Origin of the sequence: Rhizobium cerradonense, assembly GCF_030182455.1 — a bacterium.
Taxonomy (GTDB): Bacteria; Pseudomonadota; Alphaproteobacteria; order Rhizobiales; family Rhizobiaceae; genus Rhizobium.
This window is the reverse complement of the sequence record NZ_JAQJCK010000001.1, coordinates 628,971-684,944: the sequence shown is the minus strand read 5'-3', so window position 1 is coordinate 684,944 and position 55,974 is coordinate 628,971. Positions and strand designations below refer to the sequence as shown.

Genomic DNA, 55,974 nt, shown 5'->3' with positions numbered 1-55,974 from the left:
CCGAGGCCGAGGCCTCGTGCCGTCTTGTCGACATAGAGCAGCCGGAGCTTTGCGAAGCCGTCGCCGCCATCGGCGACCATGACGGAACCGATGTTCAGTCCGCCCCGCTCGACGATCCAGCATTGGTCCTTCTGCGGATTGAAGTTGGAGAGGAATTTTCCGGCGACCTCGGCGATCAGGCCTTCGAAACGCAGATCCCAGCCGAATTCCTCGCAATAGAAGCGGGCCTGGCTCTGGACGATCCAGCCGATATCGCCGGCGCGGTGAGTGCGGATGACGGCGGGAGGCGTGACATTGGCACTTGAGTTGAGGACGGTCTGGATCGTTCGCATCGCGTCCACGACACGTTCGGGCTCACCGATGGCCAGCGCATCGAAATGCCCGGCGATCTCGGCGCGGGAGCGGCGGACAAACTCGTGGAACTGCGCTTGTCCCTTGTCGGTGACTGTAATGATCTGGCTGCGCAGATCGTCCGGATCTGGCTTGGTTTCGATCAAGCCGTCTTCGCGAAAGCGTTTCAGAATGCGGCTGAGATAGGCGGGATCGAGATGCAGATCCCGTGTCAATGTCGAAGCGGCGACGCCGCCACGCGAGCCGACTTCGAACAGCACGCGGACGTCAGTCAGCGCATAGGGGCTGTCGAGATAGGCTTTGTTCAGAACGCCAAGGAAACTGGTATAGAAGCGATTGAAGTCGCGCGCCGCATCGATGGTCGCGAGTTCCGTAGTCACAAGCATGGACATCGTCTCCCTATAGCATAGGAGACGATGTCCATCATTTATTTGACTCAGTCAAGTAAATTTGGCTTGATTTACGCGGCCTGGCTTGCTCTTGCCTTTTCATTGCCGACAGCGAAATCGACAGCTTTCTGTGCGTGAATCGCCGTGGTGTCGAAGCCCGGCAGAGTAAGCGCGTTCGGATCCAGGATCAGGCAGATCTCGGTGCAGCCAAGAATGACGCTATCGGCGCCTTCGGCTTTGGCGCGCTCGATGATGGCCATCAGCTTCCGGCGCGACTCGTCCTTGACGACGCCGGCGCAGAGTTCATTGAAGATGATGTCGTGGGTCGTGGTGCGATCTTCAGCGCCGGGGACCATGACGGAAACGCCATTGCGGGCCATGCGGTCGGCATAGAAGCCGTGTTCCATCGTGTAGCGCGTGGCAAGCAGTAGCGGCTTAACGCGGCCGGCGGCCTTCAGCGTGGCAGCGGTCTCGTCGATGATATGGATCAGGGGGATCGAGATACGCGCGGCAACTTCCGGGGCGATCAGATGCATGGTGTTGGTGCAGATCAACACGCATTCGGCACCGGCGATCTGCAGGCGAAGCGCGGCATCCCCGAGACGGGCAGCGGCATCGTCCCAACGCCCGGCCTTCTGCATGGCGACGATCTCTTCGAAATTGACGGAATACATCAGCACCTCGGCAGAGGCGAGGCCGCCTAGTCTGTCGCGAACCATCTCATTGATAAGACGATAATAAACTGCCGAACTCTCGAAACTCATGCCGCCGATCAGGCCGATAGTGCGCATACTGCCGCTCTCCGTTCTCGAATGTGAATAGCAGAATATTGAGACATTTCACGCGCCTCGTGTTTGCAATCTTTGTCGTCTATGCGATCTTCACTGCAAGATTTTGCGCAAGAATGATATTATGCGCAAAATTACAGCGCCATTAGGGAGATCGTTGCATATGCTCGACGGGCGAGACAGAAAGATTCTCGATCTTTTGCAGACCGATGCCGGCATTTCGGTGACCGATCTTGCCGACCGCGTGGCGCTGTCGGTCTCCGCCTGTTCCCGTCGCATTCAGCGGCTGGAGGAGAGTGGCCACATCGCCAGACGTATTGTCGTGCTCGACCGCGAGAAGATGGGTGTGCCCACCACGCTCTACGCGCTGATCAAGACCGCACATCATGCCGACGAATGGATCGAGACCTTTCGCAAGGCGATCAGCGACATTCCGGAGATTGTCGAGGCGCACCGGCTGACCGGCAATCACGACTACATCCTGAAAATCGTGCTGCCGCGTGTCGAGCACTATGATGTCATCTACAAGATGCTCGTACGCAAGATCGAGCTCTTCGATGTCTCGGCCTCCATTTCCATGGAGGAGTTGAAAAGCGGCACATCCATCCCCGTCGGCTATGCACATTGAGCTCACTACGGTCGCGTGCTGATTCTGCATATCACCTCAGCAAAGCTGTCATGAAAATCACCAGTTTTTAAGTTGTAGAGTCGCTGTCGCAATTATCGCTTTAGGGGCAATATGCCATGCGCAATTCTGACATTCAAAACTACTTCCTGCCTGGTGAAAAATTATTGTGGCTGGGCCAGCCGAAGCAAGGGCTCATGTTTAATAAGAAAGATCTACTGCAAGTGCCTTTTTCGTTGTTGTGGGGCGGCTTTGCGATCTTCTGGGAAAGTTCGGTGATACGCCAGATCAATGCGCCAGTCGTTTTCAGGTTATGGGGCGTGCCTTTCGTATTGATCGGTCTCTATCTTATCGTTGGTCGTTTTGCGGTCGATGCGTTCGTTCGCGCAAGGACACAGTATGCGGTCAGTGACCAGCGCATCATAATTTTACGCGACGGCTGGTTTTCCAAGATTCTTACCGTATCGCTGGAACGGTTGCCGGCTCTGGATCTGGATCAGCGCGGTGATGGAACAGGGACGATCAGCTTCGGAACCGATACCCAAGTCGGCTATGGCCGTTTCGGCGGTATGGGGGCCTGGACTCCAGCGCTTTCCAACGTTCCACAATTTCTCGGTATCAAGGACGTCCGCGACGTATTCAATCTGATCTTGCGTGCGCAATCGGCGAAAGCATCTTAGCCGCTATGGCAAGGTGGCAGATGCAGGGGTGCCATGCGTAAAAGGCGGTTGCTGGCCATCATCCTCAACCCTACGTTTGCGAAGACAAAACAGGGTGCGGGGTGTCGTCATGCAGGATCATCACGTTGTCGTCGTCGGGGGTGGATTTGGCGGCTTGCAGCTCGTCAACGATCTCAAGGGAGCTCCGGTCCGGATCACGCTGATCGACCGGCGCAACCATCATCTGTTCCAGCCGCTGCTCTATCAAGTCGCCACTACGTTGCTCGCCACGTCCGAGATCGCCTGGCCAATCCGAAGCTTTTTCCGCGATCGGCCGGAAGTGACGACATTGCTGGCGGAGGTCGTCGGCGTCGACAGCAAGGCACATGTGGTGACGCTGAAGGGTGGCACCACGATCGCCTATGATACGCTTGTGCTGGCGACGGGTGCGACGCATGCCTATTTCGGACATGACGAATGGGAACCGGTGGCGCCGGGCCTTAAGACGCTGGAGGATGCGACGACGATCCGCCGCCGCGTTCTTTTGGCCTTCGAGCAGGCGGAGCTGGAAACCGATCCTGCCGTCTGCGACGCTTTGCTGACTTTTACCATCGTCGGCGCCGGGCCGACCGGCGTCGAGCTTGCCGGCATTATTGCCGAGCTGGCCAGAACGACACTCCCGAAGGAATTCCGCAACATAGACACCACCAAGGCCAGGATCATTCTTGTCGAAGCCGGGCCGCGCGTTCTCCCAAGTTTTGACGAGGGGCTGTCTTCTTATGCCCACAAGGCGCTGGAAAAGTCGGGCGTCGAAGTTCGCACGGGAAAACCCGTTACATCGTGCACCGCGGAGGGTGTCACGATCGGGGAGACCTTCGTGCCGAGCCGGACGATCGTCTGGGCCGCTGGCGTGCAGGCTTCGCCGGCGGCGAAATGGCTCGCCGTTTCGGCCGACCGCGCCGGCCGCGTCGTGGTTGACAAGGAACTGAGAGCGTCTGGCGAGGCGGATATCTTTGTCATCGGCGACACGGCGGCGGTCATGCGCGGGGATGGCAGTCCCGTGCCGGGCATCGCGCCGGCCGCCAAGCAGCAGGGCTCTTACGTCGCCAAGATGATACGGGCCAAGTTATCGGGCCAGCCGGCACCAGGGCCATTTCACTATCATCATCAGGGAAGTCTCGCGACGATCGGCAAAAGTGCTGCGATCATCGATTTCGGCTGGATCAAGCTCAGGGGATGGATCGCCTGGTGGGTCTGGGGCCTTGCCCACATCTACTTCCTGATCGGCGTGCGCTGGCGCATTGCGGTCGCCTGGAGCTGGCTGTGGATCTATATCAGCCGGCAGCACAGCGCCCGGCTGATCACGCAAAGGGAAACCATGCGCGAAGATTAAAGAAGGCGGCGCCCGTTTCGGACGCCGCCGTTTTTCTTAGGCCAGCGAAGCGATATCGATGACGAAGCGATAGCGAACGTCGCTCTTCAGAACGCGCTCATAGGCTTCGTTGATCTCCTGGATGTTGATCTTCTCGATCTCGGCGACGATGTTGTGCTCGCCGCAGAAGTCGAGCATTTCCTGGGTTTCCTTGATGGAGCCGATCATGGAGCCGGAAAGGCTGCGGCGGCCGGGGATGAGCGAGAAGGCGTGAACCGGAACGGCATGTTCCGGAACGCCGACCAGCACCATGCTGCCGTCATACTTCAGCAGGTTGAGATAGGCATTCCAGTCGATGGCGGTGCCGACCGTGTTGATAATCAGGTCAAACGTGCCTGCGAGCTTGGTGAAGGTCTCGGCATCGCTGGTGGCGTAATAATCCTTGGCGCCCAGCTTGAAGCCGTCTTCCTTCTTCGACAGCGTCTGGCTGAGAACCGTCACGTCGGCGCCCATGGCATGCGCCAGCTTGACGCCCATGTGGCCGAGACCGCCCATGCCGACGATGGCGACTTTCTTACCCGGGCCTGCCTTCCAGTGGCGCAGCGGCGAGTAGAGCGTGATGCCGGCGCACAGCAGCGGCGCGCCCGAATCCAGCGGAATATTGTCGGGGAAGGAGAGGACATAGCCCTCCTTGACGACGATCGAGTCGGAATAGCCGCCGTAGGTCGGCGTCTCGCCGTCTGCTTCCACGTCGTTGTAGGTCTGGACCAGGCCCGGCAGGAAGTGTTCGTAGTCCAAATCGCGCGTCGCGCAGGTCGTGCAGGAATTGACAAAGCAGCCGACGCCGACGCGGTCACCGACCTTGAACTTCGTCACCTTCGAACCGACGGCCGTGACGAGGCCGGCAACTTCGTGGCCAGGCACCATCGGATACTTCGAGCCGCCCCATTCGTTGCGGGCCTGGTGGATGTCGGAATGGCAAACGCCACAATATTTAACGGAGATGACGACGTCGTCTTCGTTCGGCTCGCGACGTTCGAAGGTGAAGGGAGTAAGCGGCTTGGACGCGTCGGTGGCGGCATAACCCTTTGCAATTGCCATGGAAGACTTCCTTTTGTTAGGATTGGCTTTGGGGTGGCCGACTTATGGACCGGAACCGGGTGAGAGCGTTAGAGCGATCCTGCAAGCTTTATGTACGATCCTGCGAATCTAAATTGGCAGCGGCTCTTTTTCAGCGACGAGGGGTCACCTAGATAAGCTGCGACAAGCCCTCGAAAACAGTTGGTTGCGCATGACACTGCCATTCAATCCCAACCAGGAACTCGCCTCCATCGTTGCCCGTTTCGCCACGGGGGATGGAGAACATCGCACACCGATCGACGGTCTCAATCTATACCGGCAGTCGGCGGTGACCGTGTGGCAGCATGGGGCCTATCGACCTTCCTATGCCGTCGTTGTCCAGGGACGCAAAAGCCTGACGGTCGGTGCCGACACGTACCATTACGGTGTCGGCGAGTATATTCTGACCGCTCTCGATCTGCCTGTGTCGACACAGGTAACCAATGTCCACAGTGAAACTCCCTACCTCTGTTTTGCCATGGTGCTCGACAGCGAACGGCTGAATGAGCTGTTATCGCGCGTCAACATTCCGCGCCAAGCGATTATATCGGAACCCATGCGTGGGCTTGCGGTCAATGCGGCATCGCCGGAACTGCTCGACGCCTCGTTGCGGCTACTTAGATTGCTCGACCGGCCGGAGGATATTCCTGCCATGGCGCCATTGATCGAACAGGAAATCCTCTACCGTCTGTTGACGGGCCCGAACGGTCCTCGGCTGCTGCAAGTCGCCATGGCGGAGAGCCAGAGCAACAGAGTGGCGCGCGCGGTTGCCTGGATTCGCGGCAATTTCGTCCAGCCGCTGCGCATCGAGGAACTGGCGGAACGCGTCGGCATGAGCGTCTCCTCGCTGCACCATCATTTCAAGGCGGTGACTGCGATGTCGCCGATGCAATATCAGAAGCAGCTCCGGCTCCACGAAGCGCGGCGGCTGATGATCGTCGAGCAGCTCGATGTCGGATCGGCCGGCCACCGCGTCGGCTATCAAAGCCCTTCGCAGTTCAGCCGCGAATATAGCCGCCTCTATGGGCTTCCGCCGCTGAAGGATGTCGAGGCCATGCGGAGCCCGGTTGCCGCGGAATAATTTCCTTCGTTTTTGACGCATTGCAGCAACGATTTGCGCTTGACGCTGGCTTCTCCCTCAGTCATAACGACGGCGAACCGTACCGTACGGTACGTATTTGGGAGTGGCCATCGTGCTGAGCGAAGCAGGACAGTCGAGCGAGTTTTCGCCGCGCCAGAACGCTGTTCTGGAACAGGCGTTGCGTCTGCTCGTCGACGGCGGCGAAAAGGCGCTGACGACCTCGGGCGTCGCGCGCGCTGCCAATTGCTCCAAGGAAAGTCTCTATAAATGGTTCGGCGATCGCGACGGTCTGCTGTCGGCGATGATCGCCTATCAGGCGAGCAAGGTGCGCACCTTCGAGCGCAACGGCGAACGGCTGACCGTGGCGAGCCTGCATGACCATCTCGTCATTTTCGCCCGCGATCTGCTGGAAGTCCTGGCGGGCGACGTTTCGCTCGCATTGAACCGTCTGGCGATCGGTCAATCGAACCGCGACGGCTCCAAGCTCGGCAAGCTTCTGCTGGAGCGCGGGCGCCGCCAGATCGACCGGCGCGCCAGCGGGCTGATCGATGCCGGCAAGCGGGCAGGGCTGCTGCGCTTCATGGACGCCGACGAGGCTTATCATACGTTTTACGGGCTTATCGTTTCCGATCTGCATGTGCGCATGCTGCTCGGCGAGCCCGGTTTGAGGGACACCAGCCGTCAGGCGGAGAAGGCGGTCAGCGCCTTCCTCCGGCTTTACGGCACGGAAAAAGTATTGGCGGAAGCGGCAGCGACCGTCTGACAATTTAAAATCTGCACCCAGACAAGCAAAGGGAAGGACAAACAATGCGCGTCTATTACGATCGTGATGCCGATCTCAACCTCATCAAGTCGAAGAAGGTCGCCGTCATTGGCTACGGTTCCCAGGGCCGCGCCCATGCGCTGAACCTGAAGGACAGCGGTGCGCAGAACCTTGCGATCGCGCTCAAGGCCGGCTCGGCAACCGCCAAGAAGGCTGAAGCCGACGGCTTCAAGGTCATGACCGTTGCCGAAGCTGCTGCCTGGGCCGACCTGATGATGATGGCGACCCCGGACGAACTGCAGGCCGACATCTACAAGTCCGAAATCGCTCCGAACATCCGTGATGGCGCTGCGATCGCTTTCGCACATGGCCTCAACGTCCACTTCGGCCTCATCGAGCCGAAGGCTTCGGTCGACGTCGTCATGATCGCTCCGAAGGGACCGGGCCACACGGTTCGCGGCGAATACCAGAAGGGCGGCGGCGTTCCCTGCCTCGTTGCCGTTCATCAGAACGCTTCCGGCAATGCGCTTGAACTCGCTCTCTCCTACGCTTGCGGCGTCGGCGGCGGCCGTTCCGGCATCATCGAAACCAACTTCCGCGAAGAGTGCGAAACCGATCTCTTCGGCGAACAGGTCGTTCTTTGCGGCGGTCTCGTCGAGCTCATCCGCGCCGGCTTCGAAACGCTGGTTGAAGCTGGCTACGCTCCGGAGATGGCCTATTTCGAGTGCCTGCATGAAGTGAAGCTGATCGTCGACCTGATCTATGAAGGCGGTATCGCCAACATGAACTACTCGATCTCGAACACGGCCGAGTGGGGCGAATACGTCACCGGTCCGCGCATCATCACCGAAGAGACCAAGGCTGAGATGAAGCGTGTCCTGAAGGACATCCAGACCGGCAAGTTCACCTCCGAGTGGATGCAGGAATACCGTTCCGGCGCTGCCCGCTTCAAGGGCATCCGCCGCAACAACGACAGCCACCAGATCGAAGAAGTCGGCGCCAAGCTGCGCGGCATGATGCCCTGGATCGGCAAGAACAAGCTGGTCGACAAGAGCGTCAACTAAGCTTCTTCAGCTTTACACCGCAATGAAAAGGGCCGGGGAGGGAGACTTCCCCGGCCCTGACCGTTTCAAGACGGGTTTACGGCTTACATAGCCGATCAAATATTTTTCCGGGCTCTCATCCGCAGCCACCTCGTCGGTTTGCCATCGTAGCCGCCGCCATCGGTTTCGTTGAGGGAAATGTCCTTCCAGCCGGTCGAGATGAGCAGATCGTTAAGCCAGTCGGCGGAGATATAATTGTAATATCGGCCGAAGCCGTCATAGCCCTCGGCTTCTCCCGCTTTGAAACTGGCGTGAAATATGCCGCCGTTCTTCAGGGCCTTGTGGATGCGGTTGAAAATCCCTGGAAGATCGGGTCGCCGCACATGCAATAGGGATGCTTCGGCCCAGATGCCGTCATAGAGCTGGTCGTCCTCCAGCTCCTCGAACCTCAGAACGACGACCGGCTTTCCGATCAACTTTTCGGCCTGCTCGGCTATTTCCGGCGAACCGTCTGTGGGCGTGACGTTGAAGCCGCGCGAGATCATGTAGGCTGCGTCTTGGCCGCCGCCGCAGCCTAATTCCAGAATCGATGCACCGGCGGGAAGGGTATTCAGGAAGGCATCGAGTCGCCGCTGCGGCAGGCTGCGATCGCGCCTGACATAGACGGCGGCGTTGTCGTCGTAGAAGGAGGAGGTGGGGTTGTCGTTTGTCATGCGTGTTCCCATTCGGTCATCAACTTGAGTATCGGAGCGGGATCGCTGTTTCGCAAGTTTGATCTTGAATTGCGGGCGAGAAGTAACTAGTCTTTTAACTAGTCAGATGGAGGGTGTCATGCGCCAATGGCCTGTTCAGGACGCCAAAGCGAAATTTAGTGAAATGCTTGATGCCTCGCTGGAGGAAGGGCCGCAGCTTGTTTCAAAAAGAGGCGAACCTAAAGCCGTGCTTGTTTCCGTGTCTGAGTGGGAAGCGCTGAACAAGCGGGCCAAGCCGTCCGCCAAGGACGTGCTTCTCGCGCCGGAGCCAAGATTCGATCTCGATATCCCGTCTCGTAAGGAATGGGTCTGGCGGGACGTCAATCTGAGTGAGGATTGACGCTTGTATTTGCTTGATACGAATGTGGTATCGGAATTGCGCGGGATAAAGCCGCATGGCGCGGTACTGGCCTGGATACATAGTGTCAGGAGTGACGACCTTGCGATTTCGGCCATCACGATCGGCGAGATCCAGCGCGGTATAGAGTTGACTGGAGAAACCGATCCGCAAAAGGCAAAAGAGCTTATGCGTTGGCTGGACAGTTTGCAGCTTGGGATTCGGGTCATTCCCCTGGATGCGGAGTGCATGATCCGATGGGCGCAATTCATGCATCGCAAATCGCCGACGCTGATTGCCGATGCGATGATAGCGGCGACTGCATCCGTTCATAATCTCACGATCGTTACGCGCGATATCGTCGATTTTTCGGCCTTTCCCGCTGCTGTTCTCAACCCCTTTGACTACAAATCTCCTTGAGAATGTCACCGTCACAAACAAAATAGGTCAGTATTATTGACTTATCGTTTGTTGCGTGATCTTGTGGCGCAAAGACAAAAAATTACGAGGAAGCCCCATGCTGAATTGGGAAAATATCTTTGCGACGCGCTCAAGCCGTATGCGCGCCTCCGAAATCCGCGAGTTGCTGAAGCTGCTGGAGCGTCCGGACATCATCTCGTTTGCGGGCGGCATTCCCGATCCGGCGCTGTTTCCGGATCAGGAATTCAAGCAGGCTTATGCGGACATCTTTTCCGGTCCGGCTGTCAACGCGGCGCTGCAATATTCGGTCAGCGAAGGCTACAAGCCGCTGCGCGAATGGCTGGTCGGCCAGATGGTGGCGCTTGGGGTTCCCTGCGAGCTTGAAAACGTCTTTATCGTTTCCGGTTCGCAACAGGGTCTCGATTACCTGGGTAAGCTGTTCCTGTCGCCGAAGGATACGGCATTGGTCACCGCGCCGACCTATCTCGGTGCGTTGCAGGCATTCAATGCCTATGAGCCGACTTACGATCAGCTCACGCCGAACGGCAATCGCACGCCGGCTTCCTACCGCGCGACTGCCGAGCAGGCGGGTGGAAAGGTAAAGTTCGCCTATCTCTCCGCCGATTTTGCCAATCCGACCGGCGAAACGGTCGATCTCGCTTCCCGCGAAAAGCTGATCGATCTCGGCGACGAACTGGATATCGCCATCATCGAAGATGCCGCCTATCAGTCGCTGCGTTATGACGGCGAGGCGATCCCGCCAATCCTGGCGCTGGAGATAGCCCGCAAAGGCAATATCAACGATACGCGGACGATCTATTGCGGCAGCTTTTCCAAGACCTTGGCGCCGGGTCTTCGCGTTGGTTTCGTCGTTGCCAACGCGCCAGTCATTCGCAAATTGGTGCTGATGAAGCAGGCGGCTGATCTGCATTCCTCGACCATCAACCAGATTGCCATCCATCAAGTCGCCGAACGCGGCTTCGATGCGCAGGTCGCCAAGGTCCGCAAGACTTATAGCCACCGACGCGACTGCATGCTGGCGGCGCTTGCGAAATATATGCCTGAGGGTACGAGCTGGACGAAACCCGAGGGCGGGATGTTCGTCTGGGTTACCCTGCCGAAGGGCATGGATGGGGCCAAGCTGCTGGCAAAATCGCTGGAGACTGCGAAAGTGGCCTTCGTGCCCGGCCAGGCCTTCTTCGCCGATGGCTCCGGCCCGAACACCTTCCGCGTCAGCTTCTCCTGCGCCAACGAGCAGATGATCGATGAGGGGATCTCGCGGCTCGGCAAGTTGATCGCCAGCGAAATCGGGGCGATGGCGGCCTAGTTCTTACCTTCTCCCCAGCTGGGAGAAGGATGCGCTTTAGCGCAGGTTGAGGGGGGCGTTGCACCGTAAGGATTGCCTTTCGCTTGCCGCCGAAGGCGCTCGCCGCGATGCGACGAGTTCCCCCCTCAACCGGCCAATCACTGCGTTCAGCAGTTCTTGTCCACCTTCTCTCCGGGGAGAGAAGGTTTTGGGCTTTCCATCAGTTCGCGAGATGCGGTGCAATCAGCGACAGGTCGGCATCGCTGAGCCTGTCGCTTGCCGTATTGCGCTGGTGCCAGTAGGGGTACAACAAAGGTAGCAGGCTGACGTCATCGAGGCGCTTGCGTTCTTCTTCCGTCAGCTTCAGCTCGGCGCTGGCGAGATTGTCTTTGAATTGCGCGTCCGTGCGACCGCCGATGATAACAGACGTTACGCCCTTGCGGCCGATCAGCCAGGCGAGAGCAACCTGTGCGGCCGAGACGCCACGACCATCGGCGATCTCCACCAGCGTATCGACGATGTTCCACAGGCGGTTCTCGTCGCGGATCGGCGGCTCGGTCCAGCCGGCAAACTGGCGGGTGCCTTCCGGCGTCGCTTGGTTGCGGCGATGTTTGCCAGAGAGGAGACCGCCGGCGATCGGGCTCCAGACGAGGACGCCGAGGCCCTGGTCGATGCTGACTGGCAGCAGCTCATATTCGGCATCTCGCGCTTCCAGCGTATAGTGGATCTGCTGGCTGACGAAACGTTCGCGCTTGTCGCGCTCGCTGACGCCGAGTGCTTTCATGATGTGCCAGCCGGAAAAATTCGAGCAGCCGATGTAGCGCACCTTGCCTTGACGGATGAGCGTATCGAGCGCTTCCATCGTTTCTTCGAGCGGCGTCTGGCCGTCCCATTCATGCAACTGATAGAGATCGATGACATCAGTCTTCATGCGCTTCAGGCTGGCTTCGCAAGCCTGGATCAGGTGCTGGCGCGAGGAGCCGGCGTCGTTGACGCCCTGGCCCATCGGGAAACGGGCCTTGGTGGCGATCAATACGCCGTTCTTGCGCGGGCCGCCGATGATCTCGCCGAGAATCTCCTCGGAAGCCCCTTGCGAGTAGACATCGGCCGTGTCGATCAAGTTGACGCCGGCATCGAGGCACATATCGACAAGTCGTTTCGCCTCGCTGACGCCGAGATCACCGACGGTCTTCGCCCAGCCGACTCCACCGAAGGTCATCGTGCCCATGGTGATGGTCGAAACTTTGAGGCCGGAGCGGCCAAGCAGACGGTATTCCATAGATTATCCTCCAAAACCAAAGCTGAAACTCGCGTGCTAGGAGATAGTGCAGGGCGTTTATGGTCAAGGTCGAATGATAGTATGAACGACCGGTCTGCGATTGCAGATTGTCACAATCATGTTAACCGCCGCCGCTAAGGAACCCTTCTCATCACCCAGCCGAGGACGCTTCATGAAGACGTTTGTTTCCGCTCTCGCCGGCCTGCTGGCCATTGCTCTTTTCTCTGGTTCTGCCGCCGCCGCCGATCTCGTCCTCTACACCAGCCAACCGAATGCCGATGCGCAGGCAACCGTCGATGGCTTCATGGCTGCCAATCCCGGCATCAAGGTCGACTGGGTTCGCGACGGCACGCCGCAGATCATCGCCAAGCTGCAGGCGGAAATCCAGGCCGGCGCTCCCGTTGCCGACGTTCTGCTGATCGCCGATACGGTTACGCTGGAGCGCCTGAAGGAAGCCGGCAAACTATTGGCCTATAAGTCGCCGGAAGCCGCAAACTACGATCCGGCGCTCTATGACGCCGACGGCTACTACTATTCCACCAAGCTGATCACCACCGGCATCGTCTACAACACCGCCGCTGCGATGAAGCCGGCGAGCTGGCAGGACCTGACCAAGCCGGAAGCCAAGGGCCTCGTGGCTATGCCGAGCCCGCTTGCTTCGGGTGCTGCACTCATTCACGCGCAGACGCTTGCCGGCGTCAGCAGCCTCGGCTGGGATTTCTACAAGAATCTCGCCGCTAACGGCGCAATCGCTTCCGGCGGCAATGGTGCGGTGCTGAAGGCGGTTGCTTCTGGCGAAAAGGCTTACGGAATGATCGTCGACTATATGCCCATCCGCGAAAAGGCCAAAGGCGCACCGCTGGAATTCGTTTTCCCGACCGAAGGCGTTTCAGCCGTGACCGAACCGGTCGGCATCCTCGCCAGCACCAAGCATGTCGACGCCGCCAAGAAGTTCGTCGACTACGCTCTGTCGGAAAAGGGCCAGCAAGGCTTCCTGAACCTCGGCTATATCCCGGCCCGCAACGGCATGCCGCTGCCCGCCGGTTTCCCGGCGCGTGACAGCATCAAGGTTTTGCCGTTGAATGCGGCCGAAGCTCTGAAGAATACCGACCAGGATCTGAAGACCTTCTCTTCCTACTACGGATCGAAGTGATCCAATCTGGACGGTCGATGTACGGATATGTGCGGAAGGGAAACAGCCAGCCAACCTGGCTGTTTCCATTTGTCGTTACCATCGTGATGCTGCTCAGCGTGCTGCCACTGGCGCGGCTGGCGGAGGCTGGCATCGAGGCGCTGCTGCGTGGCGGAGCCTACGAACTGATCACCGATCCCGCCCTCTGGCGTTCGGCCTGGTATACGATTGAGACCGCCGTGTTTGGCACGGTTATTTCCGTGTTGCTCGGCAGCCTCTTTGCCTTCCTGCTCACCTTGACCGACATTCCGGGCCGGGGACCCCTTAGTTTTCTTTTCGTCCTGCCGATGATGATCCCGCCGCAGGTCACCGCGCTCGCCTGGGTGCAGATGTCCGGCCCATCGAGCCCCCTGTTGAAGGCGCTGCACATCGCGCCGCCGCTCGGCTCGCCGCAGCCGCTTTATTCTGTCGGCGGCATTGCGCTGCTCTATGGCGTGCAGCACGCGCCGTTGGTTTATCTGGCACTCCGGGCCGGTCTGATGGCACTGCCGCGTGACGGCGTCGAGGCGGCAAGGCTTTCGGGTGCTTCGGGATTTCGGGTGTTCCGCGACATCATCCTACCGCTGTCACTGCCCGGTGTCATCGCCGGTGCCGCCATCGCCTTCGTCTCTTCGATCGGCAATTTCGGCATCCCGGCTATACTCGGCATTCCTGCTTCGATCTTCACCTTGTCGACGTTGATCTTCACCAAATTCTCCACCTTTGGCCCACGCACCTTCGGTGACATCGCCGTGCTGTCGGCGATGATCGCGGTGATTTCGGTTGCCGGCCTCGCGGTACAGGGCAAAGCGCTGAAAGGGCGGGATTATCGCGTCATCGGCCTTTCCGGCGCCTCTGCCGCCCTGGCGCTCGGCCGTTGGCGTCTTGGGGCGGTGCCGCTGCTGTGGATGATCCTGTTCATTATGCTCGTCGCACCGTTCTTCGCTCTGGTCGCCGGCGCGCTGGTGCCGGCCTATGGCGTGCCGTTGACCTTTAAGACGGCGTCGTTGCACGCCTTCACCGAAATTCTGTTTCGGCAGACGGTGACGCGCGTCGCTTTTTCCAATTCCCTATTCCTCTCCGGGATGACGGCACTTGGTCTCCTGGTGGTGACTGTCCTGGCCGCTTACTCCCTGACGCGACGCAAGGATATGCTGAGCCGGATCGTCGGCGGATTGATCGAGATTCCCTATTCGCTGCCGGGGATCATCGTCGCCGTCTCTTTCATCCTGGTTTTCGCGGCACCATTGCCCGTCCTCAATATCACGCTTTACGGCACGATCTGGATCATTCTGCTCGCCTATTTCTCGGCCTATTTCGCTGTCAGCCTCAAGCCGGTGATGAGCGCCTTTCTGCAGCTCGATCCGGCGCTGGAGGAGGCGGCTCGTCTCTCAGGCGCCGGTTTCTTCCGTCGTCTTGCCGATATCGTCGTGCCACTGATCGCGCCGGCAGCGGGCGCTTCGGTGATCCTGGTTTTTCTCATCGCCTGCAACGAGCTCACCGTTTCCGCTTTGCTCTGGGCGGCGGGCACGCAGACGCTCGGCGTCGTCATCTACAATCTCGATGATGGCGGCAGCGCCGATCTCGCCTCCGCCATGTCCGTCATCGTCGTCGCCATGGTGGTGACCATGATGTTGCTGCTGGAAATTTTAGCCAAGCACCTGCCGAAGGGAGTGGTGCCGTGGCGAAGCTGATCCTCAATCACGTCAGCAAGGATTTCGGCACGGGCGGTCGCCCGGCGGTCAAGGCGCTGTCGCTGGAGGTCCGCGAAGGTGGTTTCCTGGCGCTGCTTGGTCCCTCCGGCTGCGGTAAGACGACGGTGCTGAGGATGATAGCCGGCTTCGAGCAGCCGACGGATGGTTCGATCCATCTCGGCGAACGTCTGCTTGCCGATGCCGCCCATACCTTGCCGCCGGAGCGGCGCAACATGGCGATGGTGTTCCAGTCCTATGCGCTCTGGCCGCATATGAACGTTGCCGACAATGTCGGCTACCCACTCAAAGTGCGCGGTATTTCCGGCGTGCGCTATCGCCAGAAGGTGCGTGAGGCGCTGTCGACCGTCCGGCTGGAAGACTACGCGGAACGGCGGCCCGCGGACCTTTCCGGCGGCCAGCGTCAGCGTGTGGCGCTGGCGCGCTGCCTTGTGACATCGCCCGATGTCGTGCTGCTGGACGAGCCTCTCGCCAATCTCGATCGTCATCTCAAGAAGGAGATGGAGGAGACCTTCCGCGAATTCCATCAGCGCTCGGGCGCCACCATGGTTTATGTCACCCACGACCAGAGCGAGGCCATGGCGCTCGCGACCGATGTCGCAGTCATGTCCGAGGGACGGCTATTGCAGGTGGCGGCGCCGGCGGAAATCTATGCGCGACCGGAGGGACGGCTGGTCGGCGGATTGGTGGGGCAGGGCGCGATCCTGTCGCTCGCCATTCCGGATGGTAAGCCGCGGCTTATCGATTGGTCGGCGCTGAAGACGATTTGGAGAGAGCAGGGGGACGGGAACCCACGCGCCGATATCCTCGTTCGGCCCGAGGACGTGGTCGCCGATGCCGATGGTATCTCTTGCAGGGTGGACGCAGTCCTTTACGAGGGCGAGCGCTACGCCTTGCGGCTGTCGCTGCCGGATGGTCAGATATTGAGAGCCTATAGCCGCGAAGCGGTGAAAACGGGCGATGTCTACGCGGTCGCCGTTCGCTCGGCGTGGCGGCTGTGATCGATGCGGCGGGCGGGGAGACAAGACGGTTGTTCACGGTCCCCACCTGTGCTTGAGTTGCCCGATGTCACGAATGGGAGTCGCGCCATGTCCGATCAAAACTTCCCGATTTTCGATCTCGGCGCCTTCGAGGCGGCCGACGAAGGGGAGAAGAGGCGGCTTGGTGCTGAGGTCGACGAAATCTGCCGTTCGACCGGCTTTCTGGCGATTGCCAATCATGGTGTCGATGAGGCTATAATCCAGGCCGTATGGGCAAAGACGCACGCTTTTTTTGATCGGCCCGCCGATGTCAAGCAACGGGCAAAAGCGCCGTATCCCGGCTATCCCTATGGCTATCTTGGCCCGGGCACCGAGGCGCTGTCGAAATCGCGCAACATCGACACGCCGCCCGACCTCAAGGAGAGTTTCAACGGTGGCCCGCTTGCCGTGCCGGCCGGCATGACCGATCCGGAAGCGCTCGGCTTCTGCTATGCCGCCACAATCTGGCCGGATGGCCCGGAAGGCTTTGCGGATGCCTGGAAGGCCTATTACCGTTCGATGGAGGATTTGACGGCGCGGATCATGCGCGTCTTTGCCACCGCGCTCGGTCTCGACGAGCATTTTTTCGACAGCTACGTCGACGCACCAATCAGCGCGCTCCGGGCGCTGAATTATCCCGAGCAGCGTGTCGCGCCGCAACCGGGCCAGTTGCGCGCCGGGGCGCATACCGATTATGGCAGCCTGACGATCCTGCTGCCGCAGCCGGGCTCCAAGGGTCTGGAGATTATCGCGCCCGACGGCCAATGGACGCAGGTGCCGCCGGTGCCGGGTGCCTTTATCATCAACATCGGTGACCTGATGGCGCTTTGGACCAATGATCGCTGGGTCTCGACGGTGCACCGTGTCGTCAATCCGCCACCGGAAGAGGGAGGAATGCAACGACGGCAGTCGCTGGCGTTCTTTCACCAGCCGAACTGGTTTGCCGAGATCGCCTGCCTGCCGTCCTGTCTTTCTCGGGGCGAGGAGCCGAAATATGCCCCTGTTCTCTCCGGCCCCTATCTCATGGGCAAGTTCAAATCGGCCATAACAGCCAAGCCCAATTGATTTGGGCGAGCCGGCCCATATCTCCACAAACCGGAATGCCAGATGTCCCTGCGCCTTGCCACCTTCAATGTCGAAAACCTGCTGACCCGTTTCGATTACACCGGTTTCCGTAATCAGTTGCGCCAGGACCGTGTGTTGAAGCTGTTCGACGTGCAGAACGAAGCCATTTACAAGCAGCTCGAAGCGGCGCGCGTGGTCGCTGCCACCGACGACACGCGGCAGATGACGGCGCTTGCGATCGCCGATGCAGATGCCGACATCATTTGCCTGCAGGAAGTCGACAGCATGGCGGCATTGCAGGCTTTCGAGTACGGCTATCTCTACCGCATGGTCGGCAATGGCTACCGGCAGAAGTTCCTGATCGAGGGCAATGACGGCAGGGGTATCGATGTTGCCGTGATGATGCGCGAGGAGACGCGTGACGGGCAGCCGATCCTGTTGAAGGACATCAGAAGTCACGCCATGGTGACTTATCGCGATTTCGGTCTTTTCAACGATGAACTGGCCGCACTTGATCTTCATCTGGACGACAAGGTCTTCAAGCGTGATTGTCTTGAGCTTGATTTGACCATTGGTGGTGTGCCGTTCTCGCTGTATGTCGTGCATCTGAAATCGATGGGGCCAGTGCGGGAAGGCGTCGGTGGCCGAGATTCGACCATGCCGGTCCGCCGCGCCGAGACGCTTGCCGTGCGCCGCCTCATCGAGGACCGTTTTGGCGCCGGTCATACGGCGACGAAAAATTTCGCTATTTGCGGCGATATGAACGATTATCAGGAGCGCGTCGATGTCATCGGCACGCGCCACACCGGCTATCGTTTCAAACATCGGGATGACGAGAGCCCGGCACTCGATGTCTTCAGCAAGGACGGTTTCGTTGAAAACGTTATGCGCCGGCGCGATGTGCTGGACCGCTGGACGTTGTATCACGCTCGTGGGCCGCAGGAGCAATGGCTTTGCCAGCTCGATTATATCTGGCTGTCTCCGGCCTTGGCGCGCGCCAATGCGCAGCGGATGCCCGACGTCGTCCGCTCCGGTCAGCCCTTTCGCACCATATTTCCGCCCGGACAGGAAGTAGAACGTTATCCACGTACCGGTTGGGACAGGCCGAAAGCCTCCGATCATTGCCCCGTCGTCATGACATTGGATCTATTATGACTCACGCTTTCAAACTGCGAAACGACATGGCCGCCTGGCCGCCGGAAAATACCGTATTCCCGGTAGCCCGCATCGATCTTGCGGTTATCGCCGGCGATCACCCTTTTCATCTCAGCAACGCCGAGGCAGCGCAGGAAAACTGGAAGAAGGAGATCGCCGCCAATCCGGCACTTTTCGATGGGCGGATGATCTTTCAGCATCGCTTGTCGGTCAGCGAGCAGGCTGTGGAGGGCGAGGCATATGTGACGCCGTTCTCCACATTCATGTGGTGGCGCAAACAGAGGGAGCGCGGCGGCGGCTTTCATGTCTTTGCCTTTCCGGTCGCGGTTTCCTCCGATGGCGCGATCATTGCCATCCGCATGGCTGAGCACACCGCCAATCCCGGCCAGGTCTATTGCGCCGCGGGTTCGATGGATGAAAACGATATCGTCGATGGGCACTGCGATGTCGAGGGCAACATGCGTCGCGAAGTCATGGAGGAAACAGGCCTCGACTTATGGGATGCGGTCGCGGAGCCGGGCTATTACGCCACGCATTCGAACCTTTCCGTTACCCTCTTCCGCATCTTCCGCTTCCCCTGGACAGCCGAGGAGATGTTGGAGCGGATCCGGGCGCATATGCTGGTAGACCACGAAAAGGAGATCGACGACGCGGTTGCTATTCGCTCGGCCGACCCTGCCGCGCATCATTATAGTTCGGCGATGCCGCCTATTCTCGCGTGGTTCTTCGGTCGTCGGGAATAGCTTTAGCTTGCGCTCAAATGTGTTGCCGTTATGTATGGTTGAGCAGGCGTCTACAGTCTAGAATCATGTAATGGAGGCAGGGGTGGCCCGCAGCTTCAGTGTCTATGATGTATTCACCGACAGAAAACTCGCGGGCAACCCGCTAGCCGTCATCTTCGATGCCGAGGGATTGGACGACGAGGCGATGCAGGCGATCGCGAAGGAGATGAATCTCTCCGAGACGGTGTTCGTTCTGCCGCCGCAGAACCCGGCGCATACCGCAAGCTTGCGCATCTTCACGCCCGCCCGCGAGCTGCCTTTTGCCGGCCACCCGACCGTTGGCACTGCGATCGCTCTGGCTGAGCGGGCGCATGCCCGCCATGGCGGCGACGTCGATCTCGTTTCGGTGCTGGACGAGCGGGTGGGGCCGGTGCGCTGCGCCGTCCGGCTCAGGCAGGAAAGGGCGGGTTTTGCCGAATTCGACCTGCCGCGGAAATCACAGCAAATCATGTTGCCGCTCGACCGTGCCGATATCGCCAATGCGCTCAGCCTGAAGATCACCGAGATCGGTTTCGAGAATCACGTGCCGTCGATCTGGAGCGCCGGCGTGCCGTTCCTGCTGGTGCCTGTGCACGATGTCGGGGCCGCCGAACGGATGGAATTCGATCCGCAACTCTGGGAGAAGACCGTACCCTTCGTCGACGGTGCGCTCGCCTCGGCCTTCATCTATTGCCGCGGCGCGCTCAATCACACGGCCAAGTTCCATGCCCGGGTATTCCCCGTCGGGATGGGCATTGTCGAGGACCCGGCCACGGGCGCGGCGGTGGCTGCGCTTTCCGGCGCGATAAACTATTTCGACCGGCTGCCGGATGGCCACCATCCCGTCATCGTCGAGCAGGGTGTCGAGATGGGCCGCCCATCCTTTATCCACCTTCACATCGACATCGACGGCGGCGATATCGCCAACGCCCGCATTGGCGGTCAGGCCGTACGCGTGGCGACGGGAATTCTTGAGCTTTGATTTTGTAAGGTTTTTGCGGCTCTTCGAAATTTTTTTGACGATTAACCAAAGAAAATTCATCTGGCCGCTGGACAATCAAACCGATCCTATTTATATGCCCGGTCACACCGCGAGCGAGCGGTTACGGGTGATTAGCTCAGTTGGTAGAGCAGCTGACTCTTAATCAGCGGGTCGTAGGTTCGAGCCCTACATCACCCACCAAAATTTCTTCTGAGAATTACCGCAAAGCCTTGAAAATAAAGGTTGTTGCGGTTTTCTGTTTCCAGAGCCTGGCGTTTGGCCACAAGGTCGCTATGCACGCATCATGCGGCGACATGGGCGCGCGACTTCATTGCGCATGATTGATTGCATAAGGTGATGCGGGAAGGCGGTTCGAGTAATCGGGATCCGGCGCAATCAGCGTTGCGAGGATCAGGATGCATCCCATCGCGACTACGGTGCCTGCATAAAGAATGAACGCAAGGTGACTTTGCATGGCCATGCCAAACCCAAAGTTCTCTGAATCTAACCGTTGGCGTTCAGGTAAGTTCCCATGATTGGAATTTACTGTGATCTCGCTTTGCCTGCTGCCGAATGACTCAAGAAATGCCGTCCTGACGACTGCGGCAGCATTTGGGGATTACCACCAGTGATGTGAGCGCTCGCTTTCCGCGGCGTTTCTTCCCATCAGGTAGCCCAATCCAAAAATAATTGCGCCAATTGCGACGATCGTTGCGGTCGTTGTTTGGTGTTCCTGAGCGCCTATAGCAACGGCTTGCGCCTCGCGCTTGGCCATGGATGTTGCCGACTTTACCGCCCTTTTCACTCCTTCGGGCTGCTCTACCGGCGTTCCAGTGAAACCTGCATTCAATTTTGGCATCGCGTTCTCCTTTTACAAAAAAGGTAACTGCGGAAAAACGGAACTGTTCCTTCGACCGCGTTCTACTGCTAACGCGATCTACAGATCGCTTTCATTCGAAGCGGGATCAAAATCATAAATTTTGCGGAAGGATAGACGGCGAAAACACACGCCAAACCTTCAATTCGCCACTGCTGGGCTTTGGAGAAATTCTGCTATTCGGCCGGGGCAAACTAATGTCTCTTATGCCCGCCGCCTTCCATAACGCTGAATACGAAAATGGCTGCGAGAACCAGAACCAGCATATAGTCGAAGGGGGTGAGCAGGTGCAGCAGTTCCATGATGTTTCTCCTCCCAAAGAACATGTATCAGAACAATCGGTAGTATGTGCCTTTGTTCCGTGTATGCCAAGGTTTTCACATCCTGCGGTGCGATAACGCTGTTGTGCGGGGCACAAAGAAGCCCTTGTTTGCATGGATGTGTCGGCGGTCACGGATGGTCAGCAGCCGGTTGGAACCATCGCGCTGCCATCGGCATTCTATTGTCAATAAAATTTATAGAGTATATTCCTATGCCGTAGGCATTTTCGGTTGCCGCCGGCGAAGTGTTCGGCGCAATCGATCGATCTGGAAGGATTTGGCGATGACCACTTGTTCTGACGATCAATCGCGTGATCGGCCCGTCATCGCAATCATCGGCGGCGGCATTTCGGGGGCGGCGGTTGCCTTTCACTTGCTGCAATCGCAAGCGCTGCAGCCCGGTCAGCTCTTCATTTTCGAACCGCGCGCCCGGCTCGGGGCGGGGCTTGCCTATGATACCCGCGACCCCGCACATCGCATCAATGTGCCGGCAGCGAAGATGAGCCTGTTTCCGGACGATCTCGAACATTTCCAGCGCTGGCTTCAAGACAATAATGCGCTGGAGGGCGACCAGACGGCGGTCGCGGCGAATGGCAGCCTGTTTCCGCGGCGCGGGCTTTTTGGTCGTTATATCAATGCCATGGTGCAGCCTTTTATCGATGGCGGTGCCATCACCCATGTCGCGGAAAGGGTTGCGGATGTCCGGCGGCTGGATGACCGGTGGGTGATCACGGGCGAGGCAGGGCGGCGCTTGGAGGCGGATATTCTCGTCATCGCCACCAGCCATCCGTCGCCGTTGCCGCCGCAGTCATTGCAAAATGCGCTTGCCGGTCATCCGCGTTTCGTTGCGGACCCGACGCGGCCGGATGCGCTCGATGCCATCCGCCCCGGCGATCGGGTGCTGGTGGTCGGTAACGGCCTGACCTCCGCCGACGTCATCGCCTCGCTGGAGCTGCGTGGTCATAAAGGACCGATCACCGCAATTTCCCGACGTGGGCTGCGATCGCGCGGTCATGCGCCGGTGAAGCAGGAGTTGTTCGGCGATTTCGTCAGTCAGCCGTCACGGACAGCGCTTGATCTTCTGAGGCGCGTGCGCGCCGCTATTCGTAAGGCAGAAGGCGAGGGATGGACTTGGCATGCGGTGATCGATCAGGTGCGCGCGCAGGGAGGGGATTTATGGCAGGCAATGCCGCTCAACGAGCGTCGTCGTGTGGTGCGGCATTTGCGGCCCTTTTGGGATGTGCATCGCTTCCGCGTTGCGCCGCAGGTGGAGGCCGTCAGCGAGGAGGCGATCAGTACCGGCAGGCTGGATGTACTCGCGGCCTCCGTCGCGTCCGTAGAGGCGAAGGGCGAGGTGATCGACTGTACGCTTCGGCTCAGCTGCTCGGGCAAGAGCCTCGATCGTCAATTCGATGCGGTCGTCGTGACGACCGGGCCGGGCCATCGCGGCATTCTGGGCTCGCAAGGCTGGATCGGCGCCCTTGCGGATGCGGGCTATCTCGCCATCGATGCCACAGGGCTCGGCCTTGCCTGCAATACGGCATCGCTGGCGCTCGGCGCTGATGGTAAGACGGCACCGTCGCTGCTCATTTCCGGACCTTTGGCGCGGGGCACTTTCGGCGAACTTATGGGCCTGCCCGAAGTGGTCGAGCATGCCGTTTTCGTCGCCGAACAGGTGGCGTCGGCGATTGCCCAAAATGCCCCCGACCACACCCAGCGCAAGCATAACAAGCCAAAAGTCGATAGCAGCGCCGCGTAAAGGTAGAAAAAAGTGCAAAAACGTTGCTTGAGCGATACATTTGCCCAAATTTACTCATATAAACTATACAATTTGTGAGTTATTATCTTGTTCGCACGGGGCGGCAGCGTTAATTCCGAGGTCAATGACGAACAGGACAAGCCGGTTGAGTCTCGATCGAATCGTGCCGGGCTTACAACAATCGACTTTGCAGTAAGTGGATAGCGATGCTCACGAAAAAAGGAAAATACGGGTTGAAGGCGCTGGTGGACCTGGCACGCCTCGGGCCGGGCGAAACTGCGTTTATCAACGACATCGCGTCCCGCAATAATATCCCGAAGAAATTCCTAGACACCATCCTGTTGGAACTGCGCAATGCCGGCGTGCTGCGCTCGAAGAAGGGGCCAGGCGGCGGCTATTCGCTATCGCGCCCTGCCTCCGATATCCGCATCGGCCATGTCATCCGCACGCTCGACGGTCCGCTCGCGCCGATCCGCTGCGCCAGCCGCACGGCCTATGAAGCCTGCGACGATTGCGCCGATCCGGAGCGCTGTCATGTGCGCCGTTCCATGACGGAAGTCCGCGACGCGATCGCGGCGATTCTCGACAATATGACGCTCGAACAGTTCGTCGCCGGCGGCGGGCCTGGAATCGAAATCGAAGAGCAGGAAGATTATCGCGCTTCGAATATCGGCTGACCCATTGAGTTCCCGAACAAGCTTAGTGTTCGCCGTCAGTGGCTTTTGAGAACCAAAGATCCCTGTAGATCGCGGCGGCGGATTCATCGGGCGCGCGATCCTCGGTCAGCCAAACCTTCCGGATCGACCAAGCGTCGTCACGGCTCGGAGACTTGCTGCATTGGTCCACATCCGAGGCGCCGACGCAGGGAATGAACCACGATGGCATCAAAGGCCGTGCTGCGTAGCCAGTTTCCGTGCGGGTGATCAGGACAGCAAGCCCTGCCTTCTTGTTGGCTTGCCACGGAAAGATGATCCGGCCTCCGGGCCGCAATGCTTTAAGCCATGATGCCGGTGGGGCGACTACGCCGGCATTTACGTAGATGAGATCGGCATTCGGCAGCGCCAGAGTGGTCGCATCGCCGTGGACGAGGGAAATTCCCTCGAATGGCTCCAGATTTGCGCGTGCACGGTTGGCCAAGTCCTTTTCGATTTCGAACGCATGAACATGGCCATTTGGCAGCACCAGCATCGACAGGAGCGCCGTATAGTACCCCGTCCCCGCGCCAATATGGATTACGGTGTCGCCGGACTTCGGGGCGGCAACCCCGATCCAGGCCGCATGCAGGAACGGCTCCCCATTATTGATGCCTTTGGTTCTGTCCAAAGCGACGAGCGCATTCTGATAAAGAATGGAGGGATCGGCGCCGGGCGTTTCAATGTAGCGCCGATTGACCTTTATCTGCCAAGGCCCAGGACCCAGGAACGCTTCGCGCGGTACAAGCTCGAAAATCCGCTCAAGCCTTTCATCATGGGAATTGCTGGCGGCAGCCATCATTTTCGCGTGAAAGGCCCGTATCTCTTCCAAACTGGCACGGCGATTTGCAGTCACGGTCTCTCTCCACCTTCCGATACAAAATTCGTCAGAGCGTCCAGTTCTTCGGCGGTGTTACGCCGTTGAGATGATAGTTGCCGACGATGTGATATTTCCAGCGAACCGGGTCGTGCAGCGTGTGGGTGCGGGCGTTGCGCCAATGACGGTCGAGATTGAGGCCGATGCGGGTCGAAGAGGTGCCAGCGAGCTCAAACAGTGTATTCGAGGCTTCGATGGCTATTTCCGTCGTCAGGGTTTTCGCGGCAGCCACAGCAAGTGTGGCCTCGATCACATCATCTTCCGTTGGATTGATCTGAGCAACATCGATCTTCCTGCCGGCGCGTTCTAGCATGGCTGCGGCTGCCTCGATGCGAATGGCGATCTGGCCGATCCTGGCGATGGTCAGCGGATCATCGGCCGCTCGCTCGACGCCGCTGTCCATCCAGGGGCGGGCGTGCGTTTTCACAAACTCCACGGTCTTGGTGAAAGCGGCGCGGGCAATGCCGAGATCGATGCCGGCATGGATAATTTGGCCGACCGAACCGATGGTCGTCGCCCGCTCGAAGCCCTTGTGATGCGCGACGACAGCGTCGGCGTTAACGTAGACATTATGCAGAATGGTGGTGCCGCTGCCGGATGTGCGCTGACCGAAACCGTCCCAATCATCCATGATCTGGATGCCTTCAGCGCCACGCGGGACAAGTGCCAGGGTGAGTTCGTCGTCTGCGTTCAGCGCAAAAATACCGATCCAGTCGGCGAAAAGTACGCCGGTGGAATAGAATTTGCGGCCGTTGACGCGATAGCCCAACCCGTCCGATGTCAATCGCGTGTTGTATTGACCGGCCGTTCCGGTGCCGAGTTCGGAAAATGCATTGCCGAAGCGGTCACCGGCCAGCGCCCTGGTAAAGAAGAAATTCTTCTGTTCCTCGCTGCCATCGACGCGAAGCGCTTCCAGAATGTAGAAATGGCTCTGCGGAATCTGGGCGATCGAAGGATCGGCTTCGGCCAGGATGGCGATGATTTCGGCAAGAACGGAGTTGGAAATATCGATGCCGTCATATTCGGACGGCGTGGTGATACCGAGCAGGCCGGATTGCGACAGGGCCTCCAGCTCCTCGTAGGGCAACACCCGGTTGATGTCGCGGTCGCTTGCCTGCTGTGCAAATTGGATGGCCAGCGATCGCGCGATTTCCAGCGCTTCCTCGTCGCTTTGAATGCGGTGTGCGAGCGGTCTGGTGCGCTCGTGCAACTGTGAAACAGTTCCCATTCATAACCCCATCAACGATGGCATATCAGTGACTTAGCTGTGCGAAAGCGCTATGATCGTAATTTCTATAGATCTACTATACAATAGATTTTCTTTGCTTATCCAGATTTCGCTATCCGCCATAATAGGCACCGAATGGAGAAATTGTAAGCGGGCGGCTCAATGCAGCCATCGCTCGCATCCAGGAGAGCGCCGTGGTCGCGACACTGATCCTTCCGGGTTTAAACGGCTCCGCCGAGGGGCATTGGCAGCGCCACTGGGCGCGCGATAAGACCTCTGCGGCCATCGTCCGTCAGGCTTCATGGTCGAGGCCGGTGCTGGAACACTGGTTGGCGGCGCTGGAGAGAGAGTTGGGGCGGGTGGAAGAAGCCTGGCTCGTCACGCATAGTCTCGGATGCCTGCTTGCCGCAAATCTCGCAGATCGCCCCGCCGCCCGGCATGTGAAAGGCGCTTTTCTTGTGGCTCCCTGTGATCTCGACCGGACGGAGAGGCTGCATCCCGGCGCCATCGATTTCGGCACAATGCCGACTAAAGCTCTGCCATTTCCGAGCTTTGTCGTTGGCAGCCGCGATGATCCGTACATGGATTTCGTCGAGCTTCGGCATCATGCCGCGCGATGGGATAGTGAGCTTCATGATCTCGGCCATGCCGGCCACATCAATATCGCCAGCGGTTTTGGCCGATGGGAGCAGGGCTTCCAACTCTTTTCCGCGTTCACGAAGGGGGTCGAGGATCGGCAATTCAGGCGGGCAAGACCACCGTTGCACGACGTCCTGTGCGGGGCCATGCCATAAGCGTCGTCTTCCATGAAAAATGCGGTCGCAAGAAAGCGCTTGCTACCGGCGCATTTTCGCGCTTTCATATACGACTAAATAAGTAGACAATAGCGACAATGACATTTGTCGAGCCGTCAATGGCTCGATGTGTGTGCAGGTTGACGAAGGCAACGGGCTTCCTAGCTTGAATGGGAGCCCGCCCAGAGCATCCCGTCAGGTAGAGGGATGCCCCTGTTCAAGAACCAGAGCGTCCAATGCGTTTACGACGCGCGGCGCTCTAGCGGCCAAGCGTTTGATGGCCGCGAGCTGTGTGCGGGTCACAGGCAAAGTATCAGCGTGCCCTTAGAAAAGCATGATCGACCACCTCTTGCCCCAGGAGTTGATATGACGGTTCAGGGACTTTTTTCTGCCAGGGCAAATGCCTCGGCGCAGGCCTATGCGATGCCGCGCATCGCTGTCATCGGCCGCGGCTTTTCCGGCATGATGACGGCGATCGCCTTGATGAACACGGTGCGGACGCCCTTTCATCTGCAGCTCTTCGACCCCAATTCCAGCGTCAGCGGCGGTCAGGCATTGGCTTCCGGCCATAGCAGCGAAATCCTGAACAGCCGTGTGCGCGATCTCTCGGTTTCCGCTGGCGATCCCGATGATTTCAACGATTGGCTCTGTAGCAATGCCGCGTTCCGCAGTGCCGTGCCGGCGGCCATACCGGGCTTTTTGCAGATATTCGTCCCCAAAAGCATTTTCAGCGACTATGTGTACCAGCGCTTTTCCGAGGCATTGTCCTCGCGGCGGGATATTGCGGTGCAGGTCAGCGGCGAGACGGTGATCGGCCTTCGCCGCAGCCATGGCGACCGCTTTTTGGTGGAGAGCGGCGGCGCCGTCTATCCCCCGTTCGACACCGTGGTCCTGGCGACTGGTTACGGCATTGCCGATCACGAGCCGCAGAGCGGCGAACCGGTGGCGACGCCGACGACGGTCCGCGCCCGCCGCCTAGTGTCGCGCCCGCATACGGTCTTGCTCGGTAGCGGTCTGCGCGTCGTGGACCGGCTGCTGCAGATGCGCGACAACGGCTATGATGGGCAGATCACCATCGTTTCGAGACACGGCTTTCTGCCGCAGAGCCACACCCGCAGTAATGCCGATCCGGTCTTTCCTGCAGAAGCAATGCCCGGCAGTCTCAGCGAGATTGTGCGTTTTATCCGGCGGGCTTGCGAGAATGCGGAGGCGAGCGGGCAAAGCTGGCAATCCGTCATGAACGGCCTGCGCAAACATGCGCGCTCCCTCTGGCGCTCGCTGCCGGCCGGACAGAAGCAGCAATTCAACCGCCATCTGCGCGCCCTTTACGACAGCCATAGAAACCGTCTGCCGGAGGCTCTGTATGTCCGGCTGAAGCAGGAGTTGGCGGAGGGCAACACGCTGTCGCGACGCGGGCAATTTCTACGGCGCACGCCGACCGGGTTGATGCTGAAGCCGGCCGGTCAGCAGGGCGCGGAGCAGATCTATGCCGACGAGGTGATCGATTGCCGCTGTCGGGAGCCTCATCTTGAGACGCCATTGATGCGGAGCCTGATCAACGCGGGCCTCGCCACACCGGATGAACTCGGTCTTGGCCTTGCTGTCGAAGCAACGGGCGCGCTTTCCACAGATGGCCGCATAATCGAGGGACTTTTCGCCATCGGCCCGCTGGGGCTCGGCAGCCTGCCGGACATCGATCTCGTGCCCGAGATCGTCACGCAGGCCTATGCGGCCGCCGAAGGCGTGGCGGCCCGGTTCTATCCGCAGTGCAAGGCGGTGTGATTGGGATTTTTGTCGCTCGCCTAAGCTCGGAGGCGAGGTCATTTGCCATGTTCAACAGCCCTTATGAATACGAGCTTCGGCCTCATCGCCATGCCTTATTTTTTGATTGAAATTAGTAACGTAATAACATAACAAATGCGCTTACCATTCACGCGAACCGGAATTCGGGGACAAGTGCAGACCTCAATGACACTACCATTGCTCGCTTTGATTTTCTGTGAGATGAACCATACCGATGGTGCTGCCGCCGGAATCATCCGGAGGGCGGCTGAAAAGGGAACACGGTGCGGATTACCCATCAGGGGCCAAAACCGTGGCTGCCCCCGCAACTGTAAGCGGAGAGCGCGTTCGCGACATGCCACTGGCTTCATGCCGGGAAGGTGCGAACGGGCTGTGACCCGCGAGCCAGGAGACCTGCCATCGATGACGTCAACCGCAACGGACGGGGTGTTCCGATGGAAATTCAGTGGTTGGGCGACGGAGCATTCGCGTCCGCAGGCCCTATCTTGACTTTGCCTCCGGCGAGATCTCCGGGAGGCTTTTCATGGACAAAGCGAGAGAGCAGACGCATCGGATCACCGTATGCACGAATTGCCGTCACGTCGGTGCGCCATGCCGTCCCGGTCTTGATCTGCTGAAGCATCTACAGGCCGCCATTACCCAGGCTGGCGCGGCACTTTCCGACGATTTCAGTCTGGAGGGCAGCGTTTGCATGGCCGGCTGCGATCGGCCATGCACCGTCGCCTTCCAGGCAACGGCAAAGGCGACCTACCTCTTCGGCGACATCGCGGGCGAGGCGGATATCGGGGCACTCGTCTCCTTCGCCGAGCTTTACCGCGATCGGCCCGATGGCCTGACACGGGAAGGCGAACGCCCGAAAATGCTGGGCGGCAAGACATTGGCGCGCATTCCGGCTGCGATCGTTTCGGCCGAACGCCAAGCAACGCTCTTGCAGTAGGAGCGGGGTCATGCTGGAAAAATGCTTGCGACTGGAAGCTGACGGCGTCACCTGGGGCCCGCACAAGGGCAAGCCGATCATCCGAGACATCAGCCTATCCGTCAAAGCCGGCGATCGGCTGGCAATCATCGGCCCGAACGGGGCGGGTAAATCGACCCTGCTGCGCTGCCTCTATCGTGGTATCCGGCCGCAACGGGGTTGCGTGCGTCTCGACGGCATCGATCTCTGGTCGATCGGCCCGCGCGAGGCGGCGCAGCGTATCGCCGTCGTCCTGCAGGAGACGCCGGGCGATTTTCCCTTTAGCGTCCGCGATGTGGTGATGATGGGCCGCATTCCCCATCGCAAGGGCATGGCGCGTTGGAGCGAGGAGGATCATGCGGCGACCGCGGCAGCACTTGTCCGCCTGGAGCTCAAGGATCTGGCGCTCCGGCAATTCGCGTCGCTTTCGGGCGGCGAAAAGCAGCGGGTATTGATTGCCCGCGCGCTGGCGCAAGAGCCGGAGCTGATTATCCTCGACGAGCCAACCAACCATCTCGATATCCGTCATCAGCTCGAAATACTGGAGCTGCTGAAAGGCCTTGGTCGGACGATCATCACGACCTTGCACGACATCAATCTCGCCGCCGATTTCGCCACGCATGTCGCAGTGCTCGATTTCGGCCGTCTGAGCGGCCATGGCTTGGCAATCGAGGTTCTGACCGCCGAGCGCATCTCATCCGCATTCCGTGTCGAAGCGAGCCGTCAGGTCGTGGGCGACACATCCCATCGTTTTACGTTTTCTCTTCGATAATTTGGAGCCATCCATGTCTTTCCGCATGTCCTTGTCCGCTACCGCCTTGCTGCTCGGCACGTTCTTTGCCGGCGGTGCTTTGGCCGAGCCCGTCACCGTGCGTAGCTGCAATCGCGATGTCACTTTCGACAAGGCGCCGGAGCGCGCCGTTTCCAACGATGTCAACCTCACGGAAATGATGCTGGCGCTGAAGCTAAGGGATCGCATGGTCGGCTACACCGGGGTTTCCGGCTGGAAGACGCTGGATGAGAAGCTGCGGGACGGCATCAAGGAAATGCCGGAGCTGTCGCCGAAATATCCAACCAAGGAAGTGTTGCTCGGAGCCAATGCCGACTTTTATTTCGCCGGCTGGAACTACGGCATGAAAGTGGGCGGCGAAGTGACGCCGGAGACTTTGGCGCCCTTCGGCATCAAGGTCTATGAGCTCACCGAATCCTGCATCTTCGTCATGCAGAAGAACAAGCCGACCATGGACGACATGTTCGTCGACCTGCTCAATCTCGGCAGGATTTTCCGTGTCGAGGATAGGGCGGAGGCCCTAGTGGCGGATTATCGCAAGCAGCTTGGCGGTATCCAGGCGAAGATCAGCCGTGCCGAGAAGCCGACCCGTGTTTTCGTCTATGATTCCGGTGAGGAAAAGCCCTTCACCTCGGGCCGCTATGGCATCCCGACGGCAATGATCGAAGCGGCCGGCGGCACCAACGTCATGGACAATGTCGAAAAGAGCTGGACGGAGGTCTCCTGGGAGCCTGTGATCGAGAAAAACCCCGAGGTCATCGTCATCGTTGACTACGGCGAAGTCACGGCGGCCCAGAAGATCGCATTTCTGAAGAACAATCCGGCTTTCAAGACCATCGACGCGGTGAAGAACGACCGTTTCGTCGTACTTCCCTATGTCGAGGCCACGCCGGGACCGCGCAATATCGAGGCGATCGCAACGCTGGCGAAGGCTTTCCACCCGGAAGCGATGTAACGAACGACAATGCCGATCCGTCCAGTCGATCACTGAGCGGATCGGATCGCTTCCTGGATTTTCGCATGCGTATTGGCCTTCCCATTCTAATCCCTCTCCTGGTCGCTCTCCTCGCCATGTCGATCACGGCGGGCGTTTCCTTCGGTGCGGCACCGATCCCGTTTGCGACCGTCTGGTCGATCGTCGGCAACAAGCTGCATGCCAGCTTGTTTCCCGTCACCTGGTCGGGCGGACAGGAAAGCATCGTTTGGGACGTCCGTTTTCCGCGCGTCATTCTCGCGTTGCTCGTGGGGGCCGGGCTTGCGGTCACCGGAGCTGTGCTGCAGGCCTTGACGCGAAATCCGCTGGCGGATCCGCATCTTCTCGGCGTTTCCTCAGGTGCCGCTTTCGGTGCTATCCTGGCACTGCTGCATACGGGGCTCATCCTTGGGCTACTGACCGTACCCTTATTCTCCTTCGCCGGCGCGCTACTCGCGATCGCCGCCGTAGCGCTGGTGACCCGGCTGACGCGCTCGCAATCAGCCGACCGGCTGGTGCTGTCTGGCGTCGCCGTCGCCTTTGTCTTTACCGCGCTCGGCAATCTCCTGATTTTTCTCGGCGACCCCAGGGCGGCCAATACCGTTGTCTTCTGGATGCTCGGTGGTTTGGGGCTGGCGCAGTGGCAGCATCTGATCTATCCGGCCGGCGTGCTGCTTGTCTGCCTTGCCGTGCTGATGCTGAAATCACGGGAGCTCAACGCGCTTGCCATGGGCGATGAGACGGCAGCGACGCTCGGCATTGCCGTCTCGCAATTCCGCTTCATGCTGTTTGTTGTCACGGCGCTGCTGACGGGCGTCATGGTCGCTTTTTCGGGCGCGATCGGCTTTGTCGGACTGATGGTGCCGCATTTCGTCCGGCTTCTCGCCGGCGGCGACAACGTCCGTGTCGTGCCGCTTAGCGCCGCCTTCGGGGCACTGACATTGGTCTGGGCCGATATTGCTGCGCGGCTTGTCATGGCGCCGGAGGACATGCCGATCGGCATCGTTACCGGTCTGGTCGGCGGCATTGCCTTCATTCTGATCCTGCGAAAAAGGTGACCAACGGGCGGCGTTCACCATTGCCACCCGCCGCTCGTGGACCTATCTCCCGACGGGCATGCCGGGAGGGAGCGAATGGCCGCAGATCCGATTGTTTGTACGCCAGAGGAAGTGCTGAGCTTCTGGTTCGAGGAGTGCACGAGCGAGGATTGGTTCCGCTCCACCGTTGCTCTTGACGAAGAGATGCGCCGTCGGTTTCGCGACACGCATCTGGCATTGGCGGCTGGCGTGCCGGATCTGTGGTGCGTAACGCCCGAAAGCCGGCTGGCAGCGGTCATCGTCCTCGATCAGTTCGCCCGCAACATCTATCGCGGCACGCCGCTGGCCTTTGCGACGGATGGTTTGGCTTTGCAGGAGGCGAAAGAGGCTTTGCAGCTCGGCGCAGATCGAGGGATGCCGGCGGAACGACGGATATTCTTCTACTTGCCTTTCGAGCATGCCGAAGACCTGGCCGAACAGGATCGGTCCGTGGCACTTTTCCGTTCGCTCGGCCTTGAAGAGCAGATCGACTATGCGGTTCGCCATCGCGCCATCATCGCCGCCTACGGCCGCTTCCCGCATCGCAATGTCTTCCTTGGCCGGGTGTCGACAGAGGCTGAGAAAGACTATCTCGCCGAGCCTGGAGCAGGATTCTGAGGGAATAAAGGTGTAAATGCCTTTGTGTCGCCTTTCTTTGCCTTACAAGGCGTAGGCCAAGGGAATATGAAATTCGCAATCACAGTTTAGGAAGATCCGATCTTCCGTTTTTTCGTGCGGCGAATCCGTTTACTCGTCGCCGGCGACTTTACTGCGACGAGGAGCTTTGCTTGCGCCCGCTGAAACACCGTCTCCGTTTTTTGCCCGTGCTGCTTATGGGGCTGAGCGCAGCCATTGTTGCCGGCCCTTTGATGGGCGGGCAGGCTTTTGCGCAAAGCCAGCAGCAGGCACAACCGACGCAGCAACCGGAACAGCAGCCCGCAGGCCAAGCGCCGCAGTCGGCGCAGCTCGCCAACGGTTTGCTGGAGACTGCCGTTGCCGATCTCGCCAAGGCAAAGAAGGACTTCGCCTCGATCGAAGGTGACTCCAAGGAAGAGGGCGCTGATGACAATGCGCTGGTCGCCCTTTCCGGCCGGGCGGACGAGCTCAATCGCTCCGTAGCGGCGATTTCGGCGCGGTTGAAGCCGCGCACTACCGAGATTGACGCGCGCCTGACACAGCTCGGTGCGCCGCCCAAGGAGGGGCAGCCGCCGGAAGCCGCGATCGTTACCCAGGAGCGCGACCGTCTCAACGCCGAACGTTCGCAGATCAGCGCCGTGACTGTCGACGCCGACAATCTCGTTGCTGCGAGTAACCGGCTTGTGATGCAACTTGTCGAAGTGCGCCGCAAGCTGTTTGCCGAGACGCTGTTCAAGCGTACTGGCGTTTCCGCCACCACATTCGAGGATGCTGGAACGGCCTTTGTCAACGAGGGCGTAGAGTTCAGCACTGCCGTAACAAGCTGGATCGGCTTTGTCGTGAAGGCGAAGCTTGGGTCGCTTATGGCTGCCCTCTTCCTGTCGCTTGGTGCGGCGTTGATTTTTCTGTCCGGAGGCTACCGGTTGTTCCGCAGATATTATGTGCGGGACGAAAACATTGAAAATCCGCCCTATATTAGCCGCCTCTCGGTCGCCTTCTGGTCGACGCTGATCCGCACGCTGTCGCTGGTCGCATTCCTCGTTACGTCCTTTTTCTTCCTGTCGAATTTCAACGTGCTGCGGCCGGATATCGCGCCTGTCCTGGCCGCTCTCTTCGGCTTCATCGGACTGGTCTATTTCGTCGGCCGCCTGGCCAATGCCGTTTTTGCGCCCTTCAGGCCGCATTGGCGGCTCGTCAAGCTGTCCAACAAAGGTGCCCGCTCGCTGAGCTGGTGCATGCAGGCCATGGCCGTCGTCAACGGTCTTGATTATGTTTTCGACCGCATCAGCGAATCCATGGGATCGCCGGTTGTCGTCACGGTGGCGAAGAGCTTCTTTGCGGCTCTGTTGATCGGTCTTATTCTGATTGCCGCCTCCTTCGGTTCGCCGATCCTTGCAAAGAACGGCAATCCCGATGCTCCAGGCCGTCGTTGGCCGCATGGCATGGCGATCATCCTTCGGGTGCTCGGTACATTGCTGATCTTCACGGCTTTTATCGGCTATGTCGGCCTGGCGCGCTTCATTGCAACGCAGTTGATCGTCACCAGCGCCGTTCTGGCGACCATGTATCTCGGCTTCCAGCTCGGCAAGTCGGTGTCGAGGCAGGGCGTTTTTGCCGAGACGATCATTGGACGTTTCCTCGAAAGCCGTTTCGCGCTCGGCGACGTTGCGCTCGATCAGGCTGGTCTCGGGGCCGGCCTTGCGACCTATGCCGTCGCGCTTATGACCGGCATTCCGCTGATCCTGCTGTCCTGGGGATTCCATATCCAGGATCTGGAGCTGATTGCCTATCGTCTGTTCACCGAAATCCGCATCGGCAACATGTCGATTTCGCTGGTCGGCATTTTCGCTGGCGTTCTGCTCTTTGCCGGCGGTTATCTCGTGACGCGTTGGTTCCAGCGCTGGCTGGACAGCAACGTCATGGCGCGCGGCCAGGTGGACTTGGGTGTCCGCAACTCTGTGAAGACCGGCATCGGCTATCTCGGCGTAGCGGTGGCGTCTATCATCGCCATTTCGGCTGCCGGCATCGACCTGTCGAGTCTGGCGCTCGTCGCCAGCGCGCTCTCGGTCGGTATCGGTTTCGGCCTGCAGAATATCGTGTCGAACTTCGTCTCGGGCCTGATCCTGTTGGTCGAGCGGCCCTTCAAGGTCGGCGACTGGATCGTCTCGGGTACCTCGGAAGGCATCGTCAAGCGCATCTCGGTACGCGCCACTGAGATCGAAACCTTCCGCAAGCAGTCGATCATTGTGCCGAATTCGGAGCTGATCAACGGCTCCGTCGGCAACTGGACGCACCGCAACCGCTTGGCGCGCTCTGAAATCCCGGTTTCCGTCAGCTTCGATGCCGATCCGCAGAGGGTGATGGACATTCTGCTGGAGCTGGTGCGCGACATCCCGAAGGTGCTCAGAAATCCCGAGCCGCATGTCGAATTCCTGCGCATCGGTCCGTCCTCGCTCGATTTCGAAATGCGCTTCTATCTCTCCGATCTCTCCGACGGCATGGAAATCCGCAACAATCTGCGCATCGATATTCTGAAACGGTTTCGGGCGGAGGGGATTGCTATTCCCTATCCGCATCAGGAGCTGCACATCGTCCGCGACAGCAAGCGCGGCAGGCAGACCGATCTGCTGGCGACCACCAATCTGGCCGACTCCGCAGATGGGCCGGAAGTCGTCAATGAAGATGTCGTGAAAGACATCGCTCCGCAGGTCGAAGAGGAACTGCCGGAGCCGCTGGAGGTCAGGAGCGGCACTCGTCGTCGCGGCAAGGCATCTGCCCAGTGATGTGATCGCACGGCGTGGCAGCGGGCGAGGGCGGTTGATGACCTTATCCGAGCGGCAACGTCCAGAGTATAGTATATGAGAAGGCGGCCGGCGGTCGTCTTTTTCATTTATGGGAAACCAGTCGACTTAATAAATATTCAAGTGCTTTGCTGTAGAAGTTTCGAATGGGGCCGATTTCTATTAGCAGGTTTAATCATGCCATTTTTGGGTATTTCGGGAATGCAGTATTCCGGCGGCTCTCTTGCTGGAGCGCGCATTCTTCTCGCTGAGGACTCGAATGTCTTTACGTCGATGATCAGCACGAAGCTGAAGGAACTCTTCGATATCGACATCGAAATCTGCAGGAATTTCGAAGAGTTGCAGTTTGCTTACGACAAGTCGTCGGAGCCGATCCGGTTGGCGATCTCCAACATCAATCTGCCGGGGGCAGAAAAGGGCGAGGCGCTGGAATATCTGATCGATCTCAGCATCCCGACGATCGTTTTCACCGGCACGTTCCAGGAAGGCATGCGCGACGAACTGATTGCGAAGGATATTGTCGACTATATTCTCAAGGACAACATCTTCGCCGTCGATCTGCTGGCCGAGTCGATCTGCCGATTCCTGACCAATCATCGTCATCACGTGCTGATCGTCGACGACAGCGCCACGGCGCGTGCGCTGCTGTCCAGCCGTCTGAAGCGCTATAATTTCCGTGTCAGCGTCGCCGAGAACGGCACAAAGGCGCTGGAGATCCTGAAAGCCAATCGCGACATCGGCCTGATGGTTACCGACTACAACATGCCGGATATTGACGGTTTCGAACTGACGCGTCGCATTCGAGCCAGTATCGGTTCGCACGAGCTGCGCATCATCGGCGTTTCATCCTCTACCAATCGGCTCCTATCGGCGCGTTTTCTCAAGGCCGGCGGCAATGATTTCATCCTGCGGCCGTTCATCGACGAAGAATTCTATTGCCGCGTGAACCAAAACCTCGACACGCTGCTGCAGATCCAATCAATGCAGCAGGTAAAGTTGAGGGCCTGACATGGAGGAAGTAGGAACCGGGTGATGTTCAGAAATACAAAATATGAGGATAATTCATCTTCTGTACAAGATTTCTGCAATCTCTGGTTCCAATTTCTTCACGAATCCTGTTCACGATGGAGTTGAGGGGCGGGCGTTCATCTCGCTCGGGATAGGCAGATGCGACCAGCGACTGCCGGGTAGTCTGGGAGGACGTGAAGGCAAATGGTGTTCCGCGTGGATTTCCTCAGCGATGGCCGTGGTCATCGCCGCGGCAGCCAGAAGATACTTCTGGTTGAAGATTCGCGCATGTTTTCTTCTGTCCTGTCCCACCGGTTCCAAACCGAACTCGGCCTCAGCGTTACCCATTGCGGCTCGCTGAAGGCGCTGAATGAAGCGCTGGCGGAGGGGCACGGCTTCACCATGGCTGTGGTCGACCTCAATCTGCCGGATGCACCCCATGGCGAGGCTCTGGATGTCGCTATCGCTCATCATATTCCGACCGTGGTTTTCACCGCGTCCTTCGACATGGACATGCGCAACCGCATCATGGAGCGCAGCATTGTCGATTATGTTCTGAAGAACAATGAATTCGCGCTCGACAATCTCGTTTCCACCGTACGGCGCGCCATCTCCAATCGCGGCACGCGGGTGCTGGTGGTAGATGATGTCCCATCGGCGCGGCGCGTGCTGGTGGAGCTTCTGGAGGCGCAGCAGTTCAAGGTGGCCGAAGCCGGCACTGGCGTCGAAGCCTTGGCAATGCTTGACGACTATGGCGACATCGAAGTGGTGGTGACCGACCATCACATGCCAGATATGGACGGTTACGAGCTGACCCGGCGTATTCGCCACCGCTACGGTTCGGATCGGATGCGGGTCGTCGGCATCTCCTCTTCGAACGACCGTCTGTTGTCGGCGATGTTCCTGAAGGCCGGCGCCAGCGATTTCATCTATCGTCCGTTTGTGGCCGAGGAGCTGCAATGCCGCATCGCCCACAATGTCGAAACGCTGATGCAGCTCAAGCAATTGCGCGCCGCCGCAGCAAGCGACTATCTGACTGGGCTCTATAACAGACGCTATTTCTACGATCACGGCCCGCGGATCGTCAACGAGTGCCTGCGCCATCATCGGCCGACCTCGGTCGCGATCCTCGACATCGATCATTTCAAGCATCTGAACGACACCTATGGCCATGAGATCGGCGACCAGGTGTTGAAGGCCGTCGCGGGCCGGCTTCATTCCCTGTTCGAAGGCAGCGAGAACCTGCTATCGCGTCTCGGCGGCGAGGAATTCGCTATCCTGTTCACCGAGATGGATTCACGCGCTGCAACGGCTCTTTGCGACGAGGTGCGCGTCAATCTCTCCAATTTGAAGGTGAATGCGGACGACGAGGAATTGTCGGTGACCGTGTCGATCGGAGTGGCCGAGATTGCGGGCCATGAGGCGTTCGAGAACTATCTCAACGCCGCGGACCAGTTTCTCTATATGGCCAAGCACAAGGGCCGCAATCAGGTCTATTCCGACGCCAAGATGACAGAGGAAGCGGCGGAATAGCCGCCTCCGTCGGCCAAGCTCAGACGACGACGCCGGTGCGGTTGCTCGACATGGTGAGCTTGCGCTCGGCGCGCTCCTGCTGTGGCGAGCGGTTGTAGAGTTCGCGATAACACTTGGAGAAGTGCGAGGCGGAAACGAAACCGCAGGCGACCGCCACTTCCACGACCGGCATAGAGGACTGCACCAGCAGGTGACGTGCACGGTCGAGCCGGATTTCCAGATAGTAGCGCGCGGGCGAGCGGCCCATTTCCTGGCGGAAGAGGCGTTCGATCTGACGGCGCGAAAGGCCGGCATCGTCGGCGATCTCCAGCAGAGACAGGGGCTCGGCGAGATTGCTTTCCATCAGCTCGATGATCGACAGCACCTTGGCATTCTGAACACCGAGGCGCGCGCGCAGCGGCAGACGCTGGCGGTCGTGCGGGCTGCGGACACGGTCGGTAAGCTGCTGCTCACAGACGCGGTTGACAAGGTTTTCGCCGAAATCCTGGCCGATCAGGTTGAGCATCATGTCGAGCGAAGCGGTACCGCCGGCGCAGGTATAGAGATTGCTGTCGACCTCATAGAGGTCGGCATAGACTTCCGCCTGGGGGAAGCTTTCGGCAAAGCCGGGGAGATTTTCCCAGTGAATGGCGCAGCGCTTGCCGTTCAGGAGGCCGGCCTGGGCCAGTACATGCGCGCCCGTACAGAGGCTGCCGACGGCAACGCCGCGATTATACGTCTCACGCAGCCAGGCATTGACCGACTTATTGTGGAACTCCTCGACATAAATGCCCGAACAGACGAGCACCATGTTGGGCCGGTTTTCACCGCCGAGATTGCGGCGCTCGTCGGCAAGCGACGAATTGACCTCGAGGCCGATGCCGCTGGAGGAATAAACCTTCTGGCCATCTGTCGAGGCCAGTCGCCACGTATAGGCGGGGTAACCGAGCATGCGGTTTGCAATCCGCAGCGTCTCGACCGCAGCGGAAAACGGCAGCATGGTAAAATGGGGAACGAGGAAGAAAACCAGGGAACGCGTCTTAATCGGAGTCTTGCTCATATCAGGAAAATCCATGCTCCACGACCATGCCGTATTCCTTGCGTCAAATGCGTCGGCTCGATGGTCCAATAGCGACATTGGCATGGAAAATAGCGGCCGCAAAGAGATATTTGTGCAAGCTCACTAAAATTGACGCTTTAAATAAAGCGGGCGAGGCGGGTAAGCAATTTCCTGAAGCAACCAAATATATATTTCGACAATAATCAAAATAAAACCAAATACGCGTTTAGATGCATAAATGTTCGAAAGGCGACACCCGGCGTGGTTGAGCGTCGCCTTCAGAATTCAAAGCATATTGCGATCATCGCTGGACCTTGGAATTTTTGGCCTCATTGATGGCCGGCCAGCCAATGTCCTTGCGTACGTCGTCCGAAAGGGACTCGAGCTCGCGCTCGGAACGCCATTGCTGCCAGCGATCGAAGATCCGCGTGATGAACGGTACAAAAGTGGCGCTCGGCGGAAGCGAGCTATGCGTCCTGCCGGTGTGTCTATAGGTTATCGTGGTCATTTCAAGGTTCCTTCGGTTCTCAGATGCCCGAAAGGTCGCGACCTTTGCGAGCCAATATGGGGTTGCTTCACCTATCAATCAAGCGAATAGATTTTATAGCTGCCATTAGCATTCTTGAACGATCGCACGTTGGCGGGCTTCCGTTCGATGGCCGAAACTATGCGATCCGGCGGTAGGCCGCGGGCGTTGACATCGTCAATCAGATGCGCCGGGAAACGCGTTGCGATGTCATCGAGCGTGTGCTGCGCGGTGCGTTGAATTTCGCGGGCGCGCATGAGGTTGAACAAGCGAGAAGCCTCGCGAAGTGCTGTGCCAGCCATGGTCTTGCTCCTTTCGGCTGCCTCTATCAATTCCGTTAGACCTAATATGGTGCTTCGTTGACATTCAGACAAATGAAATGATATGGTGCTTAAAATCAGAAAAATTGAAGGATGCCGTTATGACCGTACCGTTTCGCCGGCCCATACCGTTGCTCGACAATGAAGTTCTGCGCACCTTCGTCGCCATTGCCGAAACCGGCAATTTTTCGACCGCCGCCGATGCGGTCTATCGCACGCCGTCCGCCGTCTCGATGCAGATCAAGAAGCTGGAAGAGCAACTCGGCGTGACGCTGTTCCTGCGCGACGCGCGTTCCGTCAGCCTGACGCAGCATGGCGAAATGCTGCTTTCCTATGCCCGCAACATCCTGGCTCTATCCAACGAGGCCGTGTCGCGCTTCATCATGCCGGAGCTTAGCGGCGTCGTGCGGCTTGGCGCGCCCGACGATATCGGTGAGCGCCTGCTGCCGAGCATTTTGAGGAGTTTTTCGGAGAGTTATCCGGGCATCATGGTCGATGTTACCGTCGACATGAGTCTTCAGTTGAAGAAGCGCATCGAGGAGCAGCGGCTGGATTTGGCCCTGATCAACTGCGCGACGCGGCCTTTCCCGACCGATGGTGAGGTTATATATACCGAGCGCTTGGTCTGGGCCGGCGCAAAATGCGGTACGGCTTACCGCCGCGATCCATTGCCGATCTCGATTTGGGAAGACGGCTGCATCTGGCGATCGGAAGCCTTGGCGCAACTAGAGCGGCACAAGCGGCCATATCGTGTTTCCTACCTCAGCGCACATACGATGGCGCAGCGCGCCGCCGTGGTTTCGGACTTGGCGGTGGCGCCGTTCCCGCGCTCCTACGTCACGGAGGACATGGAAATCCTTGGGCAGAATGAGGGGCTGCCGGAACTCACATCCTTCGACATTCGCCTGCTGACGGCATCGCAGATGACAGGGCCGATGAAGGCGGTGGCCGACAGCATCCGGCAGGCGTTCATAGAGATCGGGCGGAAAATGGCCGCATAACCACTGCCGGTCGCGTATTACTCGCGGCTGCGGCGGCGTCTGCGGCCGCCGCCTTCGCCGCTCGCATCATCAGCAAGTTGCTTGCGTTCCGGCAATGTCACGACCTTCGACAGTTCCGGGAAGGCGTCGACCTTGTTCGGCAGGGCCATGGCGTGAACGAAATGCTCCTGAAACTTTGATTCAAGCGCCGTCTCTATCTTCTCGATCTTGCTGACGGTTTCCTCGATTTCGCGGCGGTGGCCGCGGTTGAGGAGCGCCATGCGCGCGCCCGTGCCGGCGGCGTTGCCGACTGCCTTCACCTTGTCGAGGACGCAGTCCGGGATCAGGCCGAGCACCATGGCGTATTTCGGGTCGATGAAGGTGCCGAAGGCGCCGGCAAGGCCGATGCGGTCGACATGGTCGACGCCCTGCTTGTCCATCAGCAGCTTGACGCCGGCATAAAGGGCGGCCTTGGCGAGCTGAATGGCGCGGATATCGTTCTGCGTCACTGTGATGCGGGGTTCGCCGTCGCGCACGAGATAGGAGAAGGTGCGGCCGTTCTGCAGGATGCGCGGCGAGCGTGCCATCATGCTGCCGTCGACGACGCCATCTTCGGAGATGATGCCGGTCAGGAACATCTCGGCGACCACCTCGATGATGGCCGAGCCGCAAATGCCGGTGACCCCGACTGTGGCCGCGGCCTCCGCAAAACCGGGTTCGTCCGACCATGGTTCGATGCCGATGACACGGTAGCGCGGCTCCAGCGTGATGGGATCGATCCGAACGCGCTCGATGGCGCCGGGAGCGGCGCGTTGGCCGCTGGAAATCTCGGCGCCTTCGAAGGCTGGGCCGGTCGGTGAGGAGGCTGCGACGACACGATTGCTATTGCCGAGCACGATTTCAGCGTTCGTGCCGATATCGACCAGCAGCATCATTTCGTCCTGCCGGTGCGGCCCTTCGGCCAGCGTTGCCGCGGCAGCATCGGCGCCAACATGGCCGGCGATGCAGGGCAACATATAGATGCGTGTGCCGGCATTCATCGGCAGGCCGACGTCAGTCGCGGTCAGATGCACGGCGCCGGAGACGGCGAGGGCGAAGGGCGCGCCGCCGAGCTCAGTCGGATCGATGCCGAGGAAAAGATGGTGCATGATCGGATTGCCGACGAAGACGGCGTCCAGAATGTCCTGGCGCGATACGCCGCCATCGGCGCAGACTTTGTCGATCAGTCCGTTCAGCGCTTCGCGCACGGCGTTGGTCATGGCGCCGCGCCCGTCCGGATTCATCATCACATACGAAACGCGGCTCATAAGATCTTCGCCAAAGCGGATCTGCGGGTTGGACGCGCCCGCGGATGCCACCGTTCGGCCCGACAACAGCGAAGAGAGATGCATGGCGATCGTCGTCGAGCCGATGTCGCAGGCAATCCCGTAGGCTTCATTCTTCAGGCCTGGATAAAGCGCGATCAGGCGCGGATGGTCGCCCTCCTGATCCCGGTGGACCGCGGCCGTAACCTTCCACTCGCCCTTGCGCAGAATCGATTGCAGCTGCGGGATGATATGGAAATCGACTTCGAGATTGTCGTATTTCCAGTCGGCGGCCAATGCGGCTTTCAGCCGGTCGAGATCGCCGGATGGTTTGTGCATGTCCGGTTCTTCGACCTCGACGTAGCACATATGCACGGCCGTATCGCGGGCGATGACGCGTTCGTCGGCGGCCTTGCGGACCACCTGCGCGTTGATCACCGTATCCTGCGGTACGTCTATGACCAGATCGCCCTGGATCAGGGCCGAACAGGAGAGGCGGCGCCCATCCGGCAAGTCGCGGACTTCGGCGTAGCGCCTTTCCTTGGGGCCGATCGGCGAAAGATGGTCGTTGGCGGAGACGATCTTATGTTTGGCGAAATTGCCTTCCTGCACGGACACCTGGCAGCGTCCGCATGTCGCGCGGCCGCCGCAGACGCTCTCGACATAGACACCAAGCTGCCGTGCTGCCTCCAGCACCGGTGTGCCGACCGCAAAACGGCCACGCTTGCCGGAGGGCATGAAGAGAACGAGGGGATTCGTGCTGTCGCTGGCTTGGGCCACGGATCAGTCTTTCTGTCTGGTGAGGCGGCGCACGTTCGAGCGAACGCGCGCGCTGTAAGGCTTGACGGCGGCTTGGGCCACCGCATCGGCAGCGCGACGCGATGAGGCGCTGCCGCCCTTTGCCATTGCTGTTATCGCCATGACGCTCTGTTGGGTGATGGCTATGTTGGCGGCGACGGCGCTTTCCGCCGCCGCCATCATCTTTTCCGAGATCATCCGGTTGAATTCCGCGGTGTTCAAAGTACCGCCGGTCATCGCTGCCATCCATATTTGCTGCGTGCGCATTGCAATTACGATGGGCGCCTGGAGCCACAACGTCGCAAGATCGTTGGAAAGCCGGCTGCTCGGATACATCGTTATTCCCTCGCTGCGCTTGCCCCAGCGCGGGCCGCGCGTCCACCACGCCGACCGCCGCCCGCTGCCGGCGCCGCCGTGGCGGCTGCTGCCGCGCCACCCTCTGCCGGCTTATAGTCGCGATAGGTCATGATCCAGTTGGTGCAATTCGCGTCGGTGCCGTTCAGCACGTTGGCGGCGCGCACGGCTTCCATTTCCTGCGGGCGGCACGGATTCATGATCGCCGAGGTCATGCCAGCACCGATCACCATCGGGATGAAGCCGGCGTTGATGCCATGGCGGTGCGGCAGGCCGAAGGATATGTTGGAGAGGCCGCAGGTGGTGTTGACCTTCAGCTCGTTGCGCAGGCGGTGCAGCAGGGCGAAGACCTGACGGCCGGCGTCGCCCAGTGCGCCGATCGGCATAACGAGCGGATCGACGACGATGTCATGCGGCTTGATGCCGTGATCCATGGCGCGTTCGACGATCTTCTTGGCGACGGCGAAGCGAACATCGGGGTCCATGGAAATGCCGGTCTCGTCATTGGAAATGGCGACGACGGGCACGTCGTACTTTTTCACCAGCGGCAGGATGGCCTCGAGCTTCTCTTCCTCGCCGGTGACGGAGTTGACCAGCGGCCGGCCCTTGGCGACCTTCAGCGCCGCCTCGATAGCGGCCGTCACCGAGCTGTCGATCGACAGCGGCACGTCGACGAGGCCCTGGACGATTTCCAGCGTCTGCACCAGCAGGCCCGGCTCGGTCTCGTTTGGGTTGACCGAGGTGACGCCAGCGTTGACGTCCAGCATGGTTGCGCCGGCGGCCACCTGTTCCAGCGCGTCCTTGATGACCGTATCGAAATTGCCTTCGATCATCTCGGCGGCCAGCTTTTTGCGCCCCGTCGGGTTGATGCGTTCGCCAATCACGCAAAAGGGTTGGTCGAAACCGATGATGATTTCGCGAGTGGCTGAAGCAACGATGGTGCGCGTCATGTCTGATCCTTTGGTCAGTTGGCCCGATAGGGGTGGTCTATCGTGCGATGATTTCGGTTACAAGCCAGGCCGGCTCCTCCGCGGGCCTGTTGCGAATATTCTGGTTCAATGCGTCTGGTGCGGCGGATGATGGGCGGCGGCTTCCGCCATTTGCTGCTGGTTCTCCTCCATGCCGCCGCGGATATGCTCCAGTCGCTCGGCAACGAGCGCATCGGTGCGGCTCGCCTCGTGCTTCCAAGGCTGGCGACCTTTCAGGACGCCCGATTCATGCACCATCTCGGCGACATATTCTTCCTGGCGATAGGCCATGACGTGGATGCCGGAAACGCCCGCGATCTCCTTCACCTCGTTGATGATGTCGATGCAGAGCTGCTTGCCTTCCTTCTTCTGATCCTGAGCACCTTCGAGGCGCTTGATCACGGCGTCCGGAATATGCACGCCCGGCACGTTCGAGCGCATCCAGCGCGCGGTTTTGGCGGAAGCCAGTGGTCCGACACCGACGAGGATGAAGCATTTCTCATCCAGACCGAGATCCCTGACCTTTTTCATATAGTCGCGGAACATCGGCACGTCGTAGCAATACTGGCTTTGAACAAACTGCGCGCCGGCCTCGATTTTCTTCGCCAGGCGATAGGGCCGAAAGTCGTAGGGCGGCGCAAAGGGATTGATAGCTGCGCCGAGAAAGACTTTCGGCGGAGACGTCAGCTTACGGCCTGAGAGGAACTTGGCGTTGTCGCGCATGAGGCGCACGGTTTCGAGCAGCGACATGCAGTCGAGATCGAAAACCGGTTTGGCGCCCGGCTGGTCGCCGGCCTGAACGCCGTCGCCGGTCAGGCACATGATGTTGCAGACGCCCATGGCGGCAGCGCCCAGCACGTCGCCTTGAATGGCAATGCGGTTCTTGTCGCGGCAGGCGATCTGCATGATCGGCGCATAGCCCATGCGCGTCAGCAGCGCGCAGATGCCAACCGATGACATGTGGCAATTGGCGCCGGAGGCATCGACGGCGTTGATGCCGTCCACCCAGCCATCGAAGATCGAGGCGCGTTCGTAAACGTCTTCGGGGTTGGCGCTGTCGGGCGGGTTCAGCTCTGCCGTGACGGCGAACTCGCCGCGACGCAACACGCGCTCCAGTCGCCCAAGCGAGGAATGGCCGGGCAGGGGATCGAGCGGCAGATGCGCGCCAAGCGGATTCTCATCAATATGCGCCATCGATCAGGCTTCCTTCTTCGTCGCTTCGCGCGCTGCCGCAGCTTCCGCCGTCACGCGCAGCCACGAGGATGTTTCGCGCAGCGACTGGTTCACCGGCTTCTGCACATTCAAGATCGCGTCGCCATTGACCATGTTGCGCGAGCCGTTCCAGGCCTGCACCCAGACGCAGGGCATGTCGGGCTCGACTTCGCAATTGCCATTGGCGCGCACGCCGCCGCAAGGTCCGTTGCGCAACTGCTTCGGACAGTTCATCGGACAGGACATGCCGGTCGACGACAATGCGCATTGGCCGCACATACGGCAATCGAAGAGAAAACCCTTCACATTGCGCTCGATCACGGTGATCGGCCGTTCGACGCGCCCATAGCCGATCGCCTTCCAGAGCGGATGCAGCAGGAGGAAGGCGTCGGCGAAGCGATGATAAAACCACTCGAGGAAGCGCGAATGGCGCACGGCCCAGAGACGGACGGTGTATTTGCGACGGGCGCGGCGGTTCGGCGAAACACCTGATGGCGTATAGGCGCCGCTGGCTGCCTTTGCACCCGCTGCGGCATTGCCGGGTTTCTGGACAGCATCAGCCATTGTCACGGCCTCCGGCCTTCACCAATGCCACCAGGCGCTCGCGATCATAGGCGGCTTCGAGTTCGCTTGCGGCGCTGTCTGCCTCTGCCTCCAGATCGTCGGAAACCGGCACGGGATCGGCCTTGCGCCATTCGGCCAGATAATCGTCGGTCTCGGCGGCGCCGGTGCGCATGGCGCACATGTCGATCGCTTCAGTGAAGCGCAGTGACAATTCACGCTTCGCCGTTTGCCGTCCTTTCTTGATGATGACCTGGGCAGGAATGTCCCGCCAGTAGACGACAATGCGATCTGCCATGCAAAATTCTCCTCTTTGTACAAGAATGCACGTCCGCCGGTCTGGGGACTGCGCTTGCGGCGACGCGGCCCATGCCAAAAAACGACGCGGTGTCGAAACCGCCTCCTCAACCGCAACCTCTAGTCACCTATAAGTGACATCGTCTTGTTTTTCGGTGGAATTCGGGGCTTTCAGCATGGCCGCGTCCAGGGGCGGCCGCAAGTGGGCAGGTTGAAAACAATGTCGTAATCAGACCGCCAGCAATTCGCGGGCGAGATCGCCATAGCCTGTGAAGCGGTATTCGTAGTCGAGGCCGAGATAGGCTGCCGCCGCCTTCGCCTTTTCCTGCAGCGCCGGATCCTCTTCCTGCGAGAGATAGACGACCTTCCGGTAATTGCCGAAATACATTTCCTTCAGCTCCGGATGGCGGTCGAGACCGAGCGGCACTATGACGAAGGCTTCGAACTGGCGGGCCAAAAAATCGGTGAGGAAAAACGAAGTGATATCGTCGTCGCGGGCTGCAAAAGCGTCGTTGCCGCTGAAGAAGGAATAGCAGTGCGGGCCGGAGAGGCGCTCGATACCTTCGCGCTCGCAGATCCTGTCGATATCGCCACCCGTGCCGCAATCGGCATAGCCGATGAAAATCTTCTCGAAGCCGCGCGAGCGGGCATCGGCAATCGCGTCTTTAAGCGCGGGCGCGATCTTCTGTGGATAGGAGTGATAGATGGCGGGAAGACAGTGCAGGTCGATATGATCGAGGCTATTAATTCTGGCGATCGCCAATATTTCGCGCGCGATTGCACCGCACGCGATCACATGAACCTTTTGAGCGATTGTGCGTTTATCTCGCGGAGTCGTTGTCTCCGCCTTTTGTCGATCAATATCCATTTCCGAAAGGGCTTCCGATCATGACTACACCGACACTGACCAAAATCGCCGCCGCCTGCGCGATCCTCATGGCGCTCGCTTCATGCGCCAACACAATTCGCGGCATGGGCAGAGATACCGCCAACGCCGTCAACGCGACCCAGGATGCCGGCCATAAGGTCAAGAAGGCGGCTCAATAACTGATTTGGTGTGCCGATCGGCCGGCGGCAACCCTGTGGATGCCGCCGCCTTGGCATTCGTGATTAGGCGCTGGCAGCGTGGCTGTTGTGCTTGCGCTTCATAAAGTCCTTGGCGGTTTCGACCGCGACGGCCGCGTCACGGCAGTAGGCATCGGCACCGACAGCCTTGCCGAACTCTTCGTTCAACGGCGCACCGCCGACGAGGACCACGTAATCGTCCCGCATGCCCTTTTCCTTGAGCGTGTCGATGACAACCTTCATGTAGGGCATCGTCGTCGTCAGCAGCGCCGACATGCCGAGAATATCAGGCTGTTCACGCTCGATGGCGTCGAGATAGTTTTCGACCGGATTGTTGATGCCGAGGTCGATGACATCGAAACCAGCGCCTTCCATCATCATGCCGACGAGGTTCTTGCCGATGTCGTGAATGTCGCCCTTGACGGTGCCGATCACCATCTTGCCGAGCTTCGGCGCACCGGTCTCGGCCAGAAGCGGCCGCAGGATCGACATGCCGGCCTTCATCGCATTGGCGGAAAGCAGCACTTCGGGAACGAAGAGAATGCCATCGCGAAAGTCGATGCCGACGATGCGCATGCCTTCGACAAGCGCCTGGGTCAGGATATCGTAAGGCGTCCAGCCACGTTCGAGGAGGATATTGGTCGCTTCCTCGATTTCCTCCTTCAGTCCGTCATAGAGGTCATCGTGCATCTGCTGCACGAGTTCCTCGTCCGAAAGTTCCGCGAGAATGATTTCATCGTCAGACATGCGCTCCATCCCGTTTTCGTGCGATGCATCAGGGGTTTGTATAAAACACTGCTATCATTACCGATAGACCCGAAGCCTAACAAAACCCTTTTCGAAAGCGACGTAGTGCAGATAAATCGCGACGGATGGACATGAAGCAATTTCGCCCCACCCATGTCTGTCCTATGCTAGTCGCTGGCGCATAAAGGAATGTCCGTGCGACGGAATCGGGTAGCATGGGGCAATGTACAGACGCATTCATGCGCAAGAGTGAGGAAGCATCATGGACGATATGATTGAGCAACCGGCCGCAGGCGGCGATGGTGGCGGACGGCGTTCGCGCGGCGAGGGAAGAGGTGCGGCCGCGCGGCGCGCATCGCGCAGCGGCGGCGGGCCAGGTCCGTCGCTTCCATATATTACCCGCAAGATCGGCGTCTACGAAGTATTGGACGAAGAGGGCCTGCAGCTTATCGAGCGCAATGCCGATAAGGTGCTCGAGGAAATCGGCATTGAGTTTCGCGACGATGCGGAAGCGTTGGCGCTCTGGAAGGAAGCCGGCGCCGACGTCAAGGGGCAGCGGGTCCATTTCCCCAAGGGGCTTTGCCGCGAACTCTTGAAGACCGCGCCGAAGGAGTTCACCTGGAACGCGCGCAACAGCGCCCGCAACGCCCATGTCGGCGGCAAGGGGACGATCTTCGCGCCGGTCTACGGACCGCCCTTCGTCCGCGATCTCGAAGGCAATCGCCGTTACGCGACGATCGAGGATTTCCGCAATTTCGTGAAGCTCGCCTATATGGCGCCGTCGATCCATTCGTCGGGCGGCACGGTCTGCGAGCCGGTCGACATTCCCGTCAACAAGCGCCATCTCGATATGGTCTACAGCCATATCAAATATTCCGACAAGCCGTTCATGGGCTCGGTCACTGCGCCGGAACGCGCCGAAGACACAGTCGCCATGGCGAAGATCGTCTTCGGCGATGATTTCGTCGAAAACAATTGCGTCACGCTGAACCTGATCAACGCGAACTCACCGATGGTGTTCGACGAGACCATGCTCGGCGCATTGAAGGTCTATGCACGGCACAACCAGGCCTCCGTCGTTTCGCCCTTCATCCTCTCCGGAGCGATGAGCCCGGTGACGGTTGCCGGCACGCTGACGCAGATCCTGGCCGAAGTTCTGGCCGGCGCTTCCTTCACGCAATTGATCCGTAAGGGATCGCCGGTGCTCTACGGCACCTTCGCTGCGTCCATCTCCATGCAGTCGGGCGCGCCGACCTTCGGCACGCCGGAACCATCGCTGGTTTCCTACGGTTCGGCCCAGCTTGCCCGCCGTCTCGGCCTGCCGTTCCGTACCGGCGGTTCGCTCTGCGCCTCCAAGGTGCCGGATGCGCAGGCGGCGCATGAATCGGCCAACACGCTGAACATGACGCTGCTTGCCGGCACGAATTTCGTGCTGCATGCCGCCGGCTGGCTCGAAGGCGGCCTCGTCTCGTCCTACGAGAAGTTCATGATCGACCAGGACCAGCTCGGCATGATGCAGAAAATGGCCGAGGGCGTCGATCTTTCGGAAAACGGCCAGGCGCTGGATGCGATCCGCGAAGTCGGCCCCGGCAGCCACTATCTCGGCTGCGGCCATACGCAGGCCAACTTCCAGACGGCCTTCTACCGTTCGGCGCTGGCCGACAACAACTCATTCGAGCAGTGGGAAATCGAGGGCCAGAAGCGTGTCGAGGAACGCGCCAACGCGCTTTGCCGCTCCTGGCTCGACCACTACGAAGCACCGCCGCTGGATCCTGCGATCGATGAGGCGCTGCTGGCCTACATCCAGAAGCGTAAGGATTCGATGCCGGACGCTTTCACCTGAAGAGAGCCCGAGGCCGCCAGGGAGCAAGGCGGCGCGGTACGCGTCGCCGATCTGATTCAGAAAGAGGTCTGGCGGCCGCACTATCAATATAAGGGGCCGCGATGAGCGGCGGCTCCGTCATGGTTGATGAACTCCGTGCGGCGCTTGCTCCGCACGGAGTTTTTGTTCGCGGGACGGTTACCTTCGGCGAAGGTGAGGGGCCGCTACTAGCCGATGGGATGCCGGCGAGGAGCGTGATCCTGCTCGGCAATATCGGCGGCTCGATCTGGGAGCCGTTTTCCCGGTGGCGGCAATCGTCCGAAAGTGCCGACCGCAACGATCCGCTGGACGAGTGGTCGAAGGCAGTCATACGGCCTATCGCCGCAGCATTCGAGGCGACAGCCTATTTCCCCTCCGATCCGCCGTGGCAGCCCTTTCAGCGATGGGCAATGCAGGCGGAGGGCTTGAAGGCATCGCCGCTCGGCATCCTGATCCATCCGGACTATGGCCTATGGCACGGCTATCGCGGTGCGCTCGGGTTTGCCTCTGTGATTGAAGGGGCAGGGATGGCCGTTACGCATCCCTGCGACCATTGTGCCGAAAAGCCGTGCCTGACCGCCTGTCCCGTCGACGCCGTTGCGTCCACCGGCTTCGATGTTGCGGCCTGTCGGTCGCATCTCCGCACGGACACAGGGAAAACCGGCTGCATGGCAGGTGGTTGCCTGGCGCGCAATGCCTGTCCGGTGGGCTCGGCCTACCGCTATTCGCAGGCGCAGCGCGCCTTTCACATGGCGGCACTTAAGCCCTAAAAAGACGAGCAATTTCCTTCTTTTGCCGCATTTCCGTTGCGCTCTAATGTTTGAGAAATTCGCTGCGGAGTTGTGCGCTTGATCCGATTGCTGATAGCCCTTGCCCTGCTCGCCTGCGCCACCACGGCTTTTGCCGATGAGGCCTGCCGCAAGGTCCTGCATCTCGGCGACAGCTACACGGTCTGCACCTTCGATCCTTCAATCGACGGCATCCGGCTCTATCAGAACGACCGTAGCGGCAAGCCCTATGGTTCGTTCCGGGCGCTGGAAGACGATCTGCGCCAGGACCGCATCTATGTTCGATTTGCCATGAATGGCGGCATGTACCGGGACGATCAGTCGCCGGTGGGCCTCTATATCGAAGAAGGTAGGCAGCAGAGAGCGATCAACGTCAACAAGGGATGGGGCAATTTTCATCTGCTGCCGAACGGCGTGTTCTACATTCAGCCGGGCCATGCCGGCATCATGGAGAGCAAGGCCTTCGTGGCTTCCGGCATCAAGCCGTTCTACGCAACGCAATCCGGCCCGATGCTCGTGATCGACGGCAAGCTGCATCCGTCGTTCCTGGCAGACAGCACCAGTTTCAAGACACGCAACGGCGTCGGCGTTTCGGCGGACGGTAAGGTGATCTTCGCCGTGTCCGACGGCGCCGTCCGCTTCCACGATTTCGCGACCTTGTTCCGTGACGATCTCGGCTGCGCCAATGCTCTCTTCCTCGACGGCAGCATCTCCAGCCTCGATATACCGGAATGGCAGAGACGGGACGAATTATTCCCGCTCGGCCCGATTATCGCGGTCACGGCGTTGCTGCCGGACTGAGGAAGCCTCAAACGAACTGTTCGATATAGGTGAGAATATCGAACAACCCATCCTTGGGACCGGGATTGGCCGGAAAGTTCTGGGTGAAGCGAAGGAAAGCCCTTGGCTTGTCGGACCTATCGAGTTGCGGAGCTTCCCGGCTTAAGCGTTCCCGGATCGATGGCGGCAGAAGATTGATCGTCGTGTCGTCGACGATCGGCTCGACAATCACTGGTTCGCCATTGAATGCGATTGCTTCCGTTGCGGCGGTCGCGATGCCGGCGAGCTTGCGGATCTGATCGTAGGATTCCGGCGGCAGCGGCGCGGGGTGATAGGCCGCCATGCGATGATACATGATGTAAGCCTCGACCCAATTTTGCGCGTTGACATGCAGGCGCATCGCAACCGCCTGACGCTGTAGCATGAATTGCGTGATGCGCTGCATCAGGGACGTCCGGTACTCGGCGGGAAGCCGGCCGTCGCGAAGGGCTTGCGAGGCAAGATATTCCAGGCCGCCCCTATAGCTATCCCATTGGAACATGCATTCCTTGTTGCCCTGCTGCAGGCGCGGGTCATCGGAAACTGCCGTCACGCGCGCGAAGGGTTCCGGCATAAAGAGGATGTCGGCCTTGTCGAGCGCGCGGGTCGTATAGAGAAATGCCCAGAAGATGAAGGGCGTCGGGCTGGAGATGGCCTTGGCCAGAACATCGCGCCTGATGATCATGAACTCTGGGAAGACGTGCCGCTCCAGAATGAATTCCAGCATCGAATGGAAATCGCCCTTCGCGTGACGCGTCGGGTAGGGCAGGTGATAGAAGGGTTGCATGTCACCGCCGCTCGGCCGTCCATCGACGAGCATCCACGGCGCCTGCACCATGCCGATCCGCTGGTCGTCCGTCATCAAGCGGATATATTCGACGACTTTTTCCGGAATGAGCAGGTCATCGTCCCCAAGGAAAACCGCGTATTGGCCGCGGGCGCGCTGCATGGCGAAGGCATAGTTGCTGAGAAAACCGGCATTGCTTGCGCGCCGGTAGGCATTGATTTCCGGATGATGCGAGATGGATTGCACATACGCAGCGGTATTGTCGGTGGAGCAGTCGTCGACGATCACGATCTCGAAGGAAATGCCGAGCCGGCGAAAGGCCTCCAGGTGGAAGCTTACATTGCGCTCAAGCATGAACTGCCGATTGTAGGTCGGAACGCAGATCGAAAGGACGGGGGATTCAATAGAGGACATCGACTTCTCCAGGGGCATCGGCGCGATTCGGAGCGCAAGCTTCGCCGTTGGATAGGAGAGATTGCTTTCGTGGGGCTGTCCTTGTCCGCCCTTGACCCCCTTAAGCCGTGCCGCACGGGGCATCGATCCAACCACGACATCTCTCAGACAGCCTGACGCAAGCCATGGCTGGAATCCTGTGCGCAGTGGGTGGGGTCAAGGAAGGACTTCTTATGCAAATCAACTCGGGCTGGAATCTCGCTGTGTCCGGCGAACAACTGATGCCTCTGGGAGCGCCGGAAGGATCGGCTGCCGCAGGTCAGGGGCGCATCGCCGTCGATCTCGAAGTTCCAGTGACATGGTTTCCAATCGCCCAGGACGGAGACCGCCATCGCTGGATGTTCGTGCGCCTGTGTTCCGTTCTTGCGCAGCGCCCGGTTTCGGTGAACATGTCGCTTGTCATGGGTGGCGTCCATCACATGCCACGCAATGCACCCGAGGGCGGCATCGTGCTTTCGTACCATTCGGTGGGCGACGAGCCGAATGTATGGCGCATCAAGGAGACGCCTATTGCCGGATGGTATTCCTTCGATGCCAACGGTTTCTCGGGCTGGAGTTCGCTTGCTCGCTTTCCGCAGAATCATGCCCCCGCAATCGACCGCATGGACACCCATGCCGCGCGTCAGCGTATCGGAGCGTTGCGCGACGAGCTGCGCAAACGCAATTTGTCCAAATACAATCAGTCCTCGGAAAGTTTCGACGTCTCTCGTCCCTATGTCTATTTTCCGTTGCAGAAGGTGGATGACCCGGTCGCGGAATTCTGCCGGCTGAATACGCTTGAGGTCCTTTATCGCGCGGCGGAGCTGGCGGATCAGACCGACACCTTGCTGGTCGTGAAGCGTCACCCTCTTTGCGAGAGCATTGTCATCGGGCAAACGCTGGACGATCTGCGTCGGAAGTTCAGGAACGTTATTGTCTCCAACGCCTCGATTCACCGCCATCTCGAAGGCTGCAATTCCGTTATCGTCGCCAATTCGGGCGTCGGCATGGAAGCGCTCCTTTACGGAAAGCCGGTCTTTTCTTTCGCGGCGAGCGAATATGAGCTGGCAACGACCGCGGTCTCGTCTCTCGATGAGCTTCACAAGGCATTCTCAGCCGTCTTGCCCGCCGATGATGGTCGCGCGGCGAGGTTTCTCGCATATTATCTCGATCACTGCTGCTTCTCGATCTACGATATCTCCACCATCGAGCAGCGCGTGGACCACGCGCTTTCGAAGATTTCCCGCCCGGCCGGAATCATGCCGCACGACGATCGCAAGGAGCTCTTCCGGGCATACGGCCAGGTCGAAGACTTCAGGCGCATGTTCACCAAGTCTCAGGCGGAACTCGCCAATGTGCAGAGAATCGCCCGCCAGGCCGTCGAGCTTGCCGACCGTCTAGCCGCCGAAAAGAATGAAGCTGTCCGCCCGGCCGGACATGCGGCGGATGCCGATGTCATGCTGGAAGCGGCAACCCAGGCGGCTATCACCCTGCATCAGGCTGCCCTTGCGGCAAGTATCGGCGAAATGGTCGTCGGCAACACCTCGCGCGAAGCATTCATACGCTATGCGGAGCTTGCCGTGAAAATGCGTGGGAATCCGCTCGCCGAGGCTGCCATCGATGCCGAATTGCTGCGCAGCGGCTACGCATCGGGGTTGGATCCCGCCGTCGCCCACCGGAACACCACGGCAAACGACTATCAGCGCCTGCATGACACCGCCAAAGGCTATCAGGAAAACAACTGGCTGGTCGATCACTGCGATATCATCAACATGGCATCTCCGAGAGTGGTCGTAGAGGTTGGTTGCGGCAATGGCCGGTTCCTGCACGAGATCGCGCGCCGCGTAGAGACTGTCATCGGGCTCGATTGGGCTCGATCAGCGCAGATGGGAGAACTTCCGGCCAACGTCATGTTCCGGACGACGAATGTCCTCGTCGACAATCTCCCGCAGGGTGATGTCTGCTGCTCGGCCGACGTTCTTGAACATTTCGAGCCGCGTGTGCTGCCGCAGCTCCTGCGCAAGATGCACGGCAGTGCGCGAATCAACTATCACGTTATCGCCTGCTACGATGACGGACACAGCCATTGCGCGGTTCTCCATCCCGGACAATGGCTTGGCCTGTTTAAAAGCATCGACCCGGCCTACGAGCTTGCCGCCGTGGTGACGCGGCCATCCCGTCCCGATCGTCTGGTTTGCGTGATCACCAACCTGAAGCAGGCCCCGGACCAGTTTCCGAATCTCGGTCGCATAGTGGGCACCTGGGCGACCAATACGGGTCAGCAGGTGACGTTCCTGAACGATTTCACCGTCCGCGTCGGCGGGCAGGCTGTCGCGACCTGGTTCCCCATGGCGGACGGATCCGCTGCTATGAACTGGACCAATTCGAAGATGATCGATCTGCTGCGGCCTGCTCCGGATGGCCGGGTCATGCAGATCAACAATCTGAACGGCGAGGCGTACGAGGTACATCGCGTCAATTGAGTGTCGTCCCGCCAGGGCAGCCGGACGAAAATCAGACAGGCCGAGGAATAGGGGCAATCCATGACATCATTTGCCGCGAGTAATCTGCAAACTCTTTCGCATGCGGAGCGTGTGGCAATTGCAGAACAATGGGCTGATGCTCCGCCTTTGCAGGCAGAGATGCTTTCAGGCACATTCTGGCAATTGAGCGATCTGAACGGGCGGCAGTTGTTGCCGTTCGTCGTGCTTGCCCCCGAGGGAATTGTCGGCAACGCCTTTCACGGATCGCTGGATCACTGGTACGTGGCCAATGGTAAACTTTGCATCCTCGACAGCCAGGGGATGCCGACGATCGTATTCACCGCGGCTCGTGTCGTGAATTC

The 55,974-nt window shown here is 59.6% G+C and carries 55 protein-coding genes, 1 tRNA gene and 1 riboswitch (2 of these 57 running past the window's edge); of the genes, 36 read left to right on the top strand and 20 right to left on the bottom strand.

Annotation, left to right across the window (positions count from 1 at the left end):
• Together PH547_RS03340 and PH547_RS03335 are read right to left on the bottom strand one after the other, a co-directional pair.
• Positions 1 to 737 carry the 5' portion of a bifunctional helix-turn-helix transcriptional regulator/GNAT family N-acetyltransferase gene (locus tag PH547_RS03340; RefSeq protein WP_104823494.1) on the bottom strand. It extends 193 nt beyond the left edge of the window, so the window shows 737 of its 930 coding nt (coding positions 1-737); the start codon lies at positions 735 to 737; the stop codon falls past the left edge of the window.
• A 74-nt stretch (positions 738 to 811) separates the two neighbouring features.
• The gene (locus tag PH547_RS03335; protein ID WP_104823493.1) at positions 812 to 1,531 is read right to left on the bottom strand and encodes an aspartate/glutamate racemase family protein; all 720 of its coding nucleotides are present in this window, start codon (positions 1,529 to 1,531) and stop codon (positions 812 to 814) included.
• Between the two features lie 160 nt (positions 1,532 to 1,691).
• Between PH547_RS03335 and PH547_RS03330 the strand changes: the two genes are divergently transcribed.
• From PH547_RS03330 to PH547_RS03320, 3 genes are all read left to right on the top strand, one after another.
• Complete coding sequence (locus PH547_RS03330; protein ID WP_104823492.1) at positions 1,692 to 2,156, top strand: Lrp/AsnC family transcriptional regulator; 465 nt, start codon at positions 1,692 to 1,694, stop codon at positions 2,154 to 2,156.
• 116 nt (positions 2,157 to 2,272) lie between these two features.
• Positions 2,273 to 2,833, top strand: coding sequence for a PH domain-containing protein (locus PH547_RS03325; RefSeq protein ID WP_104823491.1), 561 nt, complete (start codon positions 2,273 to 2,275; stop codon positions 2,831 to 2,833).
• Between the two features lie 109 nt (positions 2,834 to 2,942).
• Entirely contained in the window at positions 2,943 to 4,205 is a 1,263-nt protein-coding gene (locus PH547_RS03320) for an NAD(P)/FAD-dependent oxidoreductase (RefSeq protein ID WP_104823490.1), read from the top strand.
• A 36-nt stretch (positions 4,206 to 4,241) separates the two neighbouring features.
• Here the strand turns inward: PH547_RS03320 and PH547_RS03315 are convergent, their stop codons facing one another.
• Positions 4,242 to 5,285, bottom strand: a complete 1,044-nt coding sequence (locus PH547_RS03315; protein WP_104823489.1) for an NAD(P)-dependent alcohol dehydrogenase — start codon at positions 5,283 to 5,285, stop codon at positions 4,242 to 4,244.
• 190 nt (positions 5,286 to 5,475) lie between these two features.
• Here PH547_RS03315 and PH547_RS03310 point away from each other — a divergent pair, with 190 nt between their 5' ends.
• From PH547_RS03310 to ilvC, 3 genes are all read left to right on the top strand, one after another.
• Positions 5,476 to 6,384 carry an AraC family transcriptional regulator gene (locus PH547_RS03310; RefSeq protein WP_104823488.1) on the top strand — a complete coding sequence of 303 codons (909 nt, stop codon included), beginning with the start codon at positions 5,476 to 5,478 and terminating at the stop codon, positions 6,382 to 6,384.
• 112 nt (positions 6,385 to 6,496) lie between these two features.
• On the top strand, positions 6,497 to 7,147 hold the full coding sequence (locus PH547_RS03305; RefSeq protein WP_104825129.1) for a TetR/AcrR family transcriptional regulator C-terminal domain-containing protein: 651 nt from the start codon (positions 6,497 to 6,499) through the stop codon (positions 7,145 to 7,147).
• Between the two features lie 44 nt (positions 7,148 to 7,191).
• Positions 7,192 to 8,211, top strand: a complete 1,020-nt coding sequence (ilvC, locus tag PH547_RS03300) for a ketol-acid reductoisomerase (RefSeq protein ID WP_104823487.1) — start codon at positions 7,192 to 7,194, stop codon at positions 8,209 to 8,211.
• A gap of 95 nt (positions 8,212 to 8,306) precedes the next feature.
• On the opposite strand, the gene PH547_RS03295 is transcribed toward ilvC, so the two are convergent.
• Positions 8,307 to 8,903 (bottom strand): class I SAM-dependent DNA methyltransferase, encoded by a 597-nt coding sequence (locus PH547_RS03295; protein ID WP_104823486.1) that lies wholly within the window; start codon positions 8,901 to 8,903, stop codon positions 8,307 to 8,309.
• Positions 8,904 to 9,021: 118 nt separating this feature from the next.
• On the opposite strand from PH547_RS03295, the gene PH547_RS03290 reads away from it, so the two are divergent.
• The 3 genes from PH547_RS03290 to PH547_RS03280 all read left to right on the top strand — a co-directional run bounded on the left by PH547_RS03290 (position 9,022) and on the right by PH547_RS03280 (position 11,026).
• On the top strand, positions 9,022 to 9,282 hold the full coding sequence (locus tag PH547_RS03290) for a type II toxin-antitoxin system Phd/YefM family antitoxin (RefSeq protein ID WP_104823485.1): 261 nt from the start codon (positions 9,022 to 9,024) through the stop codon (positions 9,280 to 9,282).
• Positions 9,283 to 9,285: 3 nt separating this feature from the next.
• Entirely contained in the window at positions 9,286 to 9,699 is a 414-nt protein-coding gene (locus tag PH547_RS03285; protein WP_104823484.1) for a type II toxin-antitoxin system VapC family toxin, read from the top strand.
• Positions 9,700 to 9,796: 97 nt separating this feature from the next.
• Positions 9,797 to 11,026, top strand: a complete 1,230-nt coding sequence (locus tag PH547_RS03280) for an aminotransferase-like domain-containing protein (RefSeq protein WP_104823483.1) — start codon at positions 9,797 to 9,799, stop codon at positions 11,024 to 11,026.
• 199 nt (positions 11,027 to 11,225) lie between these two features.
• Here the strand turns inward: PH547_RS03280 and PH547_RS03275 are convergent, their stop codons facing one another.
• Positions 11,226 to 12,284 (bottom strand): aldo/keto reductase, encoded by a 1,059-nt coding sequence (locus tag PH547_RS03275; protein WP_285167380.1) that lies wholly within the window; start codon positions 12,282 to 12,284, stop codon positions 11,226 to 11,228.
• 172 nt (positions 12,285 to 12,456) lie between these two features.
• Here PH547_RS03275 and PH547_RS03270 point away from each other — a divergent pair, with 172 nt between their 5' ends.
• From PH547_RS03270 to PH547_RS03235, 8 genes are all read left to right on the top strand, one after another.
• Entirely contained in the window at positions 12,457 to 13,437 is a 981-nt protein-coding gene (locus PH547_RS03270) for an ABC transporter substrate-binding protein (RefSeq protein ID WP_285167379.1), read from the top strand.
• Positions 13,438 to 13,454: 17 nt separating this feature from the next.
• Positions 13,455 to 15,149: an ABC transporter permease gene (locus tag PH547_RS03265; protein ID WP_285167378.1), complete on the top strand. Its 1,695-nt coding sequence runs from the start codon at positions 13,455 to 13,457 to the stop codon at positions 15,147 to 15,149.
• The gene (locus PH547_RS03260) at positions 15,137 to 16,168 is read left to right on the top strand and encodes an ABC transporter ATP-binding protein (protein WP_285167377.1); all 1,032 of its coding nucleotides are present in this window, start codon (positions 15,137 to 15,139) and stop codon (positions 16,166 to 16,168) included. The genes PH547_RS03265 and PH547_RS03260 overlap by 13 nt, the downstream gene beginning before the upstream one ends.
• Positions 16,169 to 16,255: 87 nt before the next feature.
• Positions 16,256 to 17,251, top strand: coding sequence for an isopenicillin N synthase family dioxygenase (locus tag PH547_RS03255; protein ID WP_285167376.1), 996 nt, complete (start codon positions 16,256 to 16,258; stop codon positions 17,249 to 17,251).
• Positions 17,252 to 17,293: 42 nt separating this feature from the next.
• On the top strand, positions 17,294 to 18,406 hold the full coding sequence (locus PH547_RS03250) for an endonuclease/exonuclease/phosphatase family protein (RefSeq protein ID WP_285167375.1): 1,113 nt from the start codon (positions 17,294 to 17,296) through the stop codon (positions 18,404 to 18,406).
• A complete protein-coding gene (locus tag PH547_RS03245; RefSeq protein ID WP_285167373.1) occupies positions 18,403 to 19,149 on the top strand; it encodes an NUDIX hydrolase in 747 nt (248 codons plus the stop codon). Before PH547_RS03250 ends, PH547_RS03245 begins: the two co-directional genes overlap by 4 nt.
• 82 nt (positions 19,150 to 19,231) lie before the next feature.
• Positions 19,232 to 20,149 (top strand): PhzF family phenazine biosynthesis protein, encoded by a 918-nt coding sequence (locus tag PH547_RS03240; RefSeq protein ID WP_283050878.1) that lies wholly within the window; start codon positions 19,232 to 19,234, stop codon positions 20,147 to 20,149.
• 125 nt (positions 20,150 to 20,274) lie between these two features.
• A tRNA-Lys gene (locus PH547_RS03235) sits at positions 20,275 to 20,350 on the top strand.
• 418 nt (positions 20,351 to 20,768) lie between these two features.
• Here PH547_RS03235 and PH547_RS03230 read toward each other — a convergent pair.
• Positions 20,769 to 21,008: a hypothetical protein gene (locus PH547_RS03230; RefSeq protein ID WP_104823422.1), complete on the bottom strand. Its 240-nt coding sequence runs from the start codon at positions 21,006 to 21,008 to the stop codon at positions 20,769 to 20,771.
• Positions 21,009 to 21,629: 621 nt separating this feature from the next.
• On the opposite strand from PH547_RS03230, the gene PH547_RS03225 reads away from it, so the two are divergent.
• Positions 21,630 to 23,105: an FAD/NAD(P)-binding protein gene (locus tag PH547_RS03225; protein ID WP_285167372.1), complete on the top strand. Its 1,476-nt coding sequence runs from the start codon at positions 21,630 to 21,632 to the stop codon at positions 23,103 to 23,105.
• A 206-nt stretch (positions 23,106 to 23,311) separates the two neighbouring features.
• A complete protein-coding gene (locus tag PH547_RS03220; RefSeq protein ID WP_104823420.1) occupies positions 23,312 to 23,782 on the top strand; it encodes an RrF2 family transcriptional regulator in 471 nt (156 codons plus the stop codon).
• 22 nt (positions 23,783 to 23,804) lie between these two features.
• Here PH547_RS03220 and PH547_RS03215 read toward each other — a convergent pair whose 3' ends face one another.
• Complete coding sequence (locus PH547_RS03215; RefSeq protein ID WP_285167371.1) at positions 23,805 to 24,653, bottom strand: protein-L-isoaspartate O-methyltransferase family protein; 849 nt, start codon at positions 24,651 to 24,653, stop codon at positions 23,805 to 23,807.
• A gap of 31 nt (positions 24,654 to 24,684) precedes the next feature.
• On the bottom strand, positions 24,685 to 25,902 hold the full coding sequence (locus tag PH547_RS03210) for an SfnB family sulfur acquisition oxidoreductase (RefSeq protein ID WP_285167370.1): 1,218 nt from the start codon (positions 25,900 to 25,902) through the stop codon (positions 24,685 to 24,687).
• A gap of 194 nt (positions 25,903 to 26,096) precedes the next feature.
• On the opposite strand from PH547_RS03210, the gene PH547_RS03205 reads away from it, so the two are divergent.
• The 10 genes from PH547_RS03205 (at position 26,097) to PH547_RS03160 (ending at position 38,271) form a co-directional block, all read left to right on the top strand.
• The gene (locus PH547_RS03205) at positions 26,097 to 26,696 is read left to right on the top strand and encodes an RBBP9/YdeN family alpha/beta hydrolase (RefSeq protein ID WP_285167369.1); all 600 of its coding nucleotides are present in this window, start codon (positions 26,097 to 26,099) and stop codon (positions 26,694 to 26,696) included.
• Positions 26,697 to 27,062: 366 nt separating this feature from the next.
• Positions 27,063 to 28,478 carry an FAD/NAD(P)-binding protein gene (locus PH547_RS03200; RefSeq protein ID WP_285167368.1) on the top strand — a complete coding sequence of 472 codons (1,416 nt, stop codon included), beginning with the start codon at positions 27,063 to 27,065 and terminating at the stop codon, positions 28,476 to 28,478.
• Positions 28,479 to 28,697: 219 nt separating this feature from the next.
• Positions 28,698 to 28,914, top strand: a riboswitch (cobalamin riboswitch).
• 108 nt (positions 28,915 to 29,022) lie between these two features.
• Complete coding sequence (locus PH547_RS03195) at positions 29,023 to 29,436, top strand: DUF1636 family protein (RefSeq protein ID WP_285167367.1); 414 nt, start codon at positions 29,023 to 29,025, stop codon at positions 29,434 to 29,436.
• A gap of 10 nt (positions 29,437 to 29,446) precedes the next feature.
• The gene (locus PH547_RS03190; RefSeq protein WP_104823414.1) at positions 29,447 to 30,226 is read left to right on the top strand and encodes an ABC transporter ATP-binding protein; all 780 of its coding nucleotides are present in this window, start codon (positions 29,447 to 29,449) and stop codon (positions 30,224 to 30,226) included.
• A 13-nt stretch (positions 30,227 to 30,239) separates the two neighbouring features.
• The gene (locus PH547_RS03185) at positions 30,240 to 31,199 is read left to right on the top strand and encodes an ABC transporter substrate-binding protein (protein WP_445944996.1); all 960 of its coding nucleotides are present in this window, start codon (positions 30,240 to 30,242) and stop codon (positions 31,197 to 31,199) included.
• A gap of 65 nt (positions 31,200 to 31,264) precedes the next feature.
• Entirely contained in the window at positions 31,265 to 32,275 is a 1,011-nt protein-coding gene (locus PH547_RS03180; protein WP_285167366.1) for a FecCD family ABC transporter permease, read from the top strand.
• Positions 32,276 to 32,350: 75 nt separating this feature from the next.
• Complete coding sequence (locus PH547_RS03175; protein ID WP_104823411.1) at positions 32,351 to 32,911, top strand: DUF924 family protein; 561 nt, start codon at positions 32,351 to 32,353, stop codon at positions 32,909 to 32,911.
• Between the two features lie 170 nt (positions 32,912 to 33,081).
• Entirely contained in the window at positions 33,082 to 35,712 is a 2,631-nt protein-coding gene (locus tag PH547_RS03170) for a mechanosensitive ion channel family protein (RefSeq protein WP_104823410.1), read from the top strand.
• 195 nt (positions 35,713 to 35,907) lie between these two features.
• Positions 35,908 to 36,738 (top strand): response regulator, encoded by an 831-nt coding sequence (locus PH547_RS03165; protein WP_104823409.1) that lies wholly within the window; start codon positions 35,908 to 35,910, stop codon positions 36,736 to 36,738.
• Between the two features lie 204 nt (positions 36,739 to 36,942).
• Positions 36,943 to 38,271, top strand: a complete 1,329-nt coding sequence (locus PH547_RS03160; RefSeq protein ID WP_104823408.1) for a diguanylate cyclase — start codon at positions 36,943 to 36,945, stop codon at positions 38,269 to 38,271.
• Positions 38,272 to 38,290: 19 nt separating this feature from the next.
• Here PH547_RS03160 and PH547_RS03155 read toward each other — a convergent pair whose 3' ends face one another.
• From PH547_RS03155 to PH547_RS03145, 3 genes are all read right to left on the bottom strand, one after another.
• Positions 38,291 to 39,310: a GlxA family transcriptional regulator gene (locus PH547_RS03155; RefSeq protein ID WP_348632693.1), complete on the bottom strand. Its 1,020-nt coding sequence runs from the start codon at positions 39,308 to 39,310 to the stop codon at positions 38,291 to 38,293.
• Positions 39,311 to 39,611: 301 nt separating this feature from the next.
• Complete coding sequence (locus PH547_RS03150; RefSeq protein WP_104823406.1) at positions 39,612 to 39,818, bottom strand: DUF1127 domain-containing protein; 207 nt, start codon at positions 39,816 to 39,818, stop codon at positions 39,612 to 39,614.
• A gap of 74 nt (positions 39,819 to 39,892) precedes the next feature.
• Positions 39,893 to 40,138, bottom strand: coding sequence for a hypothetical protein (locus PH547_RS03145; protein WP_104823405.1), 246 nt, complete (start codon positions 40,136 to 40,138; stop codon positions 39,893 to 39,895).
• A gap of 77 nt (positions 40,139 to 40,215) precedes the next feature.
• On the opposite strand from PH547_RS03145, the gene PH547_RS03140 reads away from it, so the two are divergent.
• A complete protein-coding gene (locus PH547_RS03140; protein WP_199773475.1) occupies positions 40,216 to 41,157 on the top strand; it encodes a LysR family transcriptional regulator in 942 nt (313 codons plus the stop codon).
• A gap of 17 nt (positions 41,158 to 41,174) precedes the next feature.
• Here PH547_RS03140 and PH547_RS03135 read toward each other — a convergent pair whose 3' ends face one another.
• The 7 genes from PH547_RS03135 to PH547_RS03105 all read right to left on the bottom strand — a co-directional run bounded on the left by PH547_RS03135 (position 41,175) and on the right by PH547_RS03105 (position 47,498).
• Positions 41,175 to 43,178: an ASKHA domain-containing protein gene (locus tag PH547_RS03135; RefSeq protein ID WP_285167496.1), complete on the bottom strand. Its 2,004-nt coding sequence runs from the start codon at positions 43,176 to 43,178 to the stop codon at positions 41,175 to 41,177.
• 45 nt (positions 43,179 to 43,223) lie between these two features.
• The gene (locus tag PH547_RS03130) at positions 43,224 to 43,484 is read right to left on the bottom strand and encodes a hypothetical protein (RefSeq protein ID WP_245463841.1); all 261 of its coding nucleotides are present in this window, start codon (positions 43,482 to 43,484) and stop codon (positions 43,224 to 43,226) included.
• Between the two features lie 92 nt (positions 43,485 to 43,576).
• Positions 43,577 to 44,542: a methyltetrahydrofolate cobalamin methyltransferase gene (locus PH547_RS03125; protein WP_104823402.1), complete on the bottom strand. Its 966-nt coding sequence runs from the start codon at positions 44,540 to 44,542 to the stop codon at positions 43,577 to 43,579.
• Positions 44,543 to 44,647: 105 nt separating this feature from the next.
• Complete coding sequence (locus PH547_RS03120) at positions 44,648 to 45,754, bottom strand: methylenetetrahydrofolate reductase (RefSeq protein WP_285167365.1); 1,107 nt, start codon at positions 45,752 to 45,754, stop codon at positions 44,648 to 44,650.
• 3 nt (positions 45,755 to 45,757) lie between these two features.
• Positions 45,758 to 46,336 (bottom strand): methylenetetrahydrofolate reductase C-terminal domain-containing protein, encoded by a 579-nt coding sequence (locus PH547_RS03115; protein ID WP_104823400.1) that lies wholly within the window; start codon positions 46,334 to 46,336, stop codon positions 45,758 to 45,760.
• On the bottom strand, positions 46,329 to 46,631 hold the full coding sequence (locus PH547_RS03110; RefSeq protein ID WP_104823399.1) for a virulence factor: 303 nt from the start codon (positions 46,629 to 46,631) through the stop codon (positions 46,329 to 46,331). Before PH547_RS03110 ends, PH547_RS03115 begins: the two co-directional genes overlap by 8 nt.
• Positions 46,632 to 46,859: 228 nt before the next feature.
• On the bottom strand, positions 46,860 to 47,498 hold the full coding sequence (locus PH547_RS03105) for a DUF1638 domain-containing protein (protein WP_285167364.1): 639 nt from the start codon (positions 47,496 to 47,498) through the stop codon (positions 46,860 to 46,862).
• Between the two features lie 20 nt (positions 47,499 to 47,518).
• Between PH547_RS03105 and PH547_RS03100 the strand changes: the two genes are divergently transcribed.
• Positions 47,519 to 47,677: an entericidin domain-containing protein gene (locus PH547_RS03100; RefSeq protein ID WP_283050846.1), complete on the top strand. Its 159-nt coding sequence runs from the start codon at positions 47,519 to 47,521 to the stop codon at positions 47,675 to 47,677.
• 63 nt (positions 47,678 to 47,740) lie between these two features.
• Here the strand turns inward: PH547_RS03100 and PH547_RS03095 are convergent, their stop codons facing one another.
• Positions 47,741 to 48,442, bottom strand: a complete 702-nt coding sequence (locus PH547_RS03095; RefSeq protein WP_104825124.1) for a corrinoid protein — start codon at positions 48,440 to 48,442, stop codon at positions 47,741 to 47,743.
• Between the two features lie 262 nt (positions 48,443 to 48,704).
• On the opposite strand from PH547_RS03095, the gene PH547_RS03090 reads away from it, so the two are divergent.
• From PH547_RS03090 to PH547_RS03080, 3 genes are all read left to right on the top strand, one after another.
• Positions 48,705 to 50,285, top strand: a complete 1,581-nt coding sequence (locus tag PH547_RS03090; RefSeq protein ID WP_104823396.1) for a trimethylamine methyltransferase family protein — start codon at positions 48,705 to 48,707, stop codon at positions 50,283 to 50,285.
• A gap of 119 nt (positions 50,286 to 50,404) precedes the next feature.
• Positions 50,405 to 51,073 (top strand): ferredoxin, encoded by a 669-nt coding sequence (locus tag PH547_RS03085; RefSeq protein WP_483315528.1) that lies wholly within the window; start codon positions 50,405 to 50,407, stop codon positions 51,071 to 51,073.
• A 78-nt stretch (positions 51,074 to 51,151) separates the two neighbouring features.
• Positions 51,152 to 51,892 carry a phosphodiester glycosidase family protein gene (locus tag PH547_RS03080; RefSeq protein ID WP_457898960.1) on the top strand — a complete coding sequence of 247 codons (741 nt, stop codon included), beginning with the start codon at positions 51,152 to 51,154 and terminating at the stop codon, positions 51,890 to 51,892.
• A gap of 7 nt (positions 51,893 to 51,899) precedes the next feature.
• Here the strand turns inward: PH547_RS03080 and PH547_RS03075 are convergent, their stop codons facing one another.
• Positions 51,900 to 53,111, bottom strand: coding sequence for a glycosyltransferase family 2 protein (locus PH547_RS03075; protein WP_158704461.1), 1,212 nt, complete (start codon positions 53,109 to 53,111; stop codon positions 51,900 to 51,902).
• Between the two features lie 212 nt (positions 53,112 to 53,323).
• Here PH547_RS03075 and PH547_RS03070 point away from each other — a divergent pair, with 212 nt between their 5' ends.
• On the top strand, positions 53,324 to 55,612 hold the full coding sequence (locus tag PH547_RS03070) for a capsular polysaccharide export protein, LipB/KpsS family (RefSeq protein WP_158704460.1): 2,289 nt from the start codon (positions 53,324 to 53,326) through the stop codon (positions 55,610 to 55,612).
• A 60-nt stretch (positions 55,613 to 55,672) separates the two neighbouring features.
• Positions 55,673 to 55,974: the start of a DUF707 domain-containing protein gene (locus PH547_RS03065; protein ID WP_104823391.1), read on the top strand. The gene runs 838 nt beyond the window's last position; the window shows 302 of its 1,140 coding nt (coding positions 1-302); its start codon is at positions 55,673 to 55,675; its stop codon lies beyond the right edge, outside the window.

Bases quoted from the DNA above. Each gene is read 5' to 3' on its own strand.
- PH547_RS03335 (WP_104823493.1), bottom strand. From the start codon at position 1,531: ATGCGCACTATCGGCCTGATCGGCGGCATGAGTTTCGAGAGTTCGGCA.
- PH547_RS03330 (WP_104823492.1), top strand. From the start codon at position 1,692: ATGCTCGACGGGCGAGACAGAAAGATTCTCGATCTTTTGCAGACCGAT.
- PH547_RS03325 (WP_104823491.1), top strand. From the start codon at position 2,273: ATGCGCAATTCTGACATTCAAAACTACTTCCTGCCTGGTGAAAAATTA.
- PH547_RS03320 (WP_104823490.1), top strand. From the start codon at position 2,943: ATGCAGGATCATCACGTTGTCGTCGTCGGGGGTGGATTTGGCGGCTTG.
- PH547_RS03315 (WP_104823489.1), bottom strand. From the start codon at position 5,285: ATGGCAATTGCAAAGGGTTATGCCGCCACCGACGCGTCCAAGCCGCTT.
- PH547_RS03310 (WP_104823488.1), top strand. From the start codon at position 5,476: ATGACACTGCCATTCAATCCCAACCAGGAACTCGCCTCCATCGTTGCC.
- ilvC (WP_104823487.1), top strand. From the start codon at position 7,192: ATGCGCGTCTATTACGATCGTGATGCCGATCTCAACCTCATCAAGTCG.
- PH547_RS03295 (WP_104823486.1), bottom strand. From the start codon at position 8,903: ATGACAAACGACAACCCCACCTCCTCCTTCTACGACGACAACGCCGCC.
- PH547_RS03290 (WP_104823485.1), top strand. From the start codon at position 9,022: ATGCGCCAATGGCCTGTTCAGGACGCCAAAGCGAAATTTAGTGAAATG.
- PH547_RS03280 (WP_104823483.1), top strand. From the start codon at position 9,797: ATGCTGAATTGGGAAAATATCTTTGCGACGCGCTCAAGCCGTATGCGC.
- PH547_RS03275 (WP_285167380.1), bottom strand. From the start codon at position 12,284: ATGGAATACCGTCTGCTTGGCCGCTCCGGCCTCAAAGTTTCGACCATC.
- PH547_RS03270 (WP_285167379.1), top strand. From the start codon at position 12,457: ATGAAGACGTTTGTTTCCGCTCTCGCCGGCCTGCTGGCCATTGCTCTT.
- PH547_RS03265 (WP_285167378.1), top strand. From the start codon at position 13,455: ATGTACGGATATGTGCGGAAGGGAAACAGCCAGCCAACCTGGCTGTTT.
- PH547_RS03255 (WP_285167376.1), top strand. From the start codon at position 16,256: ATGTCCGATCAAAACTTCCCGATTTTCGATCTCGGCGCCTTCGAGGCG.
- PH547_RS03250 (WP_285167375.1), top strand. From the start codon at position 17,294: ATGTCCCTGCGCCTTGCCACCTTCAATGTCGAAAACCTGCTGACCCGT.
- PH547_RS03245 (WP_285167373.1), top strand. From the start codon at position 18,403: ATGACTCACGCTTTCAAACTGCGAAACGACATGGCCGCCTGGCCGCCG.
- PH547_RS03230 (WP_104823422.1), bottom strand. From the start codon at position 21,008: ATGCCAAAATTGAATGCAGGTTTCACTGGAACGCCGGTAGAGCAGCCC.
- PH547_RS03225 (WP_285167372.1), top strand. From the start codon at position 21,630: ATGACCACTTGTTCTGACGATCAATCGCGTGATCGGCCCGTCATCGCA.
- PH547_RS03220 (WP_104823420.1), top strand. From the start codon at position 23,312: ATGCTCACGAAAAAAGGAAAATACGGGTTGAAGGCGCTGGTGGACCTG.
- PH547_RS03210 (WP_285167370.1), bottom strand. From the start codon at position 25,902: ATGGGAACTGTTTCACAGTTGCACGAGCGCACCAGACCGCTCGCACAC.
- PH547_RS03200 (WP_285167368.1), top strand. From the start codon at position 27,063: ATGACGGTTCAGGGACTTTTTTCTGCCAGGGCAAATGCCTCGGCGCAG.
- PH547_RS03195 (WP_285167367.1), top strand. From the start codon at position 29,023: ATGGACAAAGCGAGAGAGCAGACGCATCGGATCACCGTATGCACGAAT.
- PH547_RS03190 (WP_104823414.1), top strand. From the start codon at position 29,447: ATGCTGGAAAAATGCTTGCGACTGGAAGCTGACGGCGTCACCTGGGGC.
- PH547_RS03185 (WP_445944996.1), top strand. From the start codon at position 30,240: ATGTCTTTCCGCATGTCCTTGTCCGCTACCGCCTTGCTGCTCGGCACG.
- PH547_RS03180 (WP_285167366.1), top strand. From the start codon at position 31,265: ATGCGTATTGGCCTTCCCATTCTAATCCCTCTCCTGGTCGCTCTCCTC.
- PH547_RS03175 (WP_104823411.1), top strand. From the start codon at position 32,351: ATGGCCGCAGATCCGATTGTTTGTACGCCAGAGGAAGTGCTGAGCTTC.
- PH547_RS03165 (WP_104823409.1), top strand. From the start codon at position 35,908: ATGCCATTTTTGGGTATTTCGGGAATGCAGTATTCCGGCGGCTCTCTT.
- PH547_RS03160 (WP_104823408.1), top strand. From the start codon at position 36,943: ATGGTGTTCCGCGTGGATTTCCTCAGCGATGGCCGTGGTCATCGCCGC.
- PH547_RS03155 (WP_348632693.1), bottom strand. From the start codon at position 39,310: ATGAGCAAGACTCCGATTAAGACGCGTTCCCTGGTTTTCTTCCTCGTT.
- PH547_RS03150 (WP_104823406.1), bottom strand. From the start codon at position 39,818: ATGACCACGATAACCTATAGACACACCGGCAGGACGCATAGCTCGCTT.
- PH547_RS03145 (WP_104823405.1), bottom strand. From the start codon at position 40,138: ATGGCTGGCACAGCACTTCGCGAGGCTTCTCGCTTGTTCAACCTCATG.
- PH547_RS03140 (WP_199773475.1), top strand. From the start codon at position 40,216: ATGATATGGTGCTTAAAATCAGAAAAATTGAAGGATGCCGTTATGACC.
- PH547_RS03135 (WP_285167496.1), bottom strand. From the start codon at position 43,178: ATGCCCTCCGGCAAGCGTGGCCGTTTTGCGGTCGGCACACCGGTGCTG.
- PH547_RS03130 (WP_245463841.1), bottom strand. From the start codon at position 43,484: ATGGCAGCGATGACCGGCGGTACTTTGAACACCGCGGAATTCAACCGG.
- PH547_RS03125 (WP_104823402.1), bottom strand. From the start codon at position 44,542: ATGACGCGCACCATCGTTGCTTCAGCCACTCGCGAAATCATCATCGGT.
- PH547_RS03120 (WP_285167365.1), bottom strand. From the start codon at position 45,754: ATGGCGCATATTGATGAGAATCCGCTTGGCGCGCATCTGCCGCTCGAT.
- PH547_RS03115 (WP_104823400.1), bottom strand. From the start codon at position 46,336: ATGGCTGATGCTGTCCAGAAACCCGGCAATGCCGCAGCGGGTGCAAAG.
- PH547_RS03110 (WP_104823399.1), bottom strand. From the start codon at position 46,631: ATGGCAGATCGCATTGTCGTCTACTGGCGGGACATTCCTGCCCAGGTC.
- PH547_RS03105 (WP_285167364.1), bottom strand. From the start codon at position 47,498: ATGGATATTGATCGACAAAAGGCGGAGACAACGACTCCGCGAGATAAA.
- PH547_RS03100 (WP_283050846.1), top strand. From the start codon at position 47,519: ATGACTACACCGACACTGACCAAAATCGCCGCCGCCTGCGCGATCCTC.
- PH547_RS03095 (WP_104825124.1), bottom strand. From the start codon at position 48,442: ATGTCTGACGATGAAATCATTCTCGCGGAACTTTCGGACGAGGAACTC.
- PH547_RS03090 (WP_104823396.1), top strand. From the start codon at position 48,705: ATGGACGATATGATTGAGCAACCGGCCGCAGGCGGCGATGGTGGCGGA.
- PH547_RS03085 (WP_483315528.1), top strand. From the start codon at position 50,405: ATGGTTGATGAACTCCGTGCGGCGCTTGCTCCGCACGGAGTTTTTGTT.
- PH547_RS03075 (WP_158704461.1), bottom strand. From the start codon at position 53,111: ATGTCCTCTATTGAATCCCCCGTCCTTTCGATCTGCGTTCCGACCTAC.
- PH547_RS03070 (WP_158704460.1), top strand. From the start codon at position 53,324: ATGCAAATCAACTCGGGCTGGAATCTCGCTGTGTCCGGCGAACAACTG.